Annotated in this window: 56 protein-coding genes, 1 other RNA gene and 1 pseudogene (1 of these 58 cut by a window edge); 31 read left to right on the forward strand and 27 right to left on the reverse strand. The window is 59.8% G+C overall.

Going from position 1 to position 56,125, the window contains the following annotated elements; genetic code table 11:
* Window positions 1-65 precede the first annotated feature (65 nt).
* Window positions 66-1,358, forward strand: a complete 1,293-nt coding sequence (locus R6W86_RS05360; protein ID WP_410328352.1) for a hypothetical protein — start codon at window positions 66-68, stop codon at window positions 1,356-1,358.
* A 76-nt stretch (window positions 1,359-1,434) separates the two neighbouring features.
* Here the strand turns inward: R6W86_RS05360 and R6W86_RS05365 are convergent, their stop codons facing one another.
* From R6W86_RS05365 to R6W86_RS05390, 6 genes are all read right to left on the reverse strand, one after another.
* Window positions 1,435-3,087, reverse strand: coding sequence for a DUF6538 domain-containing protein (locus R6W86_RS05365; protein ID WP_410328353.1), 1,653 nt, complete (start codon window positions 3,085-3,087; stop codon window positions 1,435-1,437).
* Window positions 3,088-3,168: 81 nt separating this feature from the next.
* Window positions 3,169-3,350, reverse strand: a non-coding RNA gene (gene ssrS / locus R6W86_RS05370) — 6S RNA.
* Between the two features lie 51 nt (window positions 3,351-3,401).
* A complete protein-coding gene (locus tag R6W86_RS05375) occupies window positions 3,402-3,698 on the reverse strand; it encodes a cell division protein ZapA (RefSeq protein WP_410328354.1) in 297 nt (98 codons plus the stop codon).
* Window positions 3,698-3,904, reverse strand: coding sequence for a TIGR02449 family protein (locus tag R6W86_RS05380; protein ID WP_092003681.1), 207 nt, complete (start codon window positions 3,902-3,904; stop codon window positions 3,698-3,700). Before R6W86_RS05380 ends, R6W86_RS05375 begins: the two co-directional genes overlap by 1 nt.
* A gap of 102 nt (window positions 3,905-4,006) precedes the next feature.
* Window positions 4,007-5,281 (reverse strand): ABC transporter permease, encoded by a 1,275-nt coding sequence (locus R6W86_RS05385; RefSeq protein ID WP_410328355.1) that lies wholly within the window; start codon window positions 5,279-5,281, stop codon window positions 4,007-4,009.
* Entirely contained in the window at window positions 5,278-5,991 is a 714-nt protein-coding gene (locus R6W86_RS05390) for an ABC transporter ATP-binding protein (protein ID WP_410328356.1), read from the reverse strand. Before R6W86_RS05390 ends, R6W86_RS05385 begins: the two co-directional genes overlap by 4 nt.
* A gap of 107 nt (window positions 5,992-6,098) precedes the next feature.
* On the opposite strand from R6W86_RS05390, the gene R6W86_RS05395 reads away from it, so the two are divergent.
* The gene (locus R6W86_RS05395) at window positions 6,099-6,581 is read left to right on the forward strand and encodes a DUF3299 domain-containing protein (protein ID WP_410328419.1); all 483 of its coding nucleotides are present in this window, start codon (window positions 6,099-6,101) and stop codon (window positions 6,579-6,581) included.
* 1 nt (window position 6,582) lies between these two features.
* Here the strand turns inward: R6W86_RS05395 and R6W86_RS05400 are convergent, their stop codons facing one another.
* Window positions 6,583-7,125, reverse strand: coding sequence for a DUF2796 domain-containing protein (locus R6W86_RS05400; RefSeq protein ID WP_410328357.1), 543 nt, complete (start codon window positions 7,123-7,125; stop codon window positions 6,583-6,585).
* Window positions 7,126-7,259: 134 nt separating this feature from the next.
* Between R6W86_RS05400 and R6W86_RS05405 the strand changes: the two genes are divergently transcribed.
* The 5 genes from R6W86_RS05405 to R6W86_RS05425 are packed head-to-tail and all read left to right on the forward strand — an operon-like array spanning window position 7,260 to window position 12,672.
* Window positions 7,260-7,862 carry a UPF0149 family protein gene (locus R6W86_RS05405; protein WP_410328358.1) on the forward strand — a complete coding sequence of 201 codons (603 nt, stop codon included), beginning with the start codon at window positions 7,260-7,262 and terminating at the stop codon, window positions 7,860-7,862.
* Window positions 7,863-7,889: 27 nt separating this feature from the next.
* Window positions 7,890-9,209, forward strand: coding sequence for a Xaa-Pro aminopeptidase (gene pepP / locus R6W86_RS05410; protein ID WP_410328359.1), 1,320 nt, complete (start codon window positions 7,890-7,892; stop codon window positions 9,207-9,209).
* A gap of 4 nt (window positions 9,210-9,213) precedes the next feature.
* A complete protein-coding gene (gene ubiH / locus R6W86_RS05415; protein WP_410328360.1) occupies window positions 9,214-10,497 on the forward strand; it encodes a 2-octaprenyl-6-methoxyphenyl hydroxylase in 1,284 nt (427 codons plus the stop codon).
* Window positions 10,487-11,710, forward strand: coding sequence for a UbiH/UbiF/VisC/COQ6 family ubiquinone biosynthesis hydroxylase (locus R6W86_RS05420; protein WP_410328361.1), 1,224 nt, complete (start codon window positions 10,487-10,489; stop codon window positions 11,708-11,710). Before ubiH ends, R6W86_RS05420 begins: the two co-directional genes overlap by 11 nt.
* Window positions 11,711-11,742: 32 nt before the next feature.
* Window positions 11,743-12,672, forward strand: a complete 930-nt coding sequence (locus R6W86_RS05425; protein ID WP_410328362.1) for a DUF808 domain-containing protein — start codon at window positions 11,743-11,745, stop codon at window positions 12,670-12,672.
* Window positions 12,673-12,680: 8 nt separating this feature from the next.
* Here the strand turns inward: R6W86_RS05425 and R6W86_RS05430 are convergent, their stop codons facing one another.
* The 9 genes from R6W86_RS05430 to ubiE form a co-directional block, all read right to left on the reverse strand.
* Window positions 12,681-13,400: a 16S rRNA (uracil(1498)-N(3))-methyltransferase gene (locus R6W86_RS05430; RefSeq protein ID WP_410328363.1), complete on the reverse strand. Its 720-nt coding sequence runs from the start codon at window positions 13,398-13,400 to the stop codon at window positions 12,681-12,683.
* On the reverse strand, window positions 13,397-14,182 hold the full coding sequence (tatC, locus tag R6W86_RS05435; RefSeq protein ID WP_410328364.1) for a twin-arginine translocase subunit TatC: 786 nt from the start codon (window positions 14,180-14,182) through the stop codon (window positions 13,397-13,399). The genes R6W86_RS05430 and tatC overlap by 4 nt, the downstream gene beginning before the upstream one ends.
* Complete coding sequence (gene tatB, locus R6W86_RS05440) at window positions 14,179-14,634, reverse strand: Sec-independent protein translocase protein TatB (protein WP_410328365.1); 456 nt, start codon at window positions 14,632-14,634, stop codon at window positions 14,179-14,181. The genes tatC and tatB overlap by 4 nt, the downstream gene beginning before the upstream one ends.
* Before the next feature lie 11 nt (window positions 14,635-14,645).
* A complete protein-coding gene (gene tatA / locus R6W86_RS05445; RefSeq protein WP_410328366.1) occupies window positions 14,646-14,882 on the reverse strand; it encodes a Sec-independent protein translocase subunit TatA in 237 nt (78 codons plus the stop codon).
* 90 nt (window positions 14,883-14,972) lie between these two features.
* Window positions 14,973-15,302, reverse strand: coding sequence for a phosphoribosyl-ATP diphosphatase (locus R6W86_RS05450; RefSeq protein ID WP_410328420.1), 330 nt, complete (start codon window positions 15,300-15,302; stop codon window positions 14,973-14,975).
* Between the two features lie 10 nt (window positions 15,303-15,312).
* Complete coding sequence (gene hisI, locus R6W86_RS05455; protein WP_343812141.1) at window positions 15,313-15,729, reverse strand: phosphoribosyl-AMP cyclohydrolase; 417 nt, start codon at window positions 15,727-15,729, stop codon at window positions 15,313-15,315.
* Window positions 15,730-15,757: 28 nt separating this feature from the next.
* Window positions 15,758-17,401, reverse strand: coding sequence for a ubiquinone biosynthesis regulatory protein kinase UbiB (gene ubiB / locus R6W86_RS05460; protein ID WP_410328367.1), 1,644 nt, complete (start codon window positions 17,399-17,401; stop codon window positions 15,758-15,760).
* Window positions 17,398-18,039 (reverse strand): SCP2 domain-containing protein, encoded by a 642-nt coding sequence (locus R6W86_RS05465; RefSeq protein ID WP_410328368.1) that lies wholly within the window; start codon window positions 18,037-18,039, stop codon window positions 17,398-17,400. Before R6W86_RS05465 ends, ubiB begins: the two co-directional genes overlap by 4 nt.
* On the reverse strand, window positions 18,039-18,830 hold the full coding sequence (ubiE, locus tag R6W86_RS05470) for a bifunctional demethylmenaquinone methyltransferase/2-methoxy-6-polyprenyl-1,4-benzoquinol methylase UbiE (RefSeq protein ID WP_410328369.1): 792 nt from the start codon (window positions 18,828-18,830) through the stop codon (window positions 18,039-18,041). The genes R6W86_RS05465 and ubiE overlap by 1 nt, the downstream gene beginning before the upstream one ends.
* A 115-nt stretch (window positions 18,831-18,945) precedes the next feature.
* Between ubiE and R6W86_RS05475 the strand changes: the two genes are divergently transcribed.
* Entirely contained in the window at window positions 18,946-19,224 is a 279-nt protein-coding gene (locus tag R6W86_RS05475) for a polyhydroxyalkanoic acid system family protein (protein WP_410328370.1), read from the forward strand.
* A 13-nt stretch (window positions 19,225-19,237) separates the two neighbouring features.
* Here R6W86_RS05475 and R6W86_RS05480 read toward each other — a convergent pair whose 3' ends face one another.
* Entirely contained in the window at window positions 19,238-19,987 is a 750-nt protein-coding gene (locus R6W86_RS05480) for an FFLEELY motif protein (protein WP_410328371.1), read from the reverse strand.
* A gap of 68 nt (window positions 19,988-20,055) precedes the next feature.
* The gene (locus R6W86_RS05485; RefSeq protein ID WP_410328372.1) at window positions 20,056-20,979 is read right to left on the reverse strand and encodes an alpha/beta hydrolase; all 924 of its coding nucleotides are present in this window, start codon (window positions 20,977-20,979) and stop codon (window positions 20,056-20,058) included.
* Between the two features lie 325 nt (window positions 20,980-21,304).
* Here R6W86_RS05485 and R6W86_RS05490 point away from each other — a divergent pair, with 325 nt between their 5' ends.
* The 3 genes from R6W86_RS05490 (at window position 21,305) to R6W86_RS05500 (ending at window position 26,386) form a co-directional block, all read left to right on the forward strand.
* Entirely contained in the window at window positions 21,305-22,705 is a 1,401-nt protein-coding gene (locus R6W86_RS05490) for a WS/DGAT domain-containing protein (RefSeq protein WP_410328373.1), read from the forward strand.
* Between the two features lie 272 nt (window positions 22,706-22,977).
* A complete protein-coding gene (gene nosP / locus R6W86_RS05495) occupies window positions 22,978-24,147 on the forward strand; it encodes a nitric oxide-sensing protein NosP (protein WP_410328374.1) in 1,170 nt (389 codons plus the stop codon).
* Between the two features lie 16 nt (window positions 24,148-24,163).
* Window positions 24,164-26,386 carry a NahK/ErcS family hybrid sensor histidine kinase/response regulator gene (locus R6W86_RS05500; protein WP_410328421.1) on the forward strand — a complete coding sequence of 741 codons (2,223 nt, stop codon included), beginning with the start codon at window positions 24,164-24,166 and terminating at the stop codon, window positions 26,384-26,386.
* A gap of 116 nt (window positions 26,387-26,502) precedes the next feature.
* On the opposite strand, the gene R6W86_RS05505 is transcribed toward R6W86_RS05500, so the two are convergent.
* Entirely contained in the window at window positions 26,503-27,180 is a 678-nt protein-coding gene (locus R6W86_RS05505) for a response regulator (protein WP_410328375.1), read from the reverse strand.
* Between the two features lie 268 nt (window positions 27,181-27,448).
* On the opposite strand from R6W86_RS05505, the gene R6W86_RS05510 reads away from it, so the two are divergent.
* Window positions 27,449-28,969 carry an aldehyde dehydrogenase family protein gene (locus R6W86_RS05510; RefSeq protein ID WP_410328376.1) on the forward strand — a complete coding sequence of 507 codons (1,521 nt, stop codon included), beginning with the start codon at window positions 27,449-27,451 and terminating at the stop codon, window positions 28,967-28,969.
* Window positions 28,970-29,090: 121 nt separating this feature from the next.
* Here the strand turns inward: R6W86_RS05510 and R6W86_RS05515 are convergent.
* Window positions 29,091-29,380, reverse strand: a pseudogene (locus tag R6W86_RS05515) (ferredoxin); the annotation flags it as partial.
* Window positions 29,381-29,600: 220 nt separating this feature from the next.
* On the opposite strand from R6W86_RS05515, the gene pqqA reads away from it, so the two are divergent.
* The 9 genes from pqqA (at window position 29,601) to R6W86_RS05560 (ending at window position 37,205) form a co-directional block, all read left to right on the forward strand.
* Window positions 29,601-29,672, forward strand: coding sequence for a pyrroloquinoline quinone precursor peptide PqqA (gene pqqA / locus R6W86_RS05520; protein ID WP_007153157.1), 72 nt, complete (start codon window positions 29,601-29,603; stop codon window positions 29,670-29,672).
* 53 nt (window positions 29,673-29,725) lie between these two features.
* A complete protein-coding gene (gene pqqB, locus R6W86_RS05525) occupies window positions 29,726-30,655 on the forward strand; it encodes a pyrroloquinoline quinone biosynthesis protein PqqB (RefSeq protein WP_410328377.1) in 930 nt (309 codons plus the stop codon).
* The gene (pqqC, locus tag R6W86_RS05530) at window positions 30,652-31,407 is read left to right on the forward strand and encodes a pyrroloquinoline-quinone synthase PqqC (RefSeq protein ID WP_410328378.1); all 756 of its coding nucleotides are present in this window, start codon (window positions 30,652-30,654) and stop codon (window positions 31,405-31,407) included. Before pqqB ends, pqqC begins: the two co-directional genes overlap by 4 nt.
* Entirely contained in the window at window positions 31,404-31,682 is a 279-nt protein-coding gene (gene pqqD / locus R6W86_RS05535) for a pyrroloquinoline quinone biosynthesis peptide chaperone PqqD (RefSeq protein WP_410328422.1), read from the forward strand. Before pqqC ends, pqqD begins: the two co-directional genes overlap by 4 nt.
* Window positions 31,679-32,836, forward strand: a complete 1,158-nt coding sequence (gene pqqE / locus R6W86_RS05540) for a pyrroloquinoline quinone biosynthesis protein PqqE (RefSeq protein WP_410328379.1) — start codon at window positions 31,679-31,681, stop codon at window positions 32,834-32,836. The genes pqqD and pqqE overlap by 4 nt, the downstream gene beginning before the upstream one ends.
* Window positions 32,802-34,718 (forward strand): alpha/beta hydrolase family protein, encoded by a 1,917-nt coding sequence (locus tag R6W86_RS05545; protein ID WP_410328380.1) that lies wholly within the window; start codon window positions 32,802-32,804, stop codon window positions 34,716-34,718. The genes pqqE and R6W86_RS05545 overlap by 35 nt, the downstream gene beginning before the upstream one ends.
* Window positions 34,719-34,954: 236 nt before the next feature.
* Window positions 34,955-35,239 (forward strand): hypothetical protein, encoded by a 285-nt coding sequence (locus R6W86_RS05550; protein WP_410328381.1) that lies wholly within the window; start codon window positions 34,955-34,957, stop codon window positions 35,237-35,239.
* Window positions 35,240-35,322: 83 nt separating this feature from the next.
* Window positions 35,323-36,699, forward strand: a complete 1,377-nt coding sequence (locus R6W86_RS05555; protein WP_410328382.1) for a class II fumarate hydratase — start codon at window positions 35,323-35,325, stop codon at window positions 36,697-36,699.
* A gap of 23 nt (window positions 36,700-36,722) precedes the next feature.
* Window positions 36,723-37,205, forward strand: a complete 483-nt coding sequence (locus R6W86_RS05560) for a CDP-archaeol synthase (RefSeq protein WP_410328383.1) — start codon at window positions 36,723-36,725, stop codon at window positions 37,203-37,205.
* 25 nt (window positions 37,206-37,230) lie between these two features.
* Here the strand turns inward: R6W86_RS05560 and R6W86_RS05565 are convergent, their stop codons facing one another.
* Window positions 37,231-38,205: a metallophosphoesterase gene (locus R6W86_RS05565; protein WP_410328384.1), complete on the reverse strand. Its 975-nt coding sequence runs from the start codon at window positions 38,203-38,205 to the stop codon at window positions 37,231-37,233.
* Between the two features lie 201 nt (window positions 38,206-38,406).
* Here R6W86_RS05565 and msrA point away from each other — a divergent pair, with 201 nt between their 5' ends.
* Both msrA and msrB read left to right on the forward strand, forming a co-directional pair.
* Entirely contained in the window at window positions 38,407-39,057 is a 651-nt protein-coding gene (gene msrA / locus R6W86_RS05570; protein ID WP_410328385.1) for a peptide-methionine (S)-S-oxide reductase MsrA, read from the forward strand.
* 11 nt (window positions 39,058-39,068) lie between these two features.
* Complete coding sequence (msrB, locus tag R6W86_RS05575; protein ID WP_410328386.1) at window positions 39,069-39,494, forward strand: peptide-methionine (R)-S-oxide reductase MsrB; 426 nt, start codon at window positions 39,069-39,071, stop codon at window positions 39,492-39,494.
* Window positions 39,495-39,543: 49 nt separating this feature from the next.
* Here the strand turns inward: msrB and R6W86_RS05580 are convergent, their stop codons facing one another.
* Together R6W86_RS05580 and R6W86_RS05585 are read right to left on the reverse strand one after the other, a co-directional pair.
* Complete coding sequence (locus R6W86_RS05580; RefSeq protein ID WP_410328387.1) at window positions 39,544-39,864, reverse strand: c-type cytochrome; 321 nt, start codon at window positions 39,862-39,864, stop codon at window positions 39,544-39,546.
* A 65-nt stretch (window positions 39,865-39,929) separates the two neighbouring features.
* Window positions 39,930-41,156, reverse strand: coding sequence for a sulfite oxidase (locus R6W86_RS05585; RefSeq protein WP_410328388.1), 1,227 nt, complete (start codon window positions 41,154-41,156; stop codon window positions 39,930-39,932).
* A 203-nt stretch (window positions 41,157-41,359) separates the two neighbouring features.
* Here R6W86_RS05585 and R6W86_RS05590 point away from each other — a divergent pair, with 203 nt between their 5' ends.
* Window positions 41,360-42,124, forward strand: a complete 765-nt coding sequence (locus R6W86_RS05590; protein ID WP_410328389.1) for a lysophospholipid acyltransferase family protein — start codon at window positions 41,360-41,362, stop codon at window positions 42,122-42,124.
* Window positions 42,125-42,141: 17 nt separating this feature from the next.
* On the opposite strand, the gene R6W86_RS05595 is transcribed toward R6W86_RS05590, so the two are convergent.
* Window positions 42,142-43,131 carry a calcium/sodium antiporter gene (locus tag R6W86_RS05595; protein ID WP_410328390.1) on the reverse strand — a complete coding sequence of 330 codons (990 nt, stop codon included), beginning with the start codon at window positions 43,129-43,131 and terminating at the stop codon, window positions 42,142-42,144.
* Window positions 43,132-43,143: 12 nt separating this feature from the next.
* Window positions 43,144-44,394 (reverse strand): sodium:proton antiporter NhaD, encoded by a 1,251-nt coding sequence (gene nhaD, locus R6W86_RS05600; RefSeq protein WP_410328391.1) that lies wholly within the window; start codon window positions 44,392-44,394, stop codon window positions 43,144-43,146.
* Between the two features lie 285 nt (window positions 44,395-44,679).
* Here nhaD and mqo point away from each other — a divergent pair, with 285 nt between their 5' ends.
* The 5 genes from mqo to R6W86_RS05625 all read left to right on the forward strand — a co-directional run bounded on the left by mqo (window position 44,680) and on the right by R6W86_RS05625 (window position 52,372).
* Window positions 44,680-46,197, forward strand: a complete 1,518-nt coding sequence (mqo, locus tag R6W86_RS05605; RefSeq protein ID WP_410328423.1) for a malate dehydrogenase (quinone) — start codon at window positions 44,680-44,682, stop codon at window positions 46,195-46,197.
* A gap of 155 nt (window positions 46,198-46,352) precedes the next feature.
* Window positions 46,353-47,585 carry an acetyl-CoA carboxylase biotin carboxylase subunit family protein gene (locus tag R6W86_RS05610; protein WP_410328392.1) on the forward strand — a complete coding sequence of 411 codons (1,233 nt, stop codon included), beginning with the start codon at window positions 46,353-46,355 and terminating at the stop codon, window positions 47,583-47,585.
* A 56-nt stretch (window positions 47,586-47,641) separates the two neighbouring features.
* Window positions 47,642-49,666, forward strand: a complete 2,025-nt coding sequence (locus R6W86_RS05615; RefSeq protein ID WP_410328393.1) for a hypothetical protein — start codon at window positions 47,642-47,644, stop codon at window positions 49,664-49,666.
* A 65-nt stretch (window positions 49,667-49,731) separates the two neighbouring features.
* Window positions 49,732-51,411 carry an acetolactate synthase large subunit gene (locus tag R6W86_RS05620; RefSeq protein WP_410328394.1) on the forward strand — a complete coding sequence of 560 codons (1,680 nt, stop codon included), beginning with the start codon at window positions 49,732-49,734 and terminating at the stop codon, window positions 51,409-51,411.
* Between the two features lie 94 nt (window positions 51,412-51,505).
* On the forward strand, window positions 51,506-52,372 hold the full coding sequence (locus tag R6W86_RS05625; RefSeq protein WP_410328395.1) for a hypothetical protein: 867 nt from the start codon (window positions 51,506-51,508) through the stop codon (window positions 52,370-52,372).
* A gap of 31 nt (window positions 52,373-52,403) precedes the next feature.
* On the opposite strand, the gene R6W86_RS05630 is transcribed toward R6W86_RS05625, so the two are convergent.
* Both R6W86_RS05630 and R6W86_RS05635 read right to left on the reverse strand, forming a co-directional pair.
* Entirely contained in the window at window positions 52,404-53,093 is a 690-nt protein-coding gene (locus tag R6W86_RS05630; RefSeq protein ID WP_410328396.1) for an outer membrane beta-barrel domain-containing protein, read from the reverse strand.
* Entirely contained in the window at window positions 53,063-53,791 is a 729-nt protein-coding gene (locus R6W86_RS05635) for an outer membrane beta-barrel protein (protein WP_410328397.1), read from the reverse strand. Before R6W86_RS05635 ends, R6W86_RS05630 begins: the two co-directional genes overlap by 31 nt.
* A gap of 463 nt (window positions 53,792-54,254) precedes the next feature.
* Here R6W86_RS05635 and R6W86_RS05640 point away from each other — a divergent pair, with 463 nt between their 5' ends.
* A complete protein-coding gene (locus R6W86_RS05640) occupies window positions 54,255-54,923 on the forward strand; it encodes a hypothetical protein (RefSeq protein WP_410328398.1) in 669 nt (222 codons plus the stop codon).
* Window positions 54,924-54,926: 3 nt separating this feature from the next.
* Window positions 54,927-56,125, forward strand: the 5' portion of a protein-coding gene (locus tag R6W86_RS05645) for a tetratricopeptide repeat protein (RefSeq protein ID WP_410328399.1). It continues 580 nt past the right edge of the window; 1,199 of the gene's 1,779 nt are visible here — the first part of the coding sequence; its start codon is at window positions 54,927-54,929; the stop codon falls past the right edge of the window.

Raw genomic sequence — 56,125 nt, forward strand, 5'->3', positions numbered from 1 at the left:
TTTTTTTTTTTTTTTTTTTTTTTTGAATTTTATATATGTTGAAAATCTAAATTAAGGAGTTGGTGTTGAAGGATTACGAAACGCATTTTATTGATCATACTCTGAGTGAGTTAGGCGATAGTCCCGGGGAATTGAAATGTTTGGCAGAAAGGCTCTGTTCTATTTACATCAAAAAAACACAATCCGAACCGCGTAGCGTGAGGAGCGTGCAACAGGGTTTTTATCAGATTTTATGTAATCTCTACTATGTGTTCTTGTTGAGTAATCGATCAGAACACTGGTGCGTTGCATATTCAAGGAATAAGAATGATTATCGAAGCCGAAAGCCCGGTTACAACATAATTATCAAGGTAATAGATTGGCTTGACGATAATGAGTACTGTGACCAAATTAAAGGCTTCCAGGATAGAACGACAGGTGTGCGAAGGTTGAGTCGCTTACGGTATTCGGAGAGCCTCAGATGTACTTTCGAGGCTATGGGCAAGAAGGTTTCCGTTGGCAGCCGAACCAATCACTTGATTAGGGTGAAGACGGCGAAGGATAAGGCTCTCTATCCGGATGATGAAGCGGTGAGGGCGGTTTTTGGTCAGAAAATTGGTGGGCACGCCAGCTGTCTTGAGAAAATGACGCGAATCAATCAAGTTCGTAGGCAGCACACGGTCACGCATCGTAACCAGAACTTGCCAGTCAATGATCTGTATCGAGTTTTCAATGACGATGGTTTCGGCTCAGGTGGGCGCTTTTATGGCGAGTTCATCCAAAACCAGCCAAAGAGTGTTCGGACAAGGATAATGATTGAAGAAGAGTGCGTTTCCGAGTTGGATTACAGCGGACTGCATCCCCGCATTCTTTACGATGTGCGCGATATTGAAATGAATGGTGATCCGTACACTATCGAGGGCTTTGATCGGGGGGTTGTAAAACAAGCATTTCAGCGAGTGATTAATAATCCAACTAAGGGGCTAGCCAAAAATTCCATTCGAAGAATGTTGGAGGGGAAGGGGGCATTTGATAAGAATGATCCTGAAAGGATTCTTGATGGGATATTGGAAAAGCATAGGGAGGTTATCGATTTCAACGACAACGGAGTGTGTTTAGGTTCCCGGTTGCAGCGAATTGACAGTGAAATTGCGTTGGAAGTCATGTACCACTTCGCCAGAAAAAACATTGTCTGTATTGGTGTTCATGATTCGTTTCTTGTTCAAGGAAAGTATGAAAATGAACTGAGGGAGGTTATGGAAGAGAAGTATCAGGAAGTGTTGATTAGGGAGTTTGTGAAACAGTACGAAAGGGATAGCGGTAAGGCGTGTGCACAAAACGTGTGGGGTAAGCTGAAGTTTTCTCCGGTTATCAAGTGAACCATCGGTCAGTTTATCCAGTTTGTGATGACTGGTGATTGGCTGAACGAATGCGACCTGCTCACTCGTTATGTTCTCACTGGCGGGACAAATATTTCCGTAATTTGTCAACGTCTGGTATGGGCGGCCAAACCGTTGACGCCGTTTTGGCGAGACTGCTGAAGTTGGAATAATCCGATTGTTGAGACCGGTTGGCATGACCCAAATACGCGTCCTGCAGGTCCTGTCGTTTTTCTGCCTCTCGCCACAAACCTATAACATGATGTCGAAAACCATGTGCGGGGCGTACAGTGGACCTTATTCCTTGCTCCTGTCCTAGCATCTTCAGTTTGCGGCTAAACCTGTTTGCCTTGTTTCCAGTTGTATCCCATAGGGAAGTGAAGAGTGGCTCTTTTGCCGGCTTTGTGGCGTATTCTATGAACCCGAGGTCTTTGAGAAAGGGGTGAATTGGCACTTTACGGATACTGGAATAATTTTTTACCGTTCGCCCGCGAGAGTGGTCCTCACGTATGCTCAGAGCCTCGGTTTGGTCATCTTTCACCAAATCTTCTCCAACCATGGGGGCCACTTCTCCAAGCCGCGCCCCAGTCAAGTAAAGAACCAGCATGCACCAAGTCTCGTCAACCGATAGAGCCCTCAGAATGTCGTCAGATGTTAATAGCCTCTCGATCTCCTCCTTGGTGTATTCAAAGGCTTCTCCCCGAAGCTGTGTCTGAGAATTCGGCACCATAGGCATTGGATTGAAGACGTTGTATTTCGTCTGTAGTTCTTGATCTGCAAACGCAAGAACCGCTGCAACTCGCTTCAGAGCGGCTTTGACGCCACTGGCGGTTCTGACGGGGAGATTTTCTTCGCTTGCAATGTCTCGCTGCCGATCGAGTGACAACTGACGAAATTCTTTTGGTTTTAGACCCGACCGTTGCTCAAAATTTGGGATGGTCGTATCGGGGAGTTCGCGAAGTGCATCTCGAAACGTTAACGCATGCTCTCGCGTCAGCATTGATAGCCGGATGTCTCCAGCGTGCTGAATGAGCTTCAGGAAGTCGCTGCGGTAGGTTGCCACCTTGCCTCGGTCTTTGGGGTTGTCTGAGGCGCTGTAGAGGGCTTCAAATCGTTTCCAAATGTCCTTTAGCGTCGGTGTTTCTGTGTTTCCGACGGTCGCGCTCAGCAGATGAGATTCGACCGGATCGCGTCCTTCAATCAGGAGGGCTTTCTCCGCCAATAAAACGAGTAGGTTATGGTACTTCGCACTCTTGTGGTTGAGGGCAATGCCGTGGTGTAGGAGTAGGGAGCGAGCATCCATGCCCAGTGCTTTCTCCAGCTTGTCCAAGCTGTTGGCTTGAGGGCAGGAATCTAAATTAAGAAATGACGGTGACTTTCTTGGTCCCCCCGGCAATTGGTGCAGAGAGAGTGGGGATATTGGATCACCGGAATCGGCACCTGACCTCGCAAGGGAATACCATTCGTCCGCCAGCTTCTGTAGCTGAAGGTCGGTAATCTCCTCAGTGCCCAAAAGTTGCGCTCTAGCGTTGGCAATTTGCCGCTCAACGCATGCGCTGATCTGGTGATACCGGCTTCGTGCGGTTGCAGGATCAGCAGTCTGGAAACTGTATTTGATCTCGCGTTTGCCGAAACAGGGACGCAACTCTGCCGGAATAACTTTCCGGTAGAACAGGTTGGAGCTTTCAGGACGTCGATGGAGGCTAGATTTAATGCGTAGGACAGTCACTTTTTGTACCAGTCTTTTGTACCAGTTCAGTATTGAACGAAGACCGTAAGTAACTGTTTTCGGGGTAACTCGTTGAAAATAAAGCTTCCCGGGCTGCCGTTATCGGATGTTGCCCTTGAACCCAGAGTTCAAGGTCGGTGGCCGCTGTGACATATTAGGCTTTCCCCTGTCGGGGACGTGCTCACAATGCCCTGAAGTAGCCACCTGGGTAGTGCGCATCGGCTCGAGGACGTATCCGACTATCCCGAACAGCCCAGGAAGTTGGTCTCATTATACGGGCAGGTCCGGGGCCAATTGCAACACCTGATCCGGAATCAGTGCCCGGTATTTTCCCCGAGGGCATCATCGAGCTTGCTGTCCATGGCCTTGAGAATCGAGCTGGTGGCGCCGGACATGGAATCCTGCTCCAGCAGCTCGTGGGTGATGTTCAGCGCAGCCATCACGGCAATGCGTTCAACGCCAAACACCTTACCGCTGGAACGGATTTCCCGCATTTTGTGGTCCAGGTGCCTGGCGGCGCGAATCAGGGCTTCTTGCTCTTCTTCCGGGCAGGCAACCAGGTATTCCTTGTCGAGAATCTTCACCTCAACGGTGGTGGATTGCTGAGACATCAGTGGTGCTCCAGTGCCCGCAGGCGGCCGATCATGGCTTCGATCTTGTTTTTGGCAAGATCGTTCTTGTGTACCAGCTGGGCCCGCTCCCGGTTCCAGTCGTCCTGGAGTTCCCGCAGCATGGCGTTATCCCGCTCCAGTTTCTGACAGCGTTCGATCAGCTTGTCCAGCTTGTCCGCTAATGCCTGTACTTCGGACTGTTCCATGGCGTGCCCAACATCGGTTGTTATGAATGCAAATAACTATAAGTGTGGATGCTAAGTCGGTCAATTTACAGGGTTGTCACAGCCTCCCGGGCGTGACGCCGATCACTGCTTGCCGATCTCCCCGAGCCCCTGGGTACGTGTCCTTCGCCAGGTGGCGAACGCCGGCAGCAGGCCGACCAGCGCGGCAGCTACCGGTACGGTCGCCAAGAGTGCCCATTCCGTCGCGTTCAGGGGCCTGAGCGTCAGGGTGATCCCGTAGTTGTCCAGTAACCAGGGTGCAATGCCCGTGAGCAGGGCAGCTCCCACGGCCAGTGCGAGCAGGCAGGAGACCAGCGCCAGGGCAACACATTCGATCATCTGCAGGGAGGCCACCAGCCCCGTTGAGGCCCCGGTGGCCCGGAGGACCGCTATCTCATGGGCCCGCTGGGTCTGCAGGGTCAGCAGTACCGCCACCAGTCCCACCAGGCTGGTAATGACCACGAAGCCGGTGATGCCCAGCAGGGCTTTTTCGAACTGCCCCATCAGGCGCCACAGCTCGCTCAGCGCAACGCCCGGGAGAATGGCGGACAGGGGTTCCTCCGCAGACTGGTTCAGTGCCCGTTGGAGCTGAAAGGTGAGCACCGGAGACTTCAGCCCCACATAGGCGGCCGTAATGGCATCCGGGGTAAAGGTCATCCCCTGGGCTCTTTCCGGGGTAAGGGTTCGCCCCGGGAGCGCCACGCCGGATTCCCAGCCCACATGCATGGCCTCCATGCCTTCCAGACTGATGTACACCGCCTGGTCAACCGGGGTGCCGGTGGCCTCCAGAATGCCGGTGATCCGGAACGGGGAGTCTTCGTGGTTGGAGAAGCTGGTCCTGCCGCCGCCGTGGGACAGGATCACCTCCTCGCCGGGCTGGTGCCCGAGCTCCCGGGCCACGCCTGCACCGAGCACGACGTGGAACACGTCGCTGAACCATTCGCCCTCGCCCAACCTGACCGGCTGTTCCTGGCCATAACGGAAGTGTTCGGGGAAGTTGCGGTCCGTGGCTACCACCCGGTAGCCACGGTAACTGTCACCCAACGAGATGGGAATCAGCCAGTCAATTCGTTGGTCTTCCTGCAGTTTCTGGAAGGTGGACCAGCGGATGTTGTTGGTGGCATCGCCGATGTGGAACACGGTGTACAGCAGCAGGTTCAGCTGGCCGCTGCGGGCTCCGACGATGAGATCGGTACCGCTGATCGTGCTGGTGAACGATTGCCGGATTTCGGTGCGCAGGTACTGGATGCCCAGCAGCAGGCTGATACTCAGGGTGAGGGTCAGGCACACCAGGGTCAGGACTCGCCGCCGGTGCCAGAGGCTCGCCAGGGCGAGGGAAAACGCCAGCCCGGTTTTCATGACTCATCTCCCAGGTGGACCTGGTGATGGAAATGGTGGCTCAGGCTGCGGTCATGGCTGACAAAAACCACTGAGGCGCCCCGTTCGTCGGCCAGGCCGAGCAACAGATCCAGGAAACGGTCCCGGTTGTCGGAATCCAGTGCGGACGTTGGCTCGTCCGCGAGGATAATGCCGGGGCTGCCCATCAGTGCCCGGGCCGCGGCAATCCGTTGCTGCTGACCGATGGAAAGGCGGGTGACCTTGCGATGCCAGTGATCCTCGGGGATGGCCAGCATCCTGAGCAGCTCTTCGGCAGCGGAGTCGGGGTTGGGCCGTGTTTGTTCAAGTCGAACGCGGGACAGGCGGCAGGGCAGGGTAACGTTCGCCAGTGCGCTCAGGTAGGGCACCAGGTTGAACTGCTGGAAAATTACGCCGACATGGTCGGCCCGGAACCGGTCCCGGGGGCCGGAACCCAAGTGCTGCAGTTCGGAACCGAGAACGCTGACGGATCCGGAGTGGGGCACCTGCATGCCGGACAGCAGGCTCAACAGCGTGCTTTTGCCGCTGCCGCTGGCGCCTTGCAGGAACAGGTGTTCCCCGCGCGGGATGGTCAGGTCCGGAAACCGAATTATGGGTTGAGACGCTGCCCATCGGAAGCAAAGGTCCCGGGCCTGTAGGGCAAGTTCCCCGTCCTTAGCCCGGTTGTGACGGGTTTCTGTCGTGCTGGTCATGTTGGTGATCGTTGTCCCCGGTGTATGATACCTGCTGGTCCGGAATCTGAACCCCAGGAGTAACCTTGTTGACGTTCCACGCCTTTCCTTCGTATCGTCTTGCCAGCCTGGCCCTGGCGGCCTTGCTCGGATTCGCCTCCGTCTCCTCCGCGACCGCAGAGCCCCGGGAGATCGACTGGCTTGAACTCATGCCTGCCGAGGATCTGGCGCTGCTGGAAAATATGCCAGAAGTCGAGCACGAGGGCGACGGCCCCACCATCCTGCCCGATGAAATCATGACCGGACGCGTGGTGCCGGAGATGGGTGACGTGGACGGGCGGATTCCCGGCTTTGTCGTGCCCCTGAAAACCACCAACGACATGAAGATCCTCGAGTTCTTCCTGGTTCCCTACTATGGCGCCTGCATCCATGTGCCGCCGCCCCCGCCCAACCAGATTATCCACGTGAAATACAAGGAGGGCTTCTATATCGAGGCCCTGTATGACCCGGTATGGATCGAAGGTACCCTGCTGATCGAGCGCACCGAGAACGAGATAGGCACCTCATCCTACTCCATGGTGGCCAGGAGCGTGACGCCCTACACAGAGTAGGTTATTGCTGCAATTCGATGGCTTGTTCGCCATGCTCCAGGCGTAATGCGCCCTGTGCCATGGCGCCGGCCCACTGCACGTCCAGGTGCTCAAGGCGTTCAAGCCGGGTTGTCAGCGGGGTGGTCAGGGTATCGGCATCCTGCACGCCGGGGCACGCCAGCGTCTGGGTGACTTCAAAGACCGAATGACCGCCGCCGTGATCCCCGCGCTCGTCTTCTTTGCCCTCGTGTGCCTGGCCACTGTGATGCACATCCGAGCCGATCACGGCGCAGGTGCTGTCCGGGGTATCGATCAACGGTGTTCCGGCAAACCAGTCGTTGGCTTCCTTCAGCGCCTGATTCTGTGCTTCGGTTCTGGCTTCGTGTTCGAAGCCCACCACATTGTAGGCGGGTGAGACAAACATCACCTCTAACTGGTTGCCGTCAACCGCAAACGACAGTTCTGCGTGACCATGCTGGTGGGCGCCGGGGTTCTCGCTGGAAGTGGCTGCGCTGGCGAGGAGGGTCAGTGGTAGCAATAGCAATTGGTACCCGGATCGTTTCATCATGCTCTCCAGTAAGTATGTTATGTTATAACATATTGTGATTGCCCGGCAGCAAAAGCAAGTGGCAAGTGCCTTGGTGTCGCCTGAATGCTAGGATAGGAACTCCATTCAACAAAACAGGATTGTCTTGGTTCATGTCCGAATCCGACACTTCTTCCGGCGCCGCCCGCGCTGCAGAATTCGAACGCTGGGCCAACGTCTTTACCGCCCACCAGGCCTTCAGTCACCCCTCGGAACTCCACGGCGCACTGTGTGGTCGGCTTGCAGCCGGTTCCCGTATCCAGGAACCTGAATGGCTGAATATGGTGTGCGAGCACATGGGGCTCCCGGAAGACGCAGCTGAAGAATCCGATGACCTGGCGCCCTTCATGAATAAAGCCTACGAGCAGACCCTGGCGCTCCTGCAATCAGCCGACATGAGCTTCCATCCTTTGTTACCGGATGACGAATACGCCATTGAACAGCGGCTCGAAGCGCTGGTGGCGTGGGTGCGCGGTTTCCTCGAGGGCATGGCCCTGACCGCCGGAGAATCCCTGGGTCAGGCTCCGGACGAGATCCGCGAGCTGATCGAGGACATGGTGGCGATCAGCCAGCTGTCCGAGGATGAGGAAGCAGACGAGGAAAGCGAGCAACAACTGCTGGAGATTACCGAGTATGTCCGGCTCGGGGCCCTGGCCGTATTTACCGAATTCAACGCCCCGGAGAAGCCGGTCTCCGACTCGCCGACCCTGCACTGAGTCGGTTCCAGAACTATGGGAGAATCTATGTCGTCCATGATACCCGTCAAGGAGTTCGCCGAGCGCCGCCGCAAGCTGATGGAGCGAATGGCGCCGGACAGTATTGCTATCCTGCCAGCGGCCCCGGAGCGGGTGCGCAACCGGGATGTACTCCATCCCTTCCGGCAGGACAGTGACTTCCAGTATCTGACCGGCTTTGGTGAGCCCGAGGCGGTGCTGGCCCTGATTCCCGGTCGTGAACATGGCGAGGCGGTGCTGTTCTGCAAGGAACGCCACCCGGAGAAAGAGCTGTGGGACGGTTTCCTGTGCGGTCCCGAAGGCGCCATCGAGCGGTGTGGCCTGGACGATGCCTTCCCCGTTTCGGACATTGACGACATTCTGCCGGGTATGATTGAGGGGCGCAGCCGGGTCTATTACCCTCTGGGCAAGGACCAGAACTTTGATCACCGGGTCATGGAATGGGTCAAGACCATCCGTAGTAAGGTGCGCACCGGAGCCCATCCCCCTGGCGAGTTTGTCGCCCTGGAGCATCTGCTCCACGACCTGCGTCTGTACAAGAGCGCCAATGAGATCAAGGTGATGGCGAAGGCGGGCAAGATCAGTGCCGAGGCCCACTGCAATGCCATGAAACGGGCGCGTCAGGGTGGTTTTGAATACAATCTGGAAGCCACCCTGATCCACACCTTCATGGAGCATGGTGCCCGGTCCACGGCTTATCCCTCCATCGTGGGCAGTGGCACCAATGGCTGCATCCTGCATTACATCGAGAACGGTGCGCCCTTGAAGAGCGGTGACCTGGTGCTGATCGATGCCGGCTGTGAGCTGGAATGCTACGCGTCGGACATTACCAGGACCTTCCCGGTCAGCGGCAAGTTCAGTCCGGAACAGCGAGCCCTGTATGAGGTGGTACTGGCGGCCCAGTACGAGGCCATTGAAGCCGTACGGCCCGGCAACCACTGGAATCATGCCCATGAGGCGGCACTCAGAGTGCTCACCCGGGGGTTGATCGACCTCGGCCTGTTGTCCGGAGACGTGGATGAGGCCATCGAGAAGGAAGCCTACAAGCCGTTCTTCATGCATCGCACTGGCCACTGGCTGGGCCTGGATGTGCATGACGTGGGGGACTACCGGATTGGTGAGGCCTGGCGCGAGTTGGAGCCCGGCATGGTCCTGACCGTGGAACCCGGCCTCTACATCGCCCCGGACAACACCGATGTGGACGAAAAATGGCGTGGGATTGGCATCCGCATCGAAGACGACGTGGTAGTAACCAAAGACGGTTGCCGCGTCCTGACCGATGAGGTGCCCAAGACCATTGCCGAGATCGAAGCGTTGATGGCGGACTGACACGGTGAGCGCACCCGAGACTGACCTGATTATCGCGGGCGGCGGCCTGGCCGGCGCGACCCTGGCCTTGGCGCTGGCCCGGGCGGTGCCCGAGCTTCGGGTGACGGTGGTGGAGACCTTTCCTCTGTCCCCGGAGGCGCTGCCGGAGGACTACCAGCCCAGCTATGACGCCCGTTCCACCGCATTGTCATGGGGCTCGAGGCTGATCTTCGAAGAACTGGGACTCTGGCAGTCACTGTCCGAACATGCCACACCGATCCGCCATATCCATGTCTCCGATCGTGGCCACTTCGGGGCCACCAGACTGCATGCGGAAGATCATCACCAGCAAGCCCTGGGCTATGTGGCCGACAACCGCTGGATGGGGTTGTGCCTGATGCGGGCGTTGCTCGATACCGGTGTGCAGTGGCAGGCGCCGGCGGAAGTTGTGGACATGACACCGACACCGGATGGCGTGGACGTTTTGATCCGCAAGGACGGCCAGGCGCAGTCACTGACCGGGCAATGCCTGGTGGTTGCCGATGGTGGCCGTTCTGGCCTGCGGGAGAAGCTTGGCTTTGTCACCCGCACCGAAAATTACGGGCAGAATGCGCTGATTGCCAATGTTTCTACCAGTGAATCCCACCGGTTTACAGCCTATGAACGGTTTACCGGGGACGGTCCGATGGCGCTTTTGCCCCATGGCTCATCCCTAAAGGCGGAAAACCAGTCGGCCCTGGTGTGGACCCTGACCGATGAGGCCTTGGGGGAGGTGCTGGGGTTGTCGGACGAGCAGAGGTGCCGGCGTTTGCAGGATCGGTTCGGCTGGCGGCTGGGACGGTTTGGCCGAATGGGCCATTGTAGCCACTATCCGCTCAAGCTGACGACGGTCGACGAGCCTGTACGACCGGGTGTGGCGTTGGTGGGCAATGCCGCCCATGCCCTGCATCCGGTGGCGGGGCAGGGCTTCAACCTGGCTCTCAGAGGATTGGTGACTCTGGTGGAACAGTTCCGGCGGGCGGTTAATGAGGGCTGTTCGATCGGTGAGTTGTCGGTGCTCGGTGAATATCAACGACGCCATCGCCGGGACTGGGAGCAGACGGTTCAGTTCTCGGACTCCCTGATCCGGATTTTCGGGCAGTCCCTGTTGCCCGTTGCCACGGCACGGGATGCCGGACTGGTCGGACTCGATCTGGTGCCTGGCGCCAAACGCTGGTTTGCCCGCAAGGCCATGGGCATCGGCGGCCGCAGGCCCGTTGTTCCGTCAGTCTCCCCAACTGCGAGCGAGGATGCCCGCCATGACCAGTAATGCTGACGCCCGGTCCTTCGATATTGTCATCGTTGGTGGTGGCATGATCGGATCGGCTCTGGCACTGGGTCTGTCCCGCCAGGGCTGGCAGGTCGGTCTGGTCGAAGGTGCCCCAAGGGAGGCGCTGCTGGAGGCCCCTGAGCCGGCCTCAACGGTGGAAGATTTTGAGCCCCGGGTCAGTGCCATCTCCACGGCCAGCCAGCGTCTGCTGGAAGAGCTGGAGGCCTGGTCCGGCGTGACCGAAAGCCGCCACTGCGGCTACCGGGAAATGATCGTGTGGGATGGTGACGGCACCGGCCGGATTCATTTCGATGCCGCCGAACTGCATGCCCGGGCGCTGGGCACCATCGTCGAGAACCGGAACCTCGTCCGGGCCCTGTTCCGGGAACTCCTGGCCAGTGACGTGACCCTGTTTGACGGAGTCCGGGTCCGGGGCTGGTCGAGGACGGAAGGCGTTGAACTGGAGGACGGGCGCCAGCTGGAAGCCCGGCTGGTAATCGGGGCCGATGGCGCAAACTCGCGCTTACGTCAGTGGGCGGGCATGCCGACCCGGGAATGGGATTACGACCAGCAGGCAATCGTCTGCACCGTGCGGACGGCCCAAAGCCACCGCTACACCGCCTGGCAGCGATTCTCTCCCAGTGGTCCGCTTGCCTTTCTGCCGTTGCTGAACGAACATCTGGACGACCGGTTCTGTTCCATTGTCTGGTCCCAGGACACCCCCGAAGCTCGCCGCCTGATGGCCCTCGGTGATGATGACTTCCGGCAGGAATTGGAGCGGGCCATCGAAGGTGAGCTGGGGAGTGTGACAGCGATTTCGCGCCGTTTTGCCTTCCCTCTGCGTCAGCGCCATGCCAAGGATTATGTGGCCGATGGTCTGGCCTTGGTGGGTGACGCGGCCCATACCATCCACCCCCTGGCAGGCCAGGGCGCTAATTTGGGATACGGGGATGTGCGGGCACTCCTCGACGAAATGAAACGGGCGAAGGCGCTTGATCTTGCCCCGGATGACGAACTGGTTCTGGCCCGCTACCAGCGCCGTCGGAAAGGTGAGAACCTGACCATGATGGCGGCCATGGAGGGCTTCAAGCAATTGTTCGCCCGGGATGAGTTGCCCCTGCGCTGGCTTCGCAACGCCGGCATGCGCTGGCTGGACCGGCTTGGACCGGTCAAGAACCGCATAGCTGCCGAGGCCATGGGCCTCGTTGATTAACCTATAGACCGACCAAACCTAAGGGATGACCCATGGCAGGAAGCAGTCTGCTCGCATTGATCGACGACATCGCCACCATCCTCGACGATGTCTCCCTCATGACCAAGGCCGCCACCAAGAAAACCGCGGGGGTTCTGGGGGATGACCTGGCGCTCAATGCCCAGCAGGTCACCGGTGTGAAGCCGGCCCGGGAGTTGCCGGTAGTCTGGGCAGTCGCCAAGGGCTCTTTTATCAACAAGGCGATCCTGGTACCGGCCGCTGTGGCCATCAGCTTCTTTGTGCCCTGGCTGGTGACCCCGTTGCTGATGCTTGGTGGGGCGTTTCTGTGTTTCGAGGGCTTCGAGAAACTGGCCCACAAGTTCCTTCACGGCAAGGAGGATGACGCCCACAAGCAGGAACTGCACGAGGCCCTGAAAAATCCGGCTGTTGACCTGAAGGCGCTGGAAAAGGACAAGATCAAGGGCGCGATACGCACCGATTTCATCCTGTCGGCCGAAATCATCGCCATCACCCTCGGTACCGTCACCGGGCAAGGCATCGGTATGCAGTTCCTGGTGCTCACCGTGGTGGCGGTGATGATCACGGTCGGGGTCTATGGCCTGGTGGCCGGCATCGTGAAACTGGACGATGGCGGCCTGTATTTGAGCCAGAAGGACAGTGCCCTGGCCCAGCGCATTGGCGAAGGTATTCTCTGGCTGGCTCCCTACATGATGAAGACCCTGTCGATCCTGGGCACCATCGCCATGTTCCTGGTGGGCGGTGGCATTCTCACCCATGGCCTGCCACCGGTCTACGATGCCATCGACCACTTCTCCGAAGGCTTTGGCGGTATCGGCGCCACCCTGGTGTCTACCCTGGCCGACGGCCTGTTCGGGGTTCTGGCCGGCGCCATCCTGGTCGGAGTGCTGACGCCCCTGATCAACTGGTGGCAGAAACGCGGCGGGGAAGCTGTGAAAGAGTAGGCTCCGGATTACCGGCAGGCGTCAAACAGCCGGCTGACCAGCACCGGAACGGCAGTTTCCACCCGAAGGATTCGGGGGCCGAGATGGACCCCCTGGCAACCCGCTTCCTCCAGCTTGCCCACCTCGTAGGGGGTGAATCCTCCCTCGGGCCCGACACACAGCACGGCCGGTTCATCCAGGTGCACAGGGCAGGGCGTGGGTGTGCCGGGATGGGCCACCAGTGCCCGCTTTCCGGCGAGGATGCCGGGAAGCTCGTCCTCCACGAAGGGCTTGAACAGTTTGCGGATATGAACCGTCGGCATCACTGTATCTCTGGCCTGCTCGAGGCCCAGGGTCAGGTTTTCCCGCAGGTTGTCCCCTGACAGCCAGGGCGTCTGCCAGAAACTTTTCTCCACCTTGTAGCTGTTGATCAGCCAGAGCTCCTTGACGCCGAGGGAGGCGCAGGTCTGGAGTACCCGACGCAACATCTTGGGCCGGGGCATGGCCAGGATCAGGGTGAGCGGTAAAGAAGGTGGTGGTTGCCGGTCCAGCGTTACCCGCAGTTCGGCTTCGGTGCCTGTCAGCCGAACCACCTCGCCGTGTCCCAGTAGGCCCCCAACGCGACCCACGGGAATTCGGTCCCCGGCAGTGACCTTTAGCACGGAATGCAGGTGAGTCAGCCGGCGGCCGGTCAAAACGGCGCGCTCTGGCGTGACAAAATCCTCGTCAAACAGCAGTGCCAGGTTCATTCGCCGGGGAAATCTTCCGGGTCCTCGCTGGCCACCTCACGGCGCGCGAGTCGCCCGAACAGGATGCCGAACTCGAACAGGATCCACATGGGTACCGCGAGCAGGGTCTGGGAGATGATGTCCGGCGGCGTCAGTAACATGCCGATGATGAAACAGCCGACAACCACGTAGGGACGCTTGGCGGCCAGATCATCCGGCGTGGTGGCGCCGGTCAGGATCAGCAGCACCGTGGCGATGGGGATCTCGAACGCCACCCCGAAGGCAAAGAACATCTTGAGCACGAAATTCAGGTAACTGCTGATGTCCGGCAGTTCCACAATGCCCTCGGGTCCGATGGCGGTAAAGAACCCGAACACAAGTGGAAACACCACGTAATAGGCAAACGCGGCGCCGGCATAGAACAGGATTACCGAGGTGAACAGCAACGGAAACGCCAGGCGCTTCTCGTGGGCATACAACCCCGGGGCGATGAAGCTCCAGAGCTGATAAAGGATGATGGGGATCGCGGCAAAGACCGAGAGCACCAGCGCCAGCTTCAGCGGAGCGAAGAAGGGCGAGGTGACGTCGGTGGCGATCATGCTCTGGCCAACCGGTAACAGTGATCGGATCGGTTCGCTGAGCCAAAGATACAGTTCGTTGGCAAAGGGATAGATCGCGGCGAAACAGATCACCACGGCCAGCACCATTTTCAACAGACGGTTACGCAGCTCGAGCAGGTGCTCTATCAGTGGCATTTCCGGTTGTTCGGGATGGATCTGGTTGCCGTCTGGCTGTTGGGTCATGAACGGTTATCCGACGGGCCTGATTGGGTCTCGCGTTCACCGGAGGATTCGCTGGACGGTTCCGGTGTCTTATTGTTCTGGCTGTTTGCGCCGGAGGAGTCTGTTTCCTCGACGTCACCTGCCATACGGCGTGTTGCCGGCGCGGGCCTGGGCTTGCGGGTTTCGTCGTCGGACAGGATCATGTGCTCGTACTTCTTGGCCTCATCCAGAGCCCCCCGCACGGTTTTCTGCACATCATCCAGGCCGACATCGCCCGCTTTGCGGAGTTCTTCGCGCAGCTCCTCGGCTTTCAGTTGCCGGTCAAGCTCGGAACTGAACTGCCCGACCATACGGCGTGCCGCACCCACCCAGCGCCCGGCAGCCCGGGCGGCCGTGGGGAGCCGTTCGGGGCCAAGCACCAAAAGCGCAATAACGCCGCAGATCAGCAGCTCAAGGAAGCCGATATCGAACATTCAGCCAGGTCTCAGCTGTGGGTTTTTTCCCGGGGCTTGTCTTCTGCTTCCGCCTGTTTGGGCTGGGCTTCGGACTTTTCTTCCAGGGAATCCTTGTCTTCCTTGGCGGTGTCATCATCATTCATGGACTTTTTGAAGCCACGGATGGCGCCGCCGAGGTCGCTGCCGATGTTCCGCAGTTTCTTGGTTCCGAACAACAGGATGACAATGCCAAGTACGATCAGGAGTTGCCAGATACTGATACCCATGCGGGGTTCCTCATTCTCATTGTTTCAGTTCAGAAACATTGTACGTTAACAGAGCCGTCCTGCGGAAACCCCGAAAGGGGTAACACCTGCCTACTTGCTCCGCGATGCCTTTTCTTCCAGTCCTGACAGGTCGAACCGCCGTGCCAGCTCGTTCAGGACATCGTCCGGTCCGAGGCCGAGTCGGGACAGCATGACCATGCTGTGAAACCACAGATCAGCGGTCTCGTACACCACGTCGGTGGTTTCGCCGCTGTGTTCGGCATCCTTGGCAGCCAGCAACGTTTCAGTACATTCCTCGCCGACCTTTTCCAGGATCTTGTTCAGCCCTTTGGCATGCAGGCTGGCGACATAGGATGAGTCCGGGTCTGCATTCTTGCGGGCTTCCAGTACCTGGGCCAGGCGTTCCAGTACATCACTCACGGGCTGCTCCTTACTTGTTGCCATAGATTGCGTCCGGATCCTTGATTACCGGATCCACCGCAACCCACGCTCCGTCCTTCAGGGTACGGTAAAAACAGCTGCGTCGGCCAGTATGGCACGCAATGCCGCCTTTCTGCTCGACTTTCAGCAGAATCACGTCCTCGTCGCAGTCCAGCCGGATGTCCTTCACCACCTGTTGGTGACCGGATGTCTCTCCCTTGCGCCAGAGCTTGCCCCGGGAGCGGGACCAGTACACCGCGTGACCTTCTTCAGCCGTCAGCCTGAGGGATTCCCGGTTCATCCAGGCCATCATCAGGATTTCGCCGGTTTCGGCATCCTGGGCAATAGCCGGGACGAGGCCGTCCTCGGTCCAGCGAATGGCATTCAACCAGTCAGGGCTGTCGACAGTAGCGGAGCTTTCTTGCATTTATGTGAATCCCGGTTTGTCTTGTGGTTTAACGGCCGCCGCGCAGCACCAGCCCGCCGGCTATGGCCAGAAGGACCCAGCTCCATGCCGGCGTATTCTCGACCCAGGCCCGGGCTTCGGGCTGAGTTCCGATGAGCGCTGTGGCCACCAGCAAAGTGGCGAGGCCGGCCCGGCGCCAGCGCCGCTCGGTGCGAACCTGCTGCTGTTGCAATAGTGCCAGTGTATCGCGGTTTTGCTGTTCGGTGGGCCCTGCGTGTCGCATCTGCAACAGGGCATCGTGGATCAATTGCGGCATTTCCGGTGACTGTTCCAGCCAGGATGGCAGGTGGGACTGCAGCGACTTCAGCAAGCCGGTGGGGCCGATGCGTTTGCGCATCCAGTCTTCCAGGAACGGCTGGGCGGTGCTCCAGAGATCCAGCTCCGGATAAAGCTGGCGGCCCAGGCCCTCGACATTGAGCAGGGTTTTCTGCAGCAGTACCAGCTGGGGCTGGACTTCCATGTTGAAGCGCCGGGCGGTCTGGAACAGGCGCAGCAGGAAGTGGCCGAAGGAGATGTCTTTCAGGGGCCGTTCGAAAATCGGCTCGCACACGGTGCGGATGGCGGCTTCGAACTCATTGACCCGAGTGTCCGGCGGGACCCAGCCGGACTGGATGTGCAGTTGCGCCACCTGGCGGTAATCCCGACGGAAGAACGCCAGAAGGTTGCGGGCCAGGTAACTCTGGTCGTCCGGGGCCAGAGTGCCAACAATGCCGAAATCGATGGCGATGTACCGGGGGTCAGCTGGATTGGAGACGTCCACGAAGATATTGCCCGGGTGCATATCGGCATGGAAGAAGCTATCCCGGAAAACCTGGGTGAAGAAGATCTCCACGCCCTTTTCCGCCAGTACTTTCATGTTGACGCCGGCCGCCTCCAGCGCGGGCACGTCGGCGATGGGGATGCCGTGGATGCGTTCCATGACCAGTACCGACTTGCGGGTGTAATCCCAGTCGATAAAGGGGATGTAGATCAGCGACGAGTTCTCGAAGTTGCGGCGCAGCTGGCTGGCGTTGGCAGCCTCGCGCTGCAGGTCCAGTTCGTCGTGGATGGTGGAATCGTAGTCGGCGACCACGTCCACCGGGTGCAGGCGCTTGCCCTCGGACCAGTACTTCTCCAGCAGGCCGGCCATCAGGTACATCAGGGCCAGATCCTGGTGGATCACCTTTTCGATGCCCGGTCTCAGCACCTTGACCACCACACGTTGGCCATTGGACAGGGTGGCGGCATGGACCTGGGCCACCGAGGCCGACGCCATGGGGTCAGGGGAGAACTCCGCAAACAGTTCGGAGACCGGCTTGCCCAGGGAGGTTTCGATGATGTTGCGGGCACTGTCGCTGGGGAACGGAGGCACCCGGTCCTGTAGCTGCTTGAGGGACTCGGCCATGTCGTCCGGCAGCAGATCACGCCGGGTGGACAGGATCTGGCCGAATTTCACGAACACCGGTCCCAGTTCTTCCAGGGCCAGCCGCAGACGGTCGCCCCGGCTCAGTTTCGGCTGCGGGAACAGGTGCCAGGGAGCCAGCAGGAAAAACACCTTCAGGGGCGCCGGCAGTTCGGCAATGGGCAGAAACGTGTCCAGGCGGTAACGGCAGAATACCCAGGCAATTCGGAACAGGCGTCTCAGGCGGGTCACGGGTTCTCCGGTTCGTCAGTGATTTCACGGTCTTCCAGCAGCCGGAGCCGGGCTTCCAGGCGCTCGGTGCGCAGACTCAGCTCATCGATATCTCCGAAGGTGGCTTCCAGTTCTCGGCGCCCGGGCAGCGTGCGACTCTCCTCGTGGACGTACTCCTCGAGGTTCGCGTTCATGGAGCGGACCGCTTCCCGGCTCCATTTCACAGCATGGCGCAGACGCTTACCAAGAAAGTGCGCCGGAATGTCGCCGATGTGCCGTGCCATGGCGGCTTCCCAGTCGGGATCCAGCTGGTTCAGGGCCCGCTGAAGTTGGTGGGCGAGGCCGGTATCGCCATCCACATTCAGCCGTCCGTCCGCAAATACCCGGTCATCGCCGACGGCCAGAGCGGCAAAGGCCAGCGGCCGGCCACTGATCCGCAGCGCTGGTTCCATCGGGGGCTGGCTGCTGACCTGGACCCGTTCCCCGGTCTGGTCGAGGGTGTAGGTCAGTGGTACCGGGGCGGTAATGTACAGCTGTACCGGGCCCGTCAGTGCTTTGGCCAGGGAGCGGCGGCCGGCCGGATCCAGCTCGAGTGCCCGGTTCAGGGCATTCTCGATGATGGCGCTGGCGGCAGCCTGCAGGGTCGGGCCCGGAAACATCAGGGCTTGATTCCCACGTGCAGGGCGACGATGCCGCCGGTCATGTTGTAGTAGCGGCAGTTCACCAGGCCGGCGTTCTCCATCATGCCCTTGAGGGTCTCCTGATCCGGGTGCATGCGGATGGACTCGGCTAGATACTTGTAGCTCTCGCTGTCACCGGCGATCAGTTGGCCCATCAGCGGCAGCGCGTTGAAGGAGTACATGTCGTAGGCCTTGTTCAGCAACGGATTGGTGGGCTTGGAGAATTCCAGCACCATCAGCTTGCCACCAGGCTTGAGCACGCGGGTCATGTCGCGCAGGGCCTGATCCTTGTCAGTTACGTTACGCAGCCCGAAGGCGATGGACACGGCATTGAAGTTGTTGTCCGGGAAGGGCAGGTGTTCGGCATCCGCCTGCACGTATTCGATGTTGCCGGCGTAGCCCCGGTCCATCAGCCGGCTGCGGCCGACCTGAAGCATGGAGGCGTTGATGTCGGCGAGAACGACCTTCCCCGACGGGCCCACGAGATCCGAGAATTTCATGGTCAGGTCACCGGTGCCCCCGGCAATGTCCAGTACCTGATGCCCCGGGCGAACGCCGGACAGCTCGATGGTGAACCGCTTCCAGAGCCGGTGAATGCCCATGGACATCAGGTCGTTCATGAGGTCGTACTTGCCCGCCACGCTGTGGAAAACCTCGGCCACCTGGCCGGCCTTCTGGCTTTTCGGCACGTTGCGGAAGCCGAAATGGGTAACGTCGTCCTGGCGATTGCCGGAACCGGACGGATTGGCTGGCGTTTGCTGCTCGCTCATGGGGGATGTCCTGTCAGAATCTGAACCCCGTATTCTAACGGTTGGCGGAGTGGCTACAAGTTTAATACCGCCTTACACTGTAAAACCGTTTCAATTTGGAAGAGAAAACTGATCCATGTCTGTCATTGATGTCCATCGCCCCCATTCACTGGACAAGGAACACGCCCGTCAGGCGGCAGAAACCCTGGCCCAGGACCTGTCAAAGCAGTTCGAGGTACATTACCAGTGGGAAGGTGATGTCATGAAGTTCAAGCGTAGCGGCGTCAAAGGGCAGCTGAACATCACTCCGGACGATCTCCACATCCGTCTGGAGCTCGGCCTCATGCTCCGACCGTTCAAGCACCGGATCGAGCAGGAAATCCACAGCCAGCTCGATCGGATTATCCAGGCCTGATCTGAACGTCTATCTAAAGGTTGCCCGGTAGCTCGAACGGCGCCGGGTGGCCTGCCAGGATCTGTTCCATCACCGTCCGTTCCCGCCGCACCAGCCGTTCAATCAGGCTGTCCACGTCGTCCATTTTCCGGAAGGCACTGTAGCCGCGATGCAGGAAGCTGTGCAGGTCACTCAGGTCGGCCATTTCCGCCGGTGTTTTCGCCATGGACAGCAGCCAGCCCAGGGTGCGATTACGCACATAGCGGTCCAGCTGCTGACCGGATTCCGCCACCAGCTCAATCTGCCTTGTCCGATCGTCCAGTCGCTGGCTTGCCCGGTAGGCCTCGCAGTAGGCCTGGCCATCCAGTTCCGTCAGCAGCTGTAGATCCCGGTCGAGCAGTTCGGCCAGCTCCAGGTCGAGTTCCTGGGTCATCAGGTTCAGCTCCACCAGTCCGGCAAAGGTATCCAGCAGGTTGTCCGGCAGCCATTTGACCATTTTCGGAAAAACCCGGTCGATGTTGTCGTCCCGGCGGGTCATGCCGGCGGGTGCATAAAGGTCGGTGAGCAGGAATTCCAGGCCGGCACGGTAGCCAGGGTGCTCATACAGGTCCCTATGGGTTGCCTTGAGTCGCTGGGCCTGCCAGTTCGCCACCCTGAAGGTGTGCTCAAGCAATGGGTGCGCCACCTTGTGTTGCCGGAAGTCGTGGTACGCCAACAGCAACCGCTGAAGCCGGCTTGCCGCTTCGGAATGAACAGGGGTGGCGACCAGGCGGTCACGGTACATGGGGCAGCTCCGCTAAACCGTGGATGGGGGCGCCAGTTTAGCGGAGCGGAACCGGAGATGCAGCAGGGTCAGCCCTGGGCGGTAGCCGGCAGGGTCTCGAAGCCCGGAACCCATTCCTTGCTGTCCAGGGTAATGAAGTGACTTGGCGCCCCGGTTTCCACGATCCGCATGGTGGTCGGGCTCTGGCGGGCGCTGGCCAGCATGGCGGACCGGTCCAGGATCCGGTCCACCGCCGGGATCAGGAAGGTGCCATGGCGGATATGCTGATACACCGAGGTGTCGGTCCGCGTCATCCAGTCCATGATGTTCTCGATGTTGCGGACGATGGTCAGGTGGTCCTTGGTGGCAGAGAACAGCTTGCTGAGCAACTGTTTCTTCCTTGGATTCATCTTGCCGAAGAAGGTCTGGCCATAGGCAGACTGGGGCGCACTGTTGATCAGTCGGATCAGCCAGGGCCACATGCCATGACTGACCGGTTCCAGCAGCATCGTCACCAGGCCGTGCAGCCGTCCCTGGGGCAGTACCGGGGCCTCGAGTACCACTTCCACATCCTCGTAGAGTTCGGGCCATTGCTTCATGGCTTCCAGGAGCACCGCGCCGCCGCGGGAGTGGCCGTGAACACGGATGTTACGGGTGGTGGGCAGGTTGGCCAGAGCCTGGTTGAGAATGCAGGCATCGTATTCGATGGTGCCTTCCAGATGCTTGATCGGCACTTCCCAGTCCGGTGTCTCGGGTGTGATCCCGTTCACCGGAATATGGTAGTTGCTGCAAGTCAGCAGGATCAGTTCGGTGGTGGCGCCTTCGTAGGCCTGGGTGAAGTAGCAGTGGTTCCCCAGAAAGCCATGCACACCAATAACCGTCTGCTCCGCCTCACCGCTGTGATTGCGGATTGAAACAGCCCCTTTGCCCACGCGATAGACTCGGCCCGAGAACATCTCGGAGTAGGCACTCTCGATGGGCTTGATCAGCTTGCGAACATGACTCGCTTTCATACCTGCTCTCCCCCAGCACTGCAAATGTCGGTTATTGGTATTGGTTTGTGCTGGTAACCTTGTTGTACCGCGATGGTCACCGGCTTTTATTGGCGCTGGGTACGCTTTTTCCAGCGTTCCCCGGCCAATAGACTGGGTCCCAAGCCTGCTAATAACCATCGCATCAAGGCTTATAACCAGTATAGGGCTGAATAGTTACTCACGTGTAATGTTTTGTAACTTTGCGCGGCGGTCGCCGTGTGGAGCCGTTTCGGGTTGTCTGGCACAATACGCTCTTCGGTTTTTACGTACCATTGGATCTTACTGACCCCGGGGACCTTCAGGTTTGAGTCAAGCGCAATCGCATCTCCTGCTGCCTGCAGATTCGGCCTGGCTGTCACTGGAACGCCCGGATAATCCGATGACCATAACCGTGATGCTGAGAGTCGATGGGCTCACCGCACCCCGGTTTCGTGAATTCCTGAAGGTTTACTGGATTGCCTGGGAGCGCTTTGTGCATCGTCCGGTGCAGCGGGGGCCGGGCTGGTGGTGGCAGCGAGACCCCGAGTTCGATGTCCGGCGTCACCTGGATGTGGTGATCGAGCGCTTCTCCGAGGCGGGGCTGCAGGAATGGGTGTCCGCCCGACTGAATGAACCCCTGCCGCTGTTCCGTCCCAGGTGGAAGTTCTGGCTGGCGCCCAACGCTCCGGGCGGGGCGGCACTGGTGTTGCGGATGCACCATTGTTACGCCGATGGTCTGTCCTTGCTGGGGGTATTTGACCAGCTCTGCCCGGCCTCACCGAGGCAGCATCCCGCGCTCTATGGCGCGCCGGAACAGGGGGAGTTTTCCCGCTGGAGCAGCGCCGCCCAAGCCTGGTTGGAACAGTTGGCGCCGGGGCAACAAGACCGGGAGTCCGGGGCCGATGAATCCCGATCGGCGACGGCCTCACTGGAGTATGCGGAGCAGGTGCTTGAACAACATGCCCAGAAAGGCCTCCGTCTGCTGAGCGAGGTCACGGACTTTCTGGTGGAACCCGAAGATTCCCCCTCGGGTTTCCGGCGGCCGCTGTTGGGGCGGCGGCATTGCCGCTGGTCAGCGCCGGTCCCGCTTGAGCGTTTCCGTTGCATTGCCGAAACCACCAACGTGACGATCAATGATGTGTTGCTCAGCTGTGTCACAGCGGCGGCCCGCCCCAGGCTGGGGCTGAGCGATGATGAGCTGGAACGGGCCGTCATCCACGCCGCGGTGCCGGTGGATATCCGGGGGCGTCTGCCCGAGGAGCTGAAACCGCCGTCCGGAACACTCGGGAATTACTTCGGTACCGTGTTTGTAGCGCTGCCGGTGGATGGCGAAAGTCCGCTGGAGCGGCTGTACCGGATCAAGCAGGAAACCCGCCGGCTGAAGAAAAGCTGGCAGCCGGGGATTGCCTGGGGGCTGGCCTCAACCGCCTCGGTGATCCCCGATCCGTTACGCCAGCCCATCGCCGATGTGTTCTACCGTAAGGCGTCCGTGGTGGTATCGAACGTCCCCGGCAAACAGGAGCCACGTTATCTTGCCGGTTGCCGGATCACCGAACAGATGTTCTGGGTGCCACAGGCCGGGGATATCGGTGTCGGTATCAGCATCGCCAGTTATGCCGGCCGGGTCCAATTCGGTGTGGTGGCGGACGAGTCGGTGATGTCGGATCCTTCGGCGTTCCTGGATGACTGCCTGCAGGAGCTGGACCGTTTTCCGGGCGGATCGTAATCCCAAAGTTGTGGTTCTGAACCCTCCCAAATGAGCAGTAAACCTGCTCCGCTCCCTTGTGGCACTTCCCCTGTTGTCCCTTGTATAGGACTTAAGTGCTGGTTCGTTGGCGATTGAATACCGGTGCCACGGCTAATTGACTGGGCGGCAGATTGTGATCAATGGCTTACGATGATTCAGCCGCGCCGATAAAAAGCACGGAAGTCGCATTGGCTGGTTATGGGGATACTGTAAAATCTGTGGAAACCCAGAAACGTTTGGAGCAGGTGACCATGAGGCCAGCGACAACGAGGCCGGCTGTAAGGGTGGCAAGTGCGAGTGTACGAGATCCGGTGTTGGCGGCCACCCAGCTCGCCAGCCAGTTGAGCCACGAGCATCTTGGCTGTGTCCTGTTCTTCTGCTCGGCGGAATACGACCTGGGGCGGCTCGGGCCGGCCCTGGAACGCGCCTTCCCGGACGTTCGTGTCTGCGGCTGCACTTCAGCCGGGGAGATTACACCCGACGGCTATGGTCGGGGCTGCATTACCGCCATCGGCTTTGACCGACGTTATTTCGCCATCGATTGTGCCCTGATCTCGGCGCTGGACCGTTTCACGCTCCAGGATGCCCAGGGCGTTATCGATGGCCTGCTGGCCACCTGCCGGGACGCCAGGCTGGCTCCGGTAAAGGGCAATACCTTTGCCATTACCCTGCTGGATGGTCTGTCCAGCCGGGAAGAACTGGTGCTTGCCACGCTCAATTCAGCGCTGGGCACCATTCCCCAGTTTGGCGGATCGGCCGGCGACGACGAGCGCCTGGCCAATACCCATGTATTTTTTGACGGCCAGTTCCACACCGGAGCGGCCACGGTGATGCTCGTGAACACGCCGCTGGATTTTCGGGTGTTCTCCACCCACCACATGGTGGACCGCAGCGAGAAACTGGTGGTCACAGATGCCTGCCCGGAAAGCCGCACCGTGTTCGAGCTCAACGCGGAGCCGGCGGCAGAAGCCTACGCCCGGGCGGTGGGTGTCAGTGTGGATGCGCTGGACCGCAAGACCTTCGCCCTCGGACCGTTGGGTGTGAAAATCGGTGGCCATTACTTTGTCCGCTCGATCCAGAGGGTCAATCCTGACGGCAGCCTGACGTTCTATTGCGCGGTTGAGACCGGTATTGTGATGACCGCCATGGCGCCGGAAGGCCTGCTCGATAGCGTACGTGAGCAGATCGAGACCTCCGAGCGGGTGGTGGGCCCACCACTGGTAACTATCGGTTGTGATTGTTTCCTGCGCCGGCTGGAGGCAGAACTGACCGGCGAGGTGGACGCGGTGTCCGAGTTCCTGCGGCATCACAAGGTCATTGGCTTCAACACCTACGGCGAGCAGTTCGATGGCATGCATATCAACCAGACGTTTACGGGGGTGGTGATTGGCCAACCTGATACCCGCTCGGGAACATCCTGAAGATCTCACGGAAGAAATGAAGGACCTCCGCATTGCCGAACTGGAGGCGGAAAACCAGCGCCTGCGCCGCATTCGTGATGCCCTGATTGTGCGGGTGGAATCGGGTGTAGCGCACAAGCCCGAACCCTATGCGGCGTTCGAGCATTCGGTCATCCTGGCTGAGCAGGTGCGCGAGCGCACAGATGCCCTGAACCATGCGATGGAAGAGCTCAAGGTCAGTAACAAAGCCCTCAGCAGGGCAAGGGAGGAAGCAGAAACCACCCGCCAGCGCCTTAGCGATGCCATCGAAAGCATCGCCGACGGTTTCGTTCTGTTCGATCGCCAGCACCGGTTGATCCAGAGCAACAGTCGGTTCCGCAGCTATTGGCGCCATGTGGGCGCCAATGCCCCCGACGCGGGGACCTCTATTCAGGACGTTAAAGCCTGGGCCATGGCATCGGGGCTCATCGTCGAAGAGCACAGGCACGAAGATGCGGAAGGTGTCGTGTTCCTCCTCTCTAATGACCGCTGGGTACAGGTGACCGAGCGGCCAACCCGCGAAGGTGGTCTGGTGGTGCTGTATTCCGACATCACAGACGTCAAGAACAGCGAGATGGCTCGCCGAATCAAGGCCCTGGAAGAGAGTGAGCGTTGGATTCGCGTGGTCACCGACCATGTGCCGGCCCTGATAGCCTATGTCGGCGCGGACATGACCGTGCAATTCTGTAACAAGGTCTACGAGGCCTGGTACCGACGGGACGGAGCGCCGCTGTTGGGGCAGCGACTGGATCAGATCCATTGCCCGGAGTTCTACCAGCGATTGCTACCCCAGATCATGGAAGTCATGGACGGCCACAACGTCACCTTCGAGCTGGAGGAAACCGGTGAGGCCGGAGAAGTTCGTTACATGTTGCGATCTTATGTGCCCAATTTCGATGAGTTTGGGGACATCATCGGCTTCTTCGTGCTGATTCGGGACATTACCGACCGGCGCAAGACTGCCCTGGCGCTGGAGCAGGCCTACGATAACCTGGAGCGCCGGGTGAAAGAGCGCACGGCAGCCCTGACTGCACTCAATAACCAGTTACGCCAGGAAATTTCGGAGCGGGCGGCCGTGGAAGAGCGTCTGCGGGACGCCAAACTGGATGCCGAACGGGCCAATATGTCCAAGACCAAGTTCCTGGCCGCAGTCAGCCACGATCTGCTGCAACCGTTGAACGCCGCCCGATTGTTCACCAGTGCCCTGCAGGAGCAGTCCTTCGGGCCAAAGGCCGAGGGACTGGTGCGGTCGGTCAGCACTTCCCTCGACGATGTCGAGAACTTGCTCGGGACCCTGGTGGACATTTCGAAGCTGGACGCTGGCGTGATCAAGCCGGATGTCACCGCCTTTGATTTGCGGGATCTGCTCAATAATATTGCCCGTGAATTCCGCCAGATGGCCCTGGCGGAGAATCTGGCGCTGGATTTTGTCCCTTCATCTGCGGTGGTGGAATCCGATTCCCAGCTGCTGGCAAGGATACTGCGCAATTTTCTGACCAATGCCATTCGCTATACCAGCTCGGGGCGTATCCTCCTGGGTTGCCGTCGGCGGGAAGATCATGTGCTGTTGCAGGTCTGGGATACCGGGCCGGGCATTCCCGAGGACAAGCTCACCGAAATTTTCCAGGAGTTCAAACGCATCCGGCCAAGCGGTTCCCAGGCCGACAAGGGCCTGGGACTCGGCCTTGCGATCGTCGAAAAGATTTCCCGCATGCTCGGCCATGAGGTGACGGTCTCTTCGGTGGAGGGCAAGGGCTCGGTGTTCAGCGTTCGGGTGCCCCGGGGCCAGCTGCGATCGGATCGTCCGGGGACGGATAATTCGGCGGTCAGCCGCCTCGATGATGGCCTGAGTGGTGCCCGGGTCTGGGTCATCGACAACGACCAGGCCATCTGCCAGGGCATGAAAACCCTGCTCGAGGGCTGGGACTGCCGGGTGGTGACGGCGGTTTCCCTTGAGGATCTGGAACGGCAGCTACCGATCGAGTCCTGCCCCGTGGATCTTATTCTGGCCGATTATCATCTCGACAACGAGGAAAACGGCGTCGACCTGGTGGGGGAGATCAATCGGCGGCGAGCGACCCCGGCACCCGTGCTTATGATCACCGCAAATTACACCAATGAGCTGAAGCAGCACATCCGTGAGCTGGGTTACCTGTTGATGAACAAGCCGGTGAAGCCGTTGAAGTTGCGAAGCGTGTTGAACCACGTCATTCGCGGGTGAAACAGGGGTCGGAAGAAAGCTTTCTTCCGACCCCTGAGCAAGCACATGGTTTTGCCGTACTCAGGGGTCTGATGAACCTGTTCATCCGACCCCATGATCAAATTCAGGCCCCAGCCTCAGCGCTTCAGATACTGACTGAAATCCACATCGCTCGCCGACAGGATCGCCTGAACCCGGTTATGCACCCCCAGTTTCCGAAGAATGGCGGACACATGAGCCTTCACCGTGGTCTCCGCTATGTTCAGGTTATAGGCAATCTGCTTGTTGGACTCCCCCTTGGACATCCGTTCCAACACCAGCAGCTGGCGGCGGGTCAGGGAGTTGAGGAGTTCCGGCGAGATCGGGTTGTCGTCGCCCCGGCTGCGGCGATGGCCGCTTTCCTTACCGGTGCGGATGATGTCGGAGGGCAGGTAGACATTGCCGTTGAGGATCTGCTGGATGGCATCCGTCATCTGCGCCCGGGGTGAGGACTTGGTGATGAAGCCCACGGCACCGTAGGTGATCGCCTGCAGGACCACCTGTTTGTCTTCCTCGGCGGAGACAATCACGACCGGAATACTTGGCGCCTCATTGCGCAGGGTAATCAGCCCGTTGAGACCATGCATGCCCGGCATGTTCAGATCCAGCAGAATCAGGTCCAGGTCGTCGTGCTCAAGAGTAACTTCCAGAGTACTTTCGAGATCATCGGTCTCAATGATGTCACTGCCTTTGAAGCCTGAGGCTATCACGTTACTGATGGCCTCGCGGAACAGCGGGTGGTCGTCGGCAATCAGGATCTTGTAAGCGGGCTCCATGACAGTCTCCACTTGTTTGTTATTGGAATAGGGGCTGGATTAAAGCCAATGATAACGGTTTTCTGATCGCTACGTGCCATCAGTTTATTGCGAAGATCGGGCCGTTCAGAACCTCTTTCGCTAATCAGCAGACGTAAAATCTACTACCAAGGAAGGAGTTTTTCGCCCCTATCGCATCATTCACGTATCCCGGATTGGGGTCTACATTGAATGGGTAAACGCGAAAGGCTGCGTTGCCCTGCGATAAACACAACAAGAGGTCGATAACATGATCTACGCACAACCCGGAAAAGAAGGTTCTGTCGTCTCCTTTAAATCCCGCTACGAAAACTACATTGGCGGTGAGTGGGTGGCACCCGTCAAGGGCGAGTACTTCGAGAACATCACGCCGGTGACCGGTGAGGTGATCTGCGAGATTCCCCGTTCCACCGCCGAAGACATCGATCTGGCGCTGGATGCGGCGCATAAGGCCGCGCCGGCCTGGGGCAAGACATCACCCACCGAGCGTTCCAACATCCTGCTGAGGATTGCTGATCGCATCGAAGCGAACCTGGAAAAACTGGCTGTCGCCGAAACCTGGGATAACGGCAAGGCGGTTCGTGAAACCCTGAATGCCGACATCCCGCTGGCAGCCGATCACTTCCGCTACTTCGCCGGCTGTATCCGCGCCCAGGAAGGTCACATGGGCGAGATCGACCACAACACCGTGGCGTACCATTTCCATGAGCCGCTGGGCGTTGTCGGCCAGATCATTCCCTGGAACTTCCCGCTGCTGATGGCGGCCTGGAAACTCGGTCCCTGCCTGGCTGCCGGTAACTGCACCGTGCTCAAGCCGGCCGAACAGACCCCTGCCAGCATCCTGCTGCTGATGGAAATCATCGGTGACCTGCTGCCGCCAGGCGTGCTCAACGTCGTGAACGGCTACGGCATTGAGGCTGGTCAGGCACTGGCCACCAGCAAGCGCATTGCGAAGATTGCCTTCACCGGCTCCACCCCGGTTGGCTCCCACATACTCAAGTGTGCCGCCGACAACATTATCCCGTCCACCGTCGAGCTGGGTGGCAAGTCCCCGAACATCTACTTCTCCGACGTCATGAAGGCCGAGCCGGAATTCGTCGACAAGTGTGTCGAGGGTCTGGTACTGGCGTTCTTCAACCAGGGTGAGGTGTGCACCTGCCCGTCTCGCGCCCTGGTCCAGGAAGACATGTTCGAAGAGTTCATGCAGAAGGTCATCCAGCGCACCAAAGCCATAAAGCGCGGCAACCCGCTGGATACCGACGTTCAGGTGGGTGCCCAGGCGTCCAGGGAACAGTTCGACAAGATCATGTCCTACCTGGAGATCGGTAAGCAGGAAGGCGCCGTGGTGCTGACCGGCGGTGACCGCGAGCATCTGGACGAAGAGTTCAGCAACGGCTTCTACATCCAGCCGACCCTGTTCAAGGGCGACAACAAGATGCGCGTGTTCCAGGAGGAAATCTTCGGCCCGGTGGTGGGTGTCACCACCTTCAAGACCGAGGAAGAAGCCTTGGCTATCGCCAACGACACCGAATTCGGTCTGGGTGCCGGCGTCTGGACCCGTGACACTAACCTGGCCTACCGCATGGGCCGCAACATTCAGGCCGGGCGGGTCTGGATGAACTGCTACCATGCCTACCCTGCGCACGCCGCCTTCGGTGGCTACAAGAAGTCCGGTGTTGGCCGCGAAACCCATAAGATGGCACTCGAGCACTACCAGCAGACCAAGAACATGCTGGTCAGCTACGACACCAACCCGCTGGGTTTCTTCTGATCTGAAAGTATCGGTTAGCGGGCTTGCCATGAGCCCGCGTTTCTTATCCCCACATGGATGTGAGTTATCTCTTCAGCCCCTCCCCGGGGCTTTTTTGTTGTCTCGAACATGGAGTCAGTAAACATTCGTTCTGGCGGTGCTGGCAGGGCTTGCCGCACCGGTCGATGCGTTCCAGCCAGCTGAACAGCCGGAACCGGCCGAGCACGGCCAGTAGCGGACAAAACGCAGGGTGATGCTGGTCTTGAACGGTTCCACCTCAGCCAGCTGTTCGGCCAGGGTCAGTGAATAGAAGGCGCTACCGACGAGTCCCGGCAGGATTGGGTATTTGAGCAGAATCAGCCGTCGCTGTCAGTGCTCCGGAACCCGGATCTGTCTGAACTTGAGCGTCTCACCCCGCCAGGCAGCCATCTCCACCGGGTCGTTGTCTCCGAGTCGGTCCATGAACCGGCAGTAGCTTTCATCGCCGAGCAGGTTCCTGCCGACCATTGGGGAGTTCATGTAGCCAAAGAACAGTTCTAAAGTACCATATTGGCCGTTTTCCACAGTCTCTAGTATAAGTAGGTGTAGTCGGAGATGCCGGCTGTGATACCCGATGTTCGAACAATGACGACAATGACAAGAGGTGAGCATTATGTGGACCAAACCAGCCTACGAAGACCTGCGGATCGGTTTTGAAGTCACCATGTACTTCGCCAATCGCTGAGTGAGAGCCGGCCAGCGCTGTCGGGCTGGTCGGGTCCTCTCCGGATTCTTTCCATGCAGATCCATATCCTTGGCTCCGCCGCCGGTGGCGGGTTTCCGCAGTGGAACTGTAATTGCCGGAATTGCGCGGGCTTCCGTAACGGTAGCGTGAATGCGCAGGCCCGGACCCAATCTTCCATAGCTATCAGTGAAGATGGCGAGCACTGGATATTGTTTAACGCATCTCCCGATATCCGGTCTCAACTGGCGGCTTTCCTGGCCATGCAACCAGCCCGGGCCCTGCGTGACACCGGGATCAGCGCCATCGTCCTGATGGACAGCCAGGTGGATCACACCACCGGCCTTTTATCACTGCGCGAGGGGCTGCCCATGGATGTCTGGTGTACCCGCCAGGTACACGACGATCTCAGCTCTGGTTTTCCCTTGTTCACTATGCTGAAGCACTGGAACGGCGGCCTGAGCTGGCGGGAAATTGAAGCTTCGGAACAGGTGGAATTCAGTATTCCCTGTGCCCCGTCCCTGCAGTTGACAGCCATTCCACTGCTGAGCAACGCGCCGCCTTATTCACCCCGGCGGGACAACCCGCATCCGGGTGACAACATCGGCATCTTTGTTCGGGATACCCGTACCAGAGCCACAATGTTGTACGCGCCAGGGCTGGGCCATCCGGACGAGCGGATTCTGGCGTGGATGCGCAAGTCGGATATCCTGTTGGTCGACGGCACCGTCTGGCACGATGATGAGATGATCCGCCAGGAAGTGGGTACCAAGACCGGACAGGCTATGGGGCATCTGGCCCAGAGTGGCCCCGGCGGTATGATTGAGGTGCTCGACACCATGCCGGCCAGCCGCAAGATCCTTATTCACATCAACAACACCAATCCGATCCTGGACGAGGACTCCCCCGAGCGCGCGGAACTGGGCGAGCACGGTATCGAGGTCTCGTGGGACGGTATGCACATCGATCTGTCGGGGCAGCCATGAACGCCAAAGCCAACACCGCCATGAACCTAGAGGCCTTCGAACAAGCCCTTCGCAGCAAGGGTCAGTACTACCACATCCACCACCCCTACCATAAAGCCATGTACGGCGGGCAATGCACGCCGGAGCAGATCCGCGGTTGGGTGGCGAACCGGTATTACTACCAGATCCGGATTCCCCAGAAAGATGCCGCTATCATGGCCAGCTGCCCGGACGCCCAGGTGCGTCGGCTGTGGCTGCAGCGGATTCTGGATCACGACGGCCATGACGGCGATGTTGGCGGCATCGAGGCCTGGTTGTCCCTGGCCGAGGCGGTGGGGCTGACCCGGGAGGAGGTCATCGACCAGCGCCATGTGCTGCCGGGTGTCCGGTTTGCTGTGGATGCCTATCTGAATTTTGCTCGCCGGGCGACCTGGCAGGAGGCGGCTTGTTCCTCCCTGACCGAACTGTTCGCCCCGGAAATCCATCAGTCCCGCCTGGACAGCTGGCCACAGCACTACCCATGGATCGAGGGGAGTGGTTACAGCTATTTCCGCAAGCGGCTGTCCGAGGCCCGCCGCGATGTGGAACACGGGCTCAGCATCACCCTGGATCATTTTGTTACCGAGGCCCAGCAGACCCGCGCCCTCGACATCCTTCAGTTCAAGCTGGATATCCTGTGGTCCATGTTGGATGCGCTGACGATGGCCTACATGCATAAGACCCCCCCGTATCATACGGTCACCGACCAGCAAGTATGGCACCGGGGCCTGTGAGTGAGGGTGTCATGAGTCAGATTCCCCGTTTTCGCCGTGGCTTCCGGTTCCAGTGGGAACCTGCCCAGGATTGTTACGTGCTGCTGTACCCGGAGGGTATGGTCAAACTTAACGGTAGCGCCGGGGCGATACTGAATGAGGTGGATGGCCAACAGGATGTGGACGCCATCATCGCGGCTCTTCAGCAGCAATTCCCGGAGGCCGGTGACCTTGGCCCGGATGTGCGTGCCTTTCTCAAAGATGCCGAGCAGCAGCACTGGATTGAACTGTCATGACGTGCGCTGATGTCCTCGCAACGGTCAATAACCCACACCAGGCAGGTCCTCCCCTGTGGCTGCTGGCGGAGCTGACCTACCGTTGCCCGCTGCAGTGCCCCTACTGCTCCAACCCGCTGGACTTCGCCCAGAGCGAGCGGGAACTGAGCACCGAACAGTGGATTAGCGTGCTGCGCCAGGGCCGGGAAATGGGCGCCGCCCAGTTGGGTTTCTCCGGCGGCGAGCCGCTGGTGCGTCAGGACCTGCCGGCGCTGATCGCCGAGGCCCGGAAACTGGGTTATTACACCAACCTCATCACCTCTGGCCTGGGCCTCACTGAGGCCAAAGTGGATGCCTTCGCCGAGGCTGGCCTGGATCATATTCAGGTCAGCTTCCAGGCTTCCGACCCGGAGCTGAACAACGCGGTGGCCCGCTCACGCAAGGCCTTCGAGCAGAAGCTGGCCATGGCTAAAGCGGTCAAGGCCGCCGGTTATCCGATGGTGCTCAATTTCGTGGTCCACCGTCACAACATCCACCAGATGAACGACATCATGGCCCTGTGCGAACGGCTGGGGGCGGACTACGTGGAACTGGCCACCTGCCAGTACTACGGTTGGGCGTTCGAGAACCACGAAGGACTGATGCCTTCCAAGGCCCAGCTGGTTCAGGCCGAGCACGAAGTGAATCGGTATCGTGAACGTCTGGCAGCCTCCGGCTCGGCCATGAAGCTGATCTTCGTCACCCCGGACTACTACGAGGAACGCCCCAAGGCCTGCATGAATGGCTGGGGCAACCTGTTCCTGACCGTGACGCCGGACGGAACCGCCTTGCCATGCCACAGTGCCCGGTTGCTGCCCATCGACTTCCCGAACGTGCGGGACATGAGCCTGAAACAGATCTGGTATGACAGTCCCGGGTTTAACCATTACCGCGGCGATGAGTGGATGCCCGAGCCTTGTCGCTCCTGCGACGAGAAGGGAAAGGACTTTGGCGGTTGCCGTTGCCAGGCCTACCTGCTGACCGGGAACGCCGACAACGCCGACCCGGTGTGCGGCAAGTCCCCGCATCACGAGCGCATCCTTGCGGCACGGAGAGCCGCCGATCACGCCACGGCCGGCCTTGACGAGCTGGTGTATCGCAATGCCAACAACTCCAGGCTCTTCTTCCGGGGCTGAAGCGTCCCGGAAACCGAGGGGAGCCTCCCTGTCATCTCCTTTGCTGAGTGCGCAGAAGGTCTGTGCCGGCCATGCCCAGCGGGCGGAACTGGCGGTTTCCGACGCAGGGCTGTTCTGGCTGGAGGCGGATCCCGACCGTGGTTGCAATGTTATCCGGCATCTGGGTGAGCAAGGGCTCATAACCCTGCCGACCGGCACCACCGGTATCGGCAGCCGAATCAATGGCTATGGTGGCGGTTCGCTGGCGGTGCTGGGTGACCGGGTGACAGCGGTCACCGACCAGCAACAACTGATCGCGGTGTCGCCGACGTCGTCGCAGCCGGTGTTGGTGCTGGATGAACCGGAAGCAAGCTGGGGTGGACTGGTTGCTGATGGTGAGCGCAACCGGGTTCTGGCCGTGCGCGAAGCCGGAGGCCGGCAGCAACTGGTGGCCATCGCAGAGGACGGTCGCCCACAGATATTTCACGAGGGAGAGGATTTCTACGGCGCTCCGGCACTATCCCCGGATGGCCACAGGGTTGCCTGGATCAGTTGGCAACTGCCCGACATGCCTTGGCTGCGTACCCGGCTCTGGACCGGTGAGCTGGATTCGTCCGGGCAATTGCAGAATCTGCACTGCGTTTCGGCACCGGCAGAGGGCTCCATCCAGCAACCGTTTTTCGAGGGACAGGACCTGTGGGTACTGTCAGATCACGACGGCTGGTGGCAGCCCTGGCGTCTGGATCAGCAAGGCAGGGATGTTACCTGGCATTCATCGACTGCCCCCCGGCTGGATCACGCCAATGCCCCCTGGCAACTGGGAGAGCGTCATCATTGTCCCTTGCTGGGTGGCGGCTGGGCACGGGTTCGCTATCGTGAGGGCGCTGCTGAACTGTGGGTCAGTGCCGGGAAGAACGCCGAAGAAATCCGGGTAGCCGAGACCTTCACCGATTTCCGGTCTCTGGCTCACTGGCGGGGGCAACTGTTCTGCGTGGCGCGCTCTTCCGACCGGTTGGATGCCATTGTCGAGGTAAACCCCGGTAACGGTGCGGTGCGAATCCTCGCCGGTTTTGAACAGCCGTTCCAGGGCTATTCGGCCATTTGCCCTGACTCCTTTACCGTCCCGGCACCGGACAGCCATGGTTTGCCGGTACAGGGCTTTCTTTATACTCCGGAACCTGTCCCCGATGAGCCTCCACCCCTCATTCTGGTAGCCCATGGCGGTCCTACCTCTGCCGCTTATCCGGTTTACAATCCACAGATCCAGTTCTGGTGCCAGCGAGGGTTTGCCGTCGCTGAGGTGAATTATCGGGGCAGCAGCGGTTTCGGTCGGCGCTTCCGACTGGCCCTGGCCGGACACTGGGGCGAGATCGACGTGACGGACATGAGCGCCGCCGCGGATTACCTGGCCTCCCGGGGGCTCGCGGACCGTCAGAGGACGTTCATCCAGGGGCGCAGTTCCGGAGGCTATACCGCACTGATGACGCTGATCGGCAGTGACCGTTTCGTTGCCGGTGCCAGCCTGTTCGGGGTTACGGATCCGATGAGGCTGCGAACAATGACCCATCGGTTCGAGTCCGGTTACCTGGACTGGCTGCTTGGATCGCCGGACCTGCATCCGGAGCGCTGGCAGGCTCGTACTCCGTTACATCATGCCGCCCGAATCCGTGCGCCATTGATCTTTTTCCAGGGAGGGCAGGACCGGGTAGTGGTGCCGGATCAGACCCGTGCCATGGTCGAGGCCATGAAGGCGGCTGGCGGTGCACCGGAACTGCACTGGTTTGAGGACGAAGGTCATGGATTTCGCCAGCGTCACAACCAGGCCAGCATGCTCGAGTGGTTACACAGTTTCTACCGTAGACACAGCCAAAAGGCCAATAATCGACCGGATGACTTGCGTTAGAGGCGCCAAGGTGTTGGTCTGGGCCTGGCGATTGTGGAGCGTATGTGCCGGATCCTCGGTTACCAAGTGGATGTCGCCTCCCGCAGATGGCACCTGCCGATTCTCAATAAGCCGGTCAAACCGAATCGCCTCCGGGCGTTCCTTGCCAGCCTGCTGGGGCGGTTTTCTGAGCCCCGATTATTCCTGCAGGGTCTACACTTATCTCACCAACCCCAGGGAAAAGGAGACCCAACGCCATGAGCAATTCCGATACCGGGCTGACCAACCACGAAGTCACCATCTGCCTGGCCGGTGGCGCCGTGCTCGGACCATTCAACGCGACCTGGACCAAGAACGAGGGCGGCGATGTCCGCGAGCTGGTCCGGGAGTACGACGCCTTCCTGCAGGGTGAGAAACAGCAACGCTTCAAGTTCCACCTGCACGATACCTATACCAACACCGTGCACACCCTGATTCTGAATTTTGAGCAGGTGACGGGGATCTGCGACCATGTGCGCCTCCGAAGCCATGTCAACGACTGAAGCGGTTGTGCAATGATACGGAGCCGAGGTGGCTTCGTAAGTGCGGGTAAAACCTCAACGTAAACGGACGGACAGGAGGGAACATGAGCGAATTCAGAACGGAGAAAGACAGCCTGGGTGAAGTCCATGTACCCGCCGATGCGCTCTGGGGCGCCCAGACCCAGCGGGCCGTCGACAACTTTCCGGTCAGCGGCCAGCCCATGCCGGCCACGTTCATCAAGGCGGTGGCGCAGATCAAGAAAGCGGCCGCCGAGGCCAATGCCAGCCTCGGACTGCTCGATAACGCGCGGCGCGATGCCATCGTCCAGGCCTGCAATGCCCTGATCAGCGGCGACTATGCCGACCAGTTCCCGGTGGATCGTTACCAGACCGGATCCGGCACCAGCACCAATATGAACGCCAACGAGGTGATCGCCGCCCTGTGTCGGAAGGAGGGAGTGGATATTCATCCCAACGATCATGTCAACATGAGCCAGAGCTCCAACGATGTGATTCCCACGGCGATCCATGTCAGTTCGGTCATGGCGGTGCAAGAATCCCTCGTGCCGGCCCTGACCCATTTGCGCGGGGTTGTCTACGAGCGGGAAGCGTTGTTTGCGGAGCAAGTGAAAACTGGCCGGACCCATCTGATGGATGCCATGCCGGTCACCCTGGGCCAGGAACTGCGGACCTGGCGCGAGCAGCTGGTGGCGGCACAGCAGCGTGTGGAAGCGGCAACCGACGAACTGATGGCCGTGCCACAAGGCGGCACGGCCGTGGGCACCGGTGTCAACGCCGCGCCGGAGTTCGCCGGGCAGTTCGTGAAGTTCCTCAAGAGTAATACCGGTTATCCTTTCCGGTCCCTGGAACACAAGTTTGTTGGCCAGAGTGCGGTCGATGCGCCAGTGGCGCTGTCATCTCAGTTACGGGGTGTGGCCATTGTGCTCACCAAGATTGCCAACGACCTTCGCTGGATGAACAGCGGCCCGATCCACGGCCTGGCAGAAATCAGCCTGCCGGCGCTGCAGCCGGGCTCCAGCATCATGCCTGGCAAGGTCAACCCGGTGATTCCCGAATCGGTGGCCATGGTGGGGGCCCAGGTGATGGGACTGGACAGTGCTGTGGCGATTGCCGGCCAGTCCGGTAACTTCCAGCTCAATGTCATGCTGCCGCTGGTCGGTGGCAACCTGCTGGATATGGTCAGCCTGTTGAGTAATGCGGCGACCATTTTGGCGGACAAGGCCATCAGGGATTTCTCCGTCAACGCGGACAACCTGAATGCCGGTGTCGGCCGTAACCCGGTGCTGGTCACCGCGCTGAATCCGGAGATCGGCTACAGTCTGGCGGCGGATATCGCCAAGGAAGCCTACCGGACCGGTCGTCCGGTGATTGATGTGGCCGAGGAACTCAGCGGTCTCAGCCGGGCGCGACTGGAGCAGTTGATGGAGCCCCTGAAACTGACCCGGGGCGGTCTGGACTGAAAAGCAAAAAGGAGCACTGGTCGTTGCTGTTGTCGCTGGAATTGTATGTGATGCTGGTGCTCGCCAACGGTGCCCCCGTGGTAGCGGCCAGGATCCTCGGGGAGCATTGGGGGCAGCCTGTTGATGGCAACCGGCTCTGGTCCGACGGCAGGCCGGTGCTGGGAACAAGCAAGACCTGGCGGGGGCTGGTCAGCGGCTGCCTGGCGTGTGCCCTGTTCTCCCTGGTCATCGGGTTGGGCTTCCTGTTCGGGGCGCTGTTCGGGTTTCTGGGGTTGTTGGGTGACATCATCAGCAGCTTCATCAAACGCCGGATGGGTTTGCAGTCCAGTGCCCGGGCACTAGGCCTGGATCAGATCCCGGAAGCGGCCCTGCCCATGATCCTCGCCATCTTCTGGGTGCCGGTCGGGTGGGGCAGTGCCTTGCTGGTCGTCGTTCTGTTCACGTTCTCCAATATCCTGCTTTCCCCGCTCCTGCACCAGCTCGGGATTCGAGACAAGCCCCACTAGTGTCCCGTCTGGTTAATTCGCTGACCTACTGCGGACCCCGGGTCAGGGTGTGGATAGTGACTTCCGGTGGGCAGTTCAGCCGGACATTGAGCACCGATGTGCCGGCCCCGGGTGAGGTATAGCCCTGCATGTCGTTGACCTGCCAGTAGCCGCGACCCAGATAGCGGGGGCAGTCGGAGTCAAGAGTCACAGGGATGCCGCCGGGCAGGCAGATCTGGCCGCCGTGGGTGTGGCCGCACAGGAATACGTCATACCCGGCATGAGCCGCCTCGCGCCAGATTTCCGGGGTGTGGCTGAGCAGGATGCTGATGGCTCCGACGGGGATGTCATCCCCGGCCCGGTGCAGGTTGTGGACCTTGTAGAAGTGAGCGTCGTCCACGCCGGCCAGGTACAGCTTCTGGCCGTTGCGTTCCAGGGGTGCCATCTCATTGAGTAGTAACTGGTACCCCATATCCTCCAGCGCCGGCACCATGCGGATACTGTCATGGTTGCCCAGTACTGCGTAAGGCTTGCCCTTGATTGCCGCGCGCAACCGGCCCATACCCGCGAGAGCCTCATCCACCGGACCCCAGGTCAGGCGGCGATAATCCCCGGTCAGAACGCACAGGTCATAGTCGAGGCGCTCGATCTGACGAATTACCGCCTGCAGGTTGGCCTCGTCCATATCCACATGCAGGTCGGTCAGGTGCAGGATGCGATAGCCCTCGAAGGCCTCGGGGAGGTCGGGGATGACGAACTGGTTGTGAACGGTGGACAGTTTCAGGGTATTGGCCTGGCCACGGCGAAACAGGCCGACACACTTGAGGCAGAACCGGATCAGCCCGGGGGCATTGGTCAGGTTTTCCAGGTGAAAGGAATGGTGGTCCTTACCAAAGACCAGAGCCTCGGACTCTTCCTCGATGCCAAGCCTCTGGCGTGCGTGAACCGGCCCGAGACGCAGGCTGAGGCGGTACTCCAGCAGTTCATTCTGGTTTTCAGGTGCACGAGCCCTTGCCGTCATTATTCTTTCCTTGATGCCGAGCGGGTTCTGGCTGAGTGCCTGCAAAAGCAATGGCAAACCCTGTCTTTCATTATGGTTGGCTGATGGGGGGATGCAACTTGCCAGGCGCGATGTTCATGTTCGGTAGTGGAAGTCCCGGTTTGGGGTTTGTTCGTAAAACTCTCTAAGCTAGATGTAAAGACATCCAATCCAGAGGTGACTATGACAGAGTCATGCAATATACCGGGACTGACCGTGCCCCGTAGCCGCTTTCCGGACCCGGAGCGGGATCTGCCGGGTGAGGGCGGAGAGGCGCGCGTGGTGCTGGCCGGGGGCTGTTTCTGGTGCGTGGAAGCGGTATTTCTGGCCATGGATGGCGTCGGCCAGGTGACCTCGGGTTATGCCGGGGGCAGTGCCGAAACCGCGAATTACGAGGCGGTCTGTACCGGTACCACCGGCCACGCCGAGGTGGTGGAAATCCGCTATGACCCGGCGAAGGTCAGCTTTGGCGAGCTGCTGAAAGTGTTCTTCTCCGTGGCGCACGATCCAACCCAGCTCAACCGTCAGGGCAACGACCGCGGCACGCAGTACCGCTCGGCCATTTTCCATGAAACGCCGGAGCAGAAAGCCGTGGCGGAGGCCTACATCCACCAGCTGGATGCCGCCGGCGTCTTTCCCGACCCGATCGTGACCAGCCTGGAGCCGCTGGAGGCCTTCTATCCGGCGGAGGAGTACCACCAGAACTTTGCCGCCCGGAACCCCTATCAGCCCTACATCATGGCGGTGGCGGCCCCCAAGATGGAAAAGCTGGTGGACAGCTACGGCGACCGCCTGAAAACTGAATTCACCGACAACGAATCGGGCCAGGCCTGAGGAGGCAGCTTATGACCGTATCCGTATCAGGTTACGACCTGACGCCATTAACGCAGGCTCAGGTGAACGAGAAAGCGGTGGATCTGACGCCCGACGAGCGGCGTGTCCTGCTCGATCACGGCACCGAGCACCCGTTCTGTGGCACGTTGCTGGATAACAAGAAGGCCGGTGTCTACCACTGCCGGCTGTGTGACCTGCCCCTGTTCAGTTCGGACTCGAAATTCGATTCCGGGACCGGCTGGCCAAGTTTCTTCCAGCCCTTCGACCCGGATCATATCCGCTACCTGGAAGACCGCAGCCTGGGTATGACCCGCACCGAGATCCGGTGCCCGCGCTGCGACAGCCATTTGGGGCATGTCTTTCCCGATGGGCCGCCTCCGACCAGACAGCGCTATTGCCTGAACTCCATTGCCATGGTGTTCAGGGAAACGGAGTGAACGGGAATAAACCGGATAATGGAAACGGGGCGCTGGCCCCGTTTTTTCGTTACTTGCCGCCGGTCACTGTCGAAACGTAATGGGCGACTGCCTTGATCTGTTCTTCGGACAGGCTTGCTTCGAACGATGGCATCACGCCAACGCCCTGGGTCACGGCCATCCTTACCCGGTCCTCGGTGGGTTTGAGATCGTCGAGGTTCGGTCCGATGGCACCGTCGGAACCGGCATCGGCGAGGGTGTGACAGATAGTGCAGGAAGGCTGGGCTTCCTGGGTGAAGACATTCTTGCCCCGGGTGGTCATGTCCTCTGCTGAAGCCTGGAGGGAAAAGGTCATCAGGCCAGCGATGGCCAATACAGCTTTCTTGTTCATGTGGTATGGATCCGATAAAGATAAAGGCGGGCGGCTGCTTCTCCCTGGTCAGCCGCCCCGGATGGTCAGCTTACAGTGACGGTCACTCCGTGATCCTTCCAGCCATTGTGCCCGTAACCGCGCTCGTTCTCGGTGCGGCCCTCCGGCTGACTGTTGCCGTCGACATCAGTCGCCTTGCTCACAATACGATGTTCGCCGGATGAGAGATCTGCAGCCAGCACGAACGGACGCCATGCATAAGGTCCCAGATCCGGCCCCAGGAACTGCGCCTGTTTCCAGCTCTGGCCGCCATCGGTAGAGACTTCCACCTTGTCCAGGGATTTAGTGCCACCAAAAGCCACGCCATAGACCATGTTGCGTCCGGCACGGCCGGTTTCCAGGGGAGCGGTGACCCAGGACTTGACGTTCATCTCCCACATGGACGGCTGGTCTGGTGAACCTTTCTTGCCCACGTCGCGGATGCGGTAGCCGGAGGCCTGGATCTTGGCGTCGGTCTGGCTTTCGGTGAAAGCGACGTTCTTGACGTACTTGACGTTGTTCACGCCATAGAAGCCCGGAACCACCATCCGCAGCGGACCTCCATGGGTCAGCGGCAGGGGCTCGTCGTTCATCTCCCAGGCCAGCATGGCAGAGTCCAGCGCGTGCATCGGCACGGACCGTTCCACCATGATTGTCTTGGGATCAATGCCATCTGGCAGGGATTCACCGCCGGTACTGGTGATGTATTTCATGCCGTCTACCGGCCCGCCCAGGGCCTCGACAACGGTTCTCAGGGGTACCCCGGTCCACATGACGCAACCTGCGGCGCCGACTGACCACTGGGTGCCGCTGGCGCCGTGCGGGAAGAAGGCGCGGCCGTTACCGGAACATTGGAGCACAGATGCCACCGTGGTGATGCCCATGGTCTTGAGTTCGCCGATGGTCAGGGCGCGGGGATTCTTTACGCCCTCAATATTTACCTCCCAGGCATCCCGGTCGGCCACAATCTCTTCGGAAGGAGCCGGCAGGTTGTTGCGGACAAACAGGCGGTCACTGGAGGTGATGACCCCCTGGCCGATGGCGCCACGCTGGGTCTCCATGGTATTGGCACTGTGAACGATCAGCGCGTTTTGCTCCTTCCAGGCCGCGAAGTCCGGCAGGCTCTTGGGCTCCTCGCCCCGGGCCAGCGGGGTAAAGCCCAGCAGGCTCACGGCCGCCATCGCGCCGGCGCTGCCCAGCAGCATGGTTCTGCGTCCGGGGTTTTCGAGACCGGGGTCGTTGGGTCCCCTTCTCATATCGGTTGGGTGTTTCATGGTGCCTCTCCTTTTTCGTCTTGTAGAAGGCAGTGCCTTCCGCGGCCGATGGGCCACAGCTATATCCTTATTGCTTATAGAATTAGTTCAATAATTGATCAATGCAAGTTTTCGCTGTTATCCAGCGGCAACGGGACCGGCTATAATGCGCGGCTACTTGAAAGGCGCTCAAAAACCGATGATCAGGAAAGGACAGAGCAATCATGATCCGACTGAAACTGAATCCGCTTACCGAGTCCGCCACCCTCTTGCGCCGTGCCGGTGTGGTGCTCGGTTCAGTTGGGTTGACTGCTCTGTATTCACTTCTGATTCTGCTTCGGGCCCTGTTCGGCAAGCTGGATCGCCGGATTGTTGACCAGTACTGTCGGGAATGGTCGGCGGCGTTATTGCGGCTGGTGCGTGCCAACCTGACGGTGCGGGGAGAGGTTCCGGATTTTAGGGATGGCCGGCGGTACATCATCATGTGCACCCATGCCAGCCATTATGATATCCCGGTCAGTTTTGTCTCCCTGCCGGGGTCCATCCGGATGCTGGCGAAGAAGGAACTGTTCAGTATTCCGCTGCTCGGGCAGGCCATGCGGGCCGCCGAGTTTCCGTCGGTAGACCGTTCCAACCGCAACCGGGCCGTCCGTGACCTGGAGAAAGCCCGGGATATGATGGAAAGCGGTATTGTACTCTGGGCTGCACCAGAGGGGACCCGCTCACCGGACGGTAAACTGCTGCCGTTCAAGAAAGGCTGTTTCCATCTGGCCCTGGATACCGAAGCGGTGATCGTGCCGGTGGCTATCCGGGGCATTCACCAGGTGTTGCCGGCGAGAACCTGGCAGATCAACCTCGGGCAGCCGGTGGATGTGCGTGTCGGCCAGCCCCTCGATGTGGCTGGCAAGTCCAAGCAGGATCTGCCGGAAATCATGGCCGAGGTGCGGACCCGGCTGGAAGACTTACTGGGAGATGGCGACGCCGAGTGAGCCGGCCCCGCGACGGATCAGGTGGCGGATGTTCCTGCCGTAACCACCGTGGTGAGCAGGTAGCCGGTGTAGGCCACATAAACCAACAACAGCACGCTGCCATCGAACCGCGATATGCACTTGCGCCAGCCGGTCAGGCCGAAACCCATGATCAGCAGGCCAACGGTCAGGGCAAGCATCAGTGTCCAGTCACGGTACAGCACTTCCGGATCCACCTGTAGCGGCTCAATGGTCGCTGCGAGTCCCACCACCGCAAGAGTGTTGAAGATACCTGATCCCAGAATATTGCCGAGGATCAGGTCGTGTTCGTTCTTTTTTACCGCAGCCAGGGCGGAGGCCAGTTCCGGCAGGGAGGTGCCAATCGCCACGATGGTCAGACCGATCACCAGATCGCTGACTCCCAGGCTCTGGGCGATGGTCACCGCGCCCCAGACCAGCATTCGCGAGCTGACCACCAGCAGCACCAGGCCAACCACCAGCCACGGAATGGCGGTTTTCAGTGGCATGGGGTGGGCAATGATCTCGGCATCGGTCTCCCCGCCAAGCGGGTCATCCTTGCCCCGGATACCCTGGAAGATGGACCAGCCCATCACCCCTGCAAACACCAGCAGCAGGACTGCGCCGTCCAGACGGGTCAGATCTCCGTCGATCAGTTGGGACCCGGCGATCAGGGTCAGGATCACCAGCAGCGGCAGCTCCTTGCGAATGACCTGGGAATGCACCGCAATGGGCGCGATAACGGCGGTCAGGCCGACAATCAACGCGATGTTGGTGATGTTGGAGCCGTAGCCGTTCCCCAAGGCCAGGCCCGGATTGCCATCGGCGGCTGCCATGGCAGATACCGCCAGCTCGGGGGCGGAAGTGCCGAAACCGATGATCACCATGCCGATCAGCAGCGTCGGCATACCGAGGTGTTTAGCCGCGGCTGCCGCACCGTCCACAAATTTGTCGGCGCTCCAGACCAGCAACACCAGCCCGGCAATGATCGAGCCAAAAGCCATCAACATACAATTTAAGCCTCAGTTTATGAATCGTCCGAGCATGTAAACCCCGGCATAGCCGAGGGTGTAAGCCGCCAGGAGGTGGGCAAGATACCGCATGTAGGCTCCGAAGGTCAGCCCTGCGATCTTGCTCATGGCCACAATTCCGGCTGCGGAACCGATGATGAGCAGCGAACCACCCACGCCGACGGCGTAGGTCAGTCCCATCCACTCCCCTCGTGTCATCTCGATGCCGGACTTCAGGAGCGCTGCGGTCAGCGGCACATTATCAATAACTGCTGAGAAGATTCCCATCAGGTAATTGGCATACAGCGGGGGCAGAAGGTCATAGATCGCCACCAGGGAATCCAGGGCATGGATTTCTTTGAGCATGCCCACCAGCAGAAGGATGCCGAGGAAGAACAGCAGGGTCTCGAATTCGATGACCCGGATGTATTCGAGGATCGGGTCCAGGTCGGAGTCATTGCTCATGAAGCGGGAGACCAGGAACATGATCGAAAGGCCGAACAGGAAAGTGAGAACCGGCGGAATGCTGAACAGGGCATTACCGGCAATGGTGCTCAGGATTGTTAACAAAAACAGGGCGCTGATCACTGCATCCACTTTCCGTACCGGTGTGGTGTTGGAACGCAGTGTCACAGTTCCTGTCAGTCCTCTCGAGAGGAAAATCGCGAGAATGAAAACGGTGATGGAGGCGGGGATGGCCAGGGTCAGCAAGGTCAGTATTTCCACCTTGTCCGCGAGAAATATCATCAATGTGGTGACGTCGCCGGTGATCAGGGAAACGCCCCCAGAGTTCACCGCAAAAACCACCAGGGTGACGAACTGTAGACGCTTTTTCAGCTCCAGATTCAGGGACAGAATCAGGGAGCATGAGACTAAAGTGGCAGTTATATTGTCTGCTAAAGACGAGAAAATGAAGCAGAACAGACCGGTCAGGAACAGCAGTCGCCGTTCTCTTATCTGCCTCGGCATGATCAGATAGATCACGTTCTCGATCATTCCCTTTTTGTTCAGGTAGGCGACAAAGGTCATCGCCGCGACCAGAAACAGCCAAAGCCCGGCGATTTCTGCAATGCTCTCGGTCAGTCCGGTGGTGACGGCCTCGGTTTCAGCGGGCGAGCCGCTGAACAGAAAGAGAAGCATCCAAGCCAGCGTGCCAAAAAAAAGCGTCACCTTGGCCTTATTAACGTGGGTGATTTCCTCAAAGATGACGCCCAGCAGCGCCAGGACAGCAAGAATAATCAGAACAGTATCAAGAGCGGACATTGGGCACCCCGAAGTGGTGACTCTGGCAAGGCCTCAGGCAGGCCATAAAAAAGACGCGCCGGATTGTAGACGTTTGACCCGTTGGGAGCCACTGTCCATGACAGAGACACAGCACCGGATACAGGCCGAGCCGGGGTCGGCGGTGTCGTAACGGTTGACATTCGCAATTTATTATTTCGGTGAAAATCGGGATAATCGCGCGCAAATTCAGACAGGAAGCATACGGCAGCGTCAATTACCTTGCGCGAAACCGGCTTCCGACAGGCGCCGCTGCTGATCGTGGCGGTGCGAACAGGTTCATTACTAACCAGGGACAAACCAATGGCCGTTAGACAGGCAGACGTAGTGCTGGTCGGCGGTGGCGTCATGAGCGCCACCCTCGGCATGATGCTCAAACAGCTCGATCCGTCGCTGGACATCGTCATGGTGGAGCGTCTTGACCACGTTGCCCATGAAAGCACGGACGGATGGAACAACGCAGGCACCGGCCACGCCGGGTACTGCGAACTGAACTACACCCCGGAAACCGACGATGGTGATGTGGCCATCGAACGGGCGCTGAAAATCAATGCCCAGTTCGAGGTTTCCCTGCAGTTCTGGTCCTACCTGGTCGAGCAGGGCGTACTGCCCGACCCGAAGTCGTTCATCAACCGCACGCCGCACCAGAGTTTCGTCTGGGGCGAGAAGGACGTGGCGTTCCTGAAACGTCGCCACGAAAAACTCAGTGCTCATCACCTGTTCCGGGAAATGGAATACACCGAGTCTCCGGATGTGCTGGAGGAGTGGATGCCGCTGGTGGTCAACCACCGCGACCCCATGCAGCGCGTGGCAGCCACCCGGATCAATCACGGTTCGGACGTGGACTTCGGTTCGCTAACCCGCAGCATGGTGAAGTGGCTGGAGACCCAGGACAACTTCGAGCTGATGCTCAGTTGTCCGGTGCATTACATTGACCAACGTGACAATGGCCGCTGGAAGGTTCGGGTCAAGAGCCAGAAGACTGGCGAACTTACCAAGCTGGAAGCCGGCTTCGTGTTCCTTGGCGCCGGTGGTGGTGCGCTGCCGCTGCTACAGAAATCCGGCATTGAAGAGGCCCGCGGTTACGGCGGTTTCCCGGTCAGCGGCCAGTGGCTGGTGTGTGGCAAGCAGGATATTGTCCAGCAGCACAACTCCAAGGTATACGGCAAGGCCCCTATTGGCGCGCCGCCGATGTCTGTGCCTCATCTGGATACCCGCATCATCAATGGCGAACCGGCATTGCTGTTCGGACCGTTCGCAGGTTTCACCACCCGCTTCCTGAAACAGGGCTCCATCCTTGACCTGATCGGCTCGGTGCGTACCACCAACCTCAAGCCGATGCTGTCGGTGAGCAAGAGCAACATGGACCTGACCCGCTACCTGATTGGCGAGGTGTTTCAGTCTCATACCGACCGGGTGGCCTCCCTGCGCAACTTCTTCCCGGATGCCCGGGAGGATGACTGGAAGCTCCAGATGGCCGGCCAGAGAGTGCAAATCATCAAGGAGACCGAAGACGGCGGTGGCAAGCTGGAATTCGGTACCGAGATCGTCGCGGCCAAAGACGGTACCCTGGCGGCTCTGCTGGGCGCCTCCCCGGGGGCATCCACTGCGGCCAATGCCATGCTGGATGTGCTTGAGCGCTGCTTCCCGGAGAAAATGAAATCCGCCCAGTGGCAGGAGCGTATCAGGGATCTGGTGCCGTCCTACGGCCAATCCCTCGTGGACGACGAGGCTCTTCTCAACAAGGTGCGCGGGCGGACGCTCTCGACGCTCAAGCTTGCCTGATATAACCAATCAGTATAGACAAGGGTGACAACGCGGCGGACAGTGGGTCTAACCCACTGTCCGCCGCGTTTTTTGGGTCCGGACGGCCGCCTTTGGTTGCGATTTATTTCAGGAAGCCTAGGGTTAATAGACACCCAGTAAAAAGGAGAAGGCCTATGAGTGAGCACAAGTACGACCCGGACAAGGGGTATGTCGCGTTACTCGGCTGGAGCCTGAATGCCGTGGAGGCAGCGGACAAGTTTGATCGCCGATATGTGGTTGTGGCTCCGGAGTGGGCGGAAGCCTATTGCGAGGAGCACAATATTCCGTATGTGCCCTGGAACTTCGAGAGGCTGAACGAGCGCTCCTTTGAAATCGCCCATGTGCTAAAGGACATGGGGGTCGATGTGGCCATTCCTCTATTCGAGGAAACGGTCGAGTGGGCGGGCGCTATCAACTCGGTTCTTATGGATAAGCCACGTCTGTTTGGTCAGGCCATGCTGCTCCGGGACAAGGCGCTGATGAAGCGGCGTGCGCAGCTGGGCGGCATCCGTGTGGGAATCTTCGAGGAAGCCCACGACCGGGACGATGTGATCCGATTCCTGAAGCGAGTAAACCAGACGCTGCTGAAACTGGACGGCGACCCCAACGATCCGATTCACCTCAAGGCCTTCGACAAGGCTGGTTGCCTCGGGCACCGGGTGATACGCACACCTGACGAGGTGGATACCATCCCGGAGGAGGAATTCCCGGTGCTGATGGAATCCCACCTGGATGGCTGGGAATTTGCCGTGGAGGCCTGGATTCATAACGGCAAGATCCGGTTCCTGAACATTTCCGAGTACGTCACCCTCGGCTACTCGGTGTTCGTGCCGGCAACACCGGACCTGGAGAAATACCGGGCGCAGATCACCGCGGAAATCGAAAAGCTGATCAAGACCTTCGACATCGATTTCGGCTTTGTCCATCCGGAGTACTTTGTCACCAGCGATGGCACCATGTACTTCGGTGAGGTGGCCTATCGTCCGCCGGGCTTCAAGGTGTTCGAGCTGCTTGAGCGTGCCTATGGCTTCAATGCCTACCAGGGCCTGATCCTGGCCTTTGATCCCAAAACCACCGAGGAGGAGATTACCGCCTTCTTCCCGAAAGAGGTGGTCGATGCCAAGGGTTATGCCGGATGCTTCGGGGTTTACCCAAGGCGCCGGGTGGTCAGCCGGCTGGAGATTCCGGAAGAAACCGAGAATGACGACTACTTTGAAAGCCATGAGCTAACGCCTCCGGTGGAGGAGACGGTTACCAAGCGGACCGCTTTCGGCACGCATTGGGGCCTGGTCTACTTCTTCGGTGATGACCCTTACCGGATGAGGGATTTGCTGAAACATCAGGAAGAACTCGATTTCTATGTATAATCGGGAGAGCAATCAATAACAAACGGGTTTGGTGCAGGCCCTCAGGAGAGCGTCGTTTGAACGATCACCAATCGGGCAGTGCAGCACCGGCAGTGAACTTTGACAAGCTGGTGCAAAGACTTGATGAGTCGATCCAGGCTCTTGAAGAAAGCCGGTCCTTTGCCAGGGCCGGCAAGCTCCCGCGGGTATTTGATATTGCCCGCAGGGTGCTTTTGCAGCCGGGTGGCTGCCAGGCCATTGAGGAGCGGGCGCAACGGCTGGAGCAGGCGGGTGTCTTCGCCGGCACCGACTGGGCTGAGCCGGGCATCCTGCTGCCGTCGCTGACCACCCACGCCCTTCAGAGCACGAACACCGATACCGTAGTGGTTGAGGCGTTCAGCGAGCTGCGCCTGCTGGCGGTGGCTCGGGGGCTCTATCTGCACCCTTCGGTCTCCTCAGAACAGGCTCACCATTACCTGACCCAGGTACTTGCCATCAATCTTGGCCTGCTGTTCGGTATGACCGGCGAAGCCGAGCGAGAGCAGGGCAAGCTGGCTTTGATCAGCCAGGCCGTTGTCCAGTACGTGGCGGAACATATTGGTTACGAGCATGTGATCGACAGTCTGATCGAGGAGATCTGGCGCATCCTGCAACAGCGGCCAATACAGGTTACCGATGTGCGCCGGATGATCACCCAGATCGCCCTGTGCCGGGCTGAACCGAACGCCGATCTTGGCAGCGCAGGCCGGGGAGCGGACCGGCTGATCTCCAGCCTCTACGGCCCGACCCGAGCGTGCAGTGAGGATCCAGGTACCCTGGTCTATGGGCAACGGCTGGAGTCGATGGATGGTCAGGCCTTGCAGAACGAAGCCACCGGGTTTGCCCGGTCCATGCACGACACTGGCCTGGTGTCGCCGTATCACGCCGCGTTCGTGCGTTTTATCCTGGAAGACCAGGATGCGCTGCTAAGCGAGGCCCTGGGCCTGTCCAGTACCGGCCGTGATTGCCTGCTGTGCTATAGGGAACTGGTCCACACCCTGATCCGGGAGGGTATTTTCCCGGAGACCGCCCAGGGTCTGTATGGTCTGGCCCTGATGCTGGAACGGGGCATCCTGTACCAGCCCCCGGTGGCCCCGGCGCTTTGGCGCCAGGTCCGCTTGTCCCTGTGTCCGGAGGCCCGCGAGCGCCTGCAACTGGCCTATGGCTACCACCCGCAGCCCGCTGCCTGGCTGATCCAGGGCGTGTTGAACATGCTGGGCCAGCCTCTGGGCGTCGGTCAGGGCAACAACCCTACCTGTCAGTCGGCCCGGGCCCTGTCGATGTGGGCCTACAACGACCCGGATTACCTGCTGCAGATGGTGGCCTGGGCGGCCCGGGACAATGAAATCATCATGCACTTCGAAGGCAAGCCGGTGTCCTCGGCGCAAAGTGCCGGTGGCGTGGCTTCAGAGGTCACTCTCGATCTCGATCCGGTGTCCCTGGTGGTGGTGCCGCACCTGGATCGCATCTATGCAGAAATGGGTCGACTCTGTGCCGACCGCGAGGGCGATCCGCACCGATGGGTGAATCCGGAATTCCATGGCTGGTCCGCCGGTCGCGGTTTTTCCATCAATGTGGATGTGGGGACCGGCAAGCTGGATAACCCGGAGGGCTTCATCCGCCATTTCTACGCTAGCTACCACCCCTACTACAACGGCAATCAGCCCCTGATCCATCCCCAACCCGCCGGCATTGCCGTCACCGACAGTGCCGCCCGGTTCATCGGCTGGCACGCCATCACCATCCTGCGGGTGGCGTTGGACCCCGAGGGGGAAATGCGGGTCTATTTCTTCAATCCCAACAACGACAGTGGCCAGAACTGGGGCGATGACGTGCAGGTTAGCACCGCCGGCCATGGCGAGCGGTTTGGCGAGTCGTCGCTGCCGTTCGAGCAGTTCAGCTCACGACTTTATATCTTTCATTTCGATCCTCTGGAGCGTGGTGAGCCGGCAGATGTCAGTCAGGATGAACTGAACCGGGTCCTCGAAGGTATTTACCGGAGTTGGGGCGTGGACCGGGTGCCCGCGGACAGTCTCCAGGCCGAACCTCCCCGGACCGACTGAGTACCTGCAGCGAGCGAGAAGAATGCCATGCTCGGAGGCAAATTGGCCTGACGGGGAAGCAGAGTATGACCAACGCGCAAACCACGCCGCGTAACGGGGCGGAACTGTTCGTCCGGGCCCTGGAGAACGAGGGCGTCAAATACATCTTCGCAGTACCGGGTGAGGAGAACCTGGACCTGCTGGAAGCGCTCCGGGAGAGCGACATCCAGTTGATCCTCAACCGCCACGAACAGGCGGCGGGTTTCATGGCCGCCACCTATGGCCGCCTGACCGGCCGGGTCGGGGTCTGCCTGTCCACCCTTGGGCCGGGTGCCACCAATCTGGTCACGGCCGCCGCCTATGCCCAGCTCGGCGGCATGCCCATGATGATGATCTCCGGGCAGAAGCCGATCAAATCCTCCAAGCAGGGCCTGTTCCAGATCCTCGACGTGGTGGACCTGATGCGGCCGCTGACCAAGTACACCCGCCAGATCTCCAACGCCAATACCATCCCGGCCAAGGTCCGGGAAGCCTTCCGGCTGGCCTCCGAGGAGCGCCCCGGGGCGGTGCATCTGGAACTGCCGGAGGACATCGCCGCCGAAGAGCCGGCTCCGGACACCCACATCTTCGCACCCAGTGATGCCCGGCGCCCCTCGGCTAGCCAGAAGAGCCTGGAGATTGCCTGCGACATGCTCCGCGAGGCAAAGCACCCGCTGATCATGATCGGGGCCGGTGCCAACCGGAAACGGGTCTCCCAGGCACTGATCCATCTGGTGAACACCACCAACATCCCGTTCTTTACCACACAGATGGGCAAGGGCGTGGTCGACGAGCGCCATCCCCGGTACCTGGGTAATGCCGCACTGTCGGCGGGAGACTTTGTGCACCGGGCCATCGACCATGCGGACCTGGTGATCAATGTCGGTCACGATGTGGTGGAGAAGCCGCCGTTCTTCATGCGGCCGGGTGGAAAGAAGGTCATCCATGTGAACTTTTCCGGGGCGGATGTGGACCCGGTGTACTTCCCACAGCATGAGGTGGTCGGGGACATCGCCAACAGCGTTGAGTACATGGCGGAGAACTGCGGCATCTGTCACAACCACGACTTCAGCTGGTTCATGGAGGTTAAGGCCGCCGTCGACCGGCACCTGCGGGACAAGGCTGAGAACGACCGCTTCCCGGTGATTCCCCAGCGCATCGTCCACGAGGTGCGGGCGGTGATGCCGGAGGATGGCATCATTGCCCTGGATAATGGCATGTACAAGCTCTGGTTCGCCCGCAACTATCCTGCTTACGACAACAACACCGTGCTGCTCGACAACGCGCTGGCCTCCATGGGCGCCGGCCTGCCCAGCGCCATGATGGCGTCCATGCTGTATCAGGACCTGAAGGTGATGGCCATCTGCGGCGATGGCGGCTTCATGATGAATAGCCAGGAGCTGGAGACGGCGGTCCGATTGGACCTCAACCTGGTGGTACTGATCATCAATGACAGCGCCTATGGCATGATCAAGTGGAAGCAGGCCCAGGAAGGCCTGGCCGATTTCGGACTGGATTACCGCAATCCGGACTTCGTGAAATACGCCGAATCCTATGGCGCCACCGGTCACCGGGTTGCCCGCACCGAAGATCTGCGCCCGACCCTGGAGCGCGCCCTGGCTGCCGGTGGTGTGCATCTGGTGGATGTGCCCGTGGATTACAGTGAGAACCGCCGGGTGTTTGACGAGGAACTGGCGGAACTGACCCGTAGTGTCCCGTCTGGGTAATTCGCGCCCTCAGTGGCTCAGCAGGTCAGCGAATTACCCAGACGGGACACTGTCGTTGTATCATTGCGATCGATTTGACTGAAGGATGTACGCAATGATGTTTTCCCGACTCCGATGGCTGGTACTGGCGGCAGGACTGCTGGTGCTGGCCGGATGCAGTAAACCCGAAACCCCGCAGGAAGTGGCCGCTGCCTTCTGGCAGGCCATGGCAGAAAACGATGTAGGTGATGTGTTGAAGCTCTCCACCCTGACTGACGAAGCGCGGTTTGATGCCTACAAGCGTGACTGGACCAATGCCGTACCTTCCTTCGGTCGGGTGGTCATCGAGGAGCGGGAAGCCACCATTGTTACCCGCCTGCCGCCGGAGGAAGGTTCGGAAGGCGAGCGGCTGGAGCTGGTCACTTACCTGGTGTCGACCACAGAAGGATGGCTGGTGGATTACCAGCGCACCGGCGACGCCATTCTCAACCCTTCCCCGTTCAGTGGCCTGATAGGCCAGATCAACAGTCTGGGCGAGAAGCTTTCCGCCAGCTTCTCACGATCCTCGGAAGATCTTGAAGCTCGAATGAACGAGCTGTCTCGGGACCTGGAAGCCTACTCGGACGAGCTCCGGATTCGGGCTGAGAGTGCCATGAAAGACTTCGCCGAGGCGCTCCAGGAGGCGATGAAAGACCTCGAAGAGTCCCTGAACGACTCGCTGGAGGATAACGACCAGGCCCCCCAGGAAGACCGGGTGATTCTGGAGCAGGCCTCACGGGATCTGGATCAGAAGGCCGAAGCCCTGGACGAGCCGACGGCAGAGAACCTGGCTGACGCGACCCGGGCGGTTGCCGAAGCGGGAGAGAACCTGTCCCGTCTCAGCAGTGAAACCTGGGCGCAGTACCGGGATCAGTGGGACGCCCGGCTCGACGAAATTCGTGCCGATACCAGGGCCTTTTTCGAGGACCTGGGCCAGCGCTGAGCGCTGGCCCCTTGTTTGGGCTGGGCAGGGATCAGAAGAACAGGGTGATGCCTGAAGACAGCTCGATGTTGTGGGTCAGCTGGGATTCGCGGATCAGGTCGCTGTTGAACATGTGGTCACGGAAGTCGACGTGGACCGTCAGCCAGTCCAGCAGCACGATGCGAAACCCGGTCCCGACGGTGGTGGTGAAATTACTCTCTCCACCGAACTCGGTGTTGCCTACGCCACCGACCAGGTAGAACGCCGAGTTGAAGGTCAGCGAATCGCTGAAGAAGATCTCCCCTGGAAAGATGTTGTACCCCACCAGGAAATCATAGTAGCTGTAGTCCCGGTCATCGTCCGTCAGCAGCCGGACATTGGCGCCGCTGAGCTCCTCGAAGGAGGTCAGGCCGGCTTCGCTCATGCCGTAATTGAACTGCAGGAAGAAATCCTCGGTGGCGTGGAATGCGGCGCTGACGCCAACAAGGGGTTCACTGCTGAAATTATCGATCGTCAGCATCCCGGCAAAGGCGCCCACCTCGAAGAACTCCGAATCAATATCCGCTTCGCTGATATTCCTGGGCTCGATGTCAGGCTCGATGACCTGCACCGGCGCCGAGCCCTCCTCCTGCGCCTGCGCCGGAGCCATTGGCGACAGGGTCAGCAGGCCGGTTAACAGCGCAGTACTGATGACCCGCGGCTTGCGGGCGCTCAAAAGAAGGTGTTGAGACCGATTTTCCATTCGCTTAGACCTGTGCTGTCAGAGTTGGATGACACCGAGTACACCCGATACTCGGCCCGGATCAGGAAATTCCTGCCAATGTAGTAACCCAACCCGCCGCCAAACGTGACGCCATCGGCATCGCCGAGGTCGCTCAACAGCACTTTCTGCCGGGCGTCAAAAGAGAACTGGCTGTAGCCGGCGACGGCATAGGGAGTAAGAGACCACTGATGCAGGGGCTCGATCACCAGGTTGGCCCCGTAGTAGTCGCTGGTCACGGACTGGTTATAGATCTTGCCCGCCTCCAGCTCGGCGCCGAGCCAGGTCAGGGGGCGGTAGCCGGCGGTCAGGCTGAAGCTCGGGGATTCTTCGAACATGCCGGCGGTAAAGCCCACTCGCCAGCTCGATTCCAGGTACTGGCCATGGGTGACCTCCGGGAGATCCGCGGGAAGGCCTGTCGGTTGCAGGGTGCGACCCAGCTGCGCGGCCTTGGTCCACCCGGTTTCGCCGGAAACTGCTTTCACCTTGTACCAGTTGGTTTTCCGTTTCAGCAGCTCGACCCGCTCGCCCTTCTCAATCACATGAAAAACCGGATAGCCCCGGCCTGGTGCTGTGTGCAGTTCGATAAATGGATCCGCGACCTCCAGGACAGGGGCGGGATCCGCAGCCTGTGACACCCCGGGACAGGTTCCCGCGGCCAGCAAGAGCGTCGTGAACACTGCCGGCACCGACGGATTTCTGAAATTGCCCCGGAGAGACCGGGTCAATCGAGATGTGGTTCTGCACGTCATCCTGATCACCAGATTGACTACTCGCGTCAAATGTTAAAATGCGTTAAACAATGTAAATAAATGTTTTTAAACAAAAAAATTCCGAATTGCTGGGAACTTTGGTCGCCATTCCGGCGTTGGGCAACTGTCGCTTCGGTTTTTTGAGAAGGTCTCCACAGAAACAAAATCACGGGTCAAATCCTTCATTCCTATTCTGCGAAGCTGTGCTAGCGTATTTCACATTATTTGACGATCGAAACATCCCAAAAAGAAATCTGACCGCTTTTCAGTAAAAAGGGCCGCGAAAAAGAGCCTCCGGAAACCAGGCCAGAGAACTCAAAAGTCAGTCCCCTGAATGTTCATCAAGCGTTGTCGGCGTATGCCCATGGAAAGCCGGCGCAGGAGCAGGATGGTGGCTTTTCAATCTGAAAATGGACTGTGCGGTGCTTTCGGCACCAGCTTGCGGAGCCGTTTTGGGGATCTGGTATTGCTGTGCCTGATTCTCGCAGGCGGGCCCGCCTATGCCGCCGAACCGGCAGCCGGAGGCCCGAAGGAATCCGCAGCAGGCGTGGCCCTGGATCGTATCATTGAGACTCCGCTGTCCGTCCGGGAAAGCCGGGAGCGGGCGCAGCGGGCGGTGAACGAGCTGTCCAGGGATATCCAGGACCTCAAGCAGACCGTCGTTACCCTGAACAAGGATCTCCGGGTGCTTGAGGAAGATCTGTTGTTCCCGGCCAATACCCGGTTACACGTCTTCGTTTCCCTGAACGTCGGAGAATATTTCCGCCTTGAGGGGGTCGAGCTTCGCCTGGATAACCAGGTGGTGTCCACCTACCTGTACAGTGCCGAAGAGCGCCAGGCCCTTGCGAAGGGCGGCAAACACCAGTTGTACCTGGGCAATCTGAGCCCTGGTCAGCACACCTTGTCCGCATTTTTCGTCGGCCAGGGGCCCAATGGCCGGGAGTACAAGCGTGGCAGCAGCCTGAAGTTTACCAAGGAGCAGGGCCCGAAGTTCGTCGAACTGGCCGTGGCTGACGCCGAAGCCCGTCAGCAGCCCGAATTCATGGTTCGGGAGTGGTAAGCCATGATTCTCCGGCGCGCACTTCAGCAGGCAAAATCCCTCCGGACGGTGGCGGCACTGATGCTCGCATTATCCTCGGCAACGATGGTTTCGGCTTCCGAAACCGAAGCCCGGGACCTCAAGTACGGAGCGGTCCTGTTCCAGTACTACCAGCAGAACTACTTCCAAACCCTGGTCGAGTACGCCTGGGCCGAGGAGCATGGTGGCATTGCCAACCACGGCACCTACCCGGAACTGCTCAAGGGCGGTGTCAGTCTGTCCTATGGCCTGGATGAGCAGGCCGAATCCATCTTTGACCGCCTCGCGGGAAGTAACCTCAGCGAGCCGGTGCGCAACCGGGCCCGTTTCTTCCTGGGCAAGATGCAGTATCTGCGCGGTGAGGCCGACACCGCTGCCCGCAACCTGAACCAGATCCGCGGTGAGCTGCCCGATAGCGTAGATGCCGAGTACCGCTACCTGGCGGCACTGGTCAATGTGAAGCTGGGCTACCTGGATGCCGGCAAGGCCGTGGCTGATACCATCAGGGAGGACAGCCCCTACGCGCCCTATTTTTACTTCAACCTCGCCATTGCCCTGGAAGGGCAGGGCCGCACCAGCGATGCTATCGGGGCCCTGAACCGTGTCCTGGAACTTAACGACGGGTCTGCCGAACTGCAGCGTCTGGCAGACCGTGCACGCATGGCTCTGGCCCATGTCTATGCCAGCCACGAGGACAGCCTGAACGCAGGATTGCAGTTGGCCAGCATCAACACCACCGGTGCCTACTCCAACCGAGGCCTGCTGGGCGCCAGCTGGATGGCGATCAATGCCGGCGAATTCCGGCGTGCCCTGGCACCGCTTGATGTGCTGACCACCCGCTCCCGGGCTCTGCCGGAAGTGCAGGAGGCGATTCTTCTACGCCCTCACGTGTATGAACGTATGGGCCTGGAGGGCCGTGCTGCCACGGATTTCATTTCCGCCGATCGCCAGTTCCGGTCCACCCTGAATCAGCTAAAAATCGCGCGCGAGACCCTGCAGGATGCGGATGTGCTGGAACTGTTCGTCCGTAACCTCGATGACGTCCTGGACGAGAGCGACTGGTTCGGCAAGGCGCCGGCGGTAGCGGTCAACCGTCTCTCGCCGTTCCTGGTGGAACTGATGTCGGACCACAGTTTCCAGTCAGTACTGAAGGATCTGCGGGATCTGTACGCCATTCGCAACAA

This window comes from Marinobacter sp., from assembly GCF_046484525.1.
Classification (GTDB): Bacteria; Pseudomonadota; Gammaproteobacteria; order Pseudomonadales; family Oleiphilaceae; genus Marinobacter.

Excerpts from the sequence above, each read along its gene's own strand:
- msrB (WP_410328386.1), top strand. The coding sequence starts at position 39,069 with ATGACCGTATCCGTATCAGGTTACGACCTGACGCCATTAACGCAGGCT.
- R6W86_RS05430 (WP_410328363.1), bottom strand. The coding sequence starts at position 13,400 with ATGAACCTGGCACTGCTGTTTGACGAGGATTTTGTCACGCCAGAGCGC.
- R6W86_RS05595 (WP_410328390.1), bottom strand. The coding sequence starts at position 43,131 with ATGTTGATGGCTTTTGGCTCGATCATTGCCGGGCTGGTGTTGCTGGTC.
- nhaD (WP_410328391.1), bottom strand. The coding sequence starts at position 44,394 with ATGTCCGCTCTTGATACTGTTCTGATTATTCTTGCTGTCCTGGCGCTG.
- pqqC (WP_410328378.1), top strand. The coding sequence starts at position 30,652 with ATGAACGCCAAAGCCAACACCGCCATGAACCTAGAGGCCTTCGAACAA.
- R6W86_RS05620 (WP_410328394.1), top strand. The coding sequence starts at position 49,732 with ATGACCAACGCGCAAACCACGCCGCGTAACGGGGCGGAACTGTTCGTC.
- pepP (WP_410328359.1), top strand. The coding sequence starts at position 7,890 with ATGTCGTCCATGATACCCGTCAAGGAGTTCGCCGAGCGCCGCCGCAAG.
- R6W86_RS05480 (WP_410328371.1), bottom strand. The coding sequence starts at position 19,987 with ATGTACCGTGACCGCCTGGTCGCCACCCCTGTTCATTCCGAAGCGGCA.
- R6W86_RS05420 (WP_410328361.1), top strand. The coding sequence starts at position 10,487 with ATGACCAGTAATGCTGACGCCCGGTCCTTCGATATTGTCATCGTTGGT.
- R6W86_RS05585 (WP_410328388.1), bottom strand. The coding sequence starts at position 41,156 with ATGAAACACCCAACCGATATGAGAAGGGGACCCAACGACCCCGGTCTC.
- R6W86_RS05465 (WP_410328368.1), bottom strand. The coding sequence starts at position 18,039 with ATGTTTCCGGGCCCGACCCTGCAGGCTGCCGCCAGCGCCATCATCGAG.
- R6W86_RS05590 (WP_410328389.1), top strand. The coding sequence starts at position 41,360 with ATGATCCGACTGAAACTGAATCCGCTTACCGAGTCCGCCACCCTCTTG.
- R6W86_RS05545 (WP_410328380.1), top strand. The coding sequence starts at position 32,802 with ATGCCAACAACTCCAGGCTCTTCTTCCGGGGCTGAAGCGTCCCGGAAA.
- hisI (WP_343812141.1), bottom strand. The coding sequence starts at position 15,729 with ATGCAAGAAAGCTCCGCTACTGTCGACAGCCCTGACTGGTTGAATGCC.
- R6W86_RS05580 (WP_410328387.1), bottom strand. The coding sequence starts at position 39,864 with ATGAACAAGAAAGCTGTATTGGCCATCGCTGGCCTGATGACCTTTTCC.
- tatB (WP_410328365.1), bottom strand. The coding sequence starts at position 14,634 with ATGTTCGATATCGGCTTCCTTGAGCTGCTGATCTGCGGCGTTATTGCG.
- R6W86_RS05385 (WP_410328355.1), bottom strand. The coding sequence starts at position 5,281 with ATGAAAACCGGGCTGGCGTTTTCCCTCGCCCTGGCGAGCCTCTGGCAC.
- R6W86_RS05400 (WP_410328357.1), bottom strand. The coding sequence starts at position 7,125 with ATGAAACGATCCGGGTACCAATTGCTATTGCTACCACTGACCCTCCTC.
- R6W86_RS05510 (WP_410328376.1), top strand. The coding sequence starts at position 27,449 with ATGATCTACGCACAACCCGGAAAAGAAGGTTCTGTCGTCTCCTTTAAA.
- R6W86_RS05500 (WP_410328421.1), top strand. The coding sequence starts at position 24,164 with ATGAAGGACCTCCGCATTGCCGAACTGGAGGCGGAAAACCAGCGCCTG.
- R6W86_RS05630 (WP_410328396.1), bottom strand. The coding sequence starts at position 53,093 with ATGGAAAATCGGTCTCAACACCTTCTTTTGAGCGCCCGCAAGCCGCGG.
- R6W86_RS05485 (WP_410328372.1), bottom strand. The coding sequence starts at position 20,979 with ATGAAAGCGAGTCATGTTCGCAAGCTGATCAAGCCCATCGAGAGTGCC.
- R6W86_RS05375 (WP_410328354.1), bottom strand. The coding sequence starts at position 3,698 with ATGTCTCAGCAATCCACCACCGTTGAGGTGAAGATTCTCGACAAGGAA.
- msrA (WP_410328385.1), top strand. The coding sequence starts at position 38,407 with ATGACAGAGTCATGCAATATACCGGGACTGACCGTGCCCCGTAGCCGC.
- pqqB (WP_410328377.1), top strand. The coding sequence starts at position 29,726 with ATGCAGATCCATATCCTTGGCTCCGCCGCCGGTGGCGGGTTTCCGCAG.
- R6W86_RS05405 (WP_410328358.1), top strand. The coding sequence starts at position 7,260 with ATGTCCGAATCCGACACTTCTTCCGGCGCCGCCCGCGCTGCAGAATTC.
- R6W86_RS05425 (WP_410328362.1), top strand. The coding sequence starts at position 11,743 with ATGGCAGGAAGCAGTCTGCTCGCATTGATCGACGACATCGCCACCATC.
- tatC (WP_410328364.1), bottom strand. The coding sequence starts at position 14,182 with ATGACCCAACAGCCAGACGGCAACCAGATCCATCCCGAACAACCGGAA.
- tatA (WP_410328366.1), bottom strand. The coding sequence starts at position 14,882 with ATGGGTATCAGTATCTGGCAACTCCTGATCGTACTTGGCATTGTCATC.
- R6W86_RS05390 (WP_410328356.1), bottom strand. The coding sequence starts at position 5,991 with ATGACCAGCACGACAGAAACCCGTCACAACCGGGCTAAGGACGGGGAA.
- R6W86_RS05380 (WP_092003681.1), bottom strand. The coding sequence starts at position 3,904 with ATGGAACAGTCCGAAGTACAGGCATTAGCGGACAAGCTGGACAAGCTG.
- R6W86_RS05555 (WP_410328382.1), top strand. The coding sequence starts at position 35,323 with ATGAGCGAATTCAGAACGGAGAAAGACAGCCTGGGTGAAGTCCATGTA.
- R6W86_RS05505 (WP_410328375.1), bottom strand. The coding sequence starts at position 27,180 with ATGGAGCCCGCTTACAAGATCCTGATTGCCGACGACCACCCGCTGTTC.
- R6W86_RS05550 (WP_410328381.1), top strand. The coding sequence starts at position 34,955 with ATGAGCAATTCCGATACCGGGCTGACCAACCACGAAGTCACCATCTGC.
- R6W86_RS05475 (WP_410328370.1), top strand. The coding sequence starts at position 18,946 with ATGTCTGTCATTGATGTCCATCGCCCCCATTCACTGGACAAGGAACAC.
- R6W86_RS05625 (WP_410328395.1), top strand. The coding sequence starts at position 51,506 with ATGATGTTTTCCCGACTCCGATGGCTGGTACTGGCGGCAGGACTGCTG.
- nosP (WP_410328374.1), top strand. The coding sequence starts at position 22,978 with ATGAGGCCAGCGACAACGAGGCCGGCTGTAAGGGTGGCAAGTGCGAGT.
- R6W86_RS05565 (WP_410328384.1), bottom strand. The coding sequence starts at position 38,205 with ATGACGGCAAGGGCTCGTGCACCTGAAAACCAGAATGAACTGCTGGAG.
- pqqE (WP_410328379.1), top strand. The coding sequence starts at position 31,679 with ATGACGTGCGCTGATGTCCTCGCAACGGTCAATAACCCACACCAGGCA.
- R6W86_RS05610 (WP_410328392.1), top strand. The coding sequence starts at position 46,353 with ATGAGTGAGCACAAGTACGACCCGGACAAGGGGTATGTCGCGTTACTC.
- ubiE (WP_410328369.1), bottom strand. The coding sequence starts at position 18,830 with ATGAGCGAGCAGCAAACGCCAGCCAATCCGTCCGGTTCCGGCAATCGC.